Origin of the sequence: Herbaspirillum sp. C9C3 (genome assembly GCF_013359625.1) — a bacterium.
GTDB lineage: Bacteria > Pseudomonadota > Gammaproteobacteria > Burkholderiales > Burkholderiaceae_D > Herbaspirillum.
Genome location: NZ_JABFMQ010000003.1, coordinates 1 through 57,671, shown reverse-complemented (window position 1 = coordinate 57,671; position 57,671 = coordinate 1). Strand labels below are relative to the sequence as shown.

Here is a 57,671-nt window from a genome sequence, read left to right as displayed (position 1 = left end):
TGGTTCTGCCGTCTGTGTTCGGTGGACGAGAAAAGCCTGCTGGCCGAGATCGAGCAACTCGATGAAGAAGCGCGCAACAATGCCCCATTGTTCCTGCCGTATCTCTCGGGCGAGCGCACCCCCCACAATGATCCCTATGCGACCGGCGTCTTCCACGGGCTGACCCCGGAACACCAGCGTGCCGCCCTCGGTTATGCGGTACTCGAGGGCGTGGCCTTCGGCATGGTGGATGGGTTGGATGCACTGCGTGCAGCGGGCACGGATGTGGCCGAATTGTCGCTGGTAGGGGGTGGAGCGCGTAGCGTCTATTGGGCACAATTGCTCGCCGATGCGCTGGAGGTCCGCATCGTCACGCACGTGGGTAGTGAAGCCGGTGGTGCGCTGGGTGCGGCACGGCTGGCCTGGCTGGCCGATGGGGGGGACGAAGCCGAGGTCTGCCGCAAACCGGCCCGGCAGGCGCTGTACCAGCCGGATGCGGCAAGGCATGCGGCCCTGCAGGTGCGCTTGCAACGCTATCGGGCCATCTATGCGCCGTTTGCACCCTTGCACGGGGAGGGCCCTTAACTTCAATCAGAGGAGAGATATGCAGGTCATCGAATGCAGTGAAGCCCAGCTCGATATCCTGGCCAGCTTGTTCAACGACTACCGAATCTTCTATGAATATCAGGACGACTTGCCGGCATGTCGTCACTTTCTGGAAGAGAACTTGCGATTGCGTCGGTCTTCGATGTTCTTGTTGATCGATGACGCGGGAAACGCGATTGCTTTCGCGCAGTGCTATCCCGCAACTTGTTCACTGAGCATGCGCCCTTACCAGTATCTTTCCGATCTGTATGTCATCCACAGTGCGCGCCAGCAAGGCCATGGCCGCACGCTGATGAAGTATCTCCGCGATCACTTCAGCGCGCGGGGGGCGCAAAGGATCACGCTCGATACCGCTACGACCAACTTGACCGCCCAGCGACTTTACGAAGCGCTGGGCTATGAGCGGGAGCAGGTCTATATCACTTATCACCAGGTGCTGGCGGGAGCTGCACAGCCCTGAGCGAGCCCGTCGCTACAGATCCGCTATCCGGGTGTAGCGTCTCATCGCCGCTTGAACTTGAACACCGAAATCGCCTGCAGCAGACGCATGGTCTGCTCTTCCAGGCTGGTGGCGGCGGCCGCCGCTTCTTCCACCAGCGAGGCATTCTGCTGGGTGCTGGCATCCATCTGCGTGATGGCTTCGTGCACCTGGTTGATGCCCGCGCTCTGCTGCTGGGTCGCTTCGTTGATCTCGCTCATGATGCCCGAGACCCGCTGCACCGACGCCACGATGTCGCGCATGGTGCTGCTGGCCTGCTCGACCTGGCGGTTGCCTACTTCCACCTTGGCTACCGAGTCGTCGATCAACTGCTTGATCTCCTTGGCCGCTGCCGCCGAGCGCTGCGCCAGCATGCGCACTTCCGAGGCCACCACGGCAAAGCCGCGGCCCTGCTCGCCGGCACGCGCTGCTTCCACGGCGGCGTTGAGCGCCAGAATGTTGGTCTGGAAGGCGATGCTGTCGATGAGGCCAATGATGTCGACGATCTTGTTGGAGGATTCGCTGATCTCGTTCATCGTCGTGCCGGTGCTGGCCACGGCATCGCCACCGCGCATGGCAATGGCCGATGCGGTGCCGGCCAGCTCGTTGGCCTGGCCCGCGTGATCGGCATTCTGGCGCACCGTCCCGGCCAGCTGGTGCATGCTCGACGCGGTTTCTTCGAGGTTGGCCGCCTGCTGTTCGGTCCGGCGCGACAGGTCCATGTTGCCGGTAGCGATTTCGCGCGTGGCCAGGTTGATGGTCTCGACGTTGGAGCGCACGTCGCCGATGATGGCAGTCAGATTTACATTCATCTGGCGCAGCGAGGCCAGCAGGCGCCCCAGCTCATCATGGCGGGCACTCTCGATGTGCACCGAGAGATCGCCACCGGTGATGGCATGCGTAATGTCCAGCGCCTGCTGCAAAGGCTTGATGAGCGCGGCGCGCAGGGCGATCCACTGCACCACCGACAGCAGTGCCGCGGCCGCCGCCAGCGCGCTGATCCACCACTGGTGCAGCGTCATCATGCCGGCCACCACGACCGCGATCTGGATGGACAGCATCACGCCCATGGAAAGATTGAGGCGCGTATTCAACTGCATGCGGCCGAGCTTTCCCAGCCATCCCGCCAGTCCCGTGCGCACCACCTCGCCGCGATGCAGGGCGATCCCCTTGGCCTGACCGCGCCGGATGCGGGCGTAAAGTTGCTCGGCTCCCTCCACGGCTGCGCGTTCAGGCTTGGTCCGCACCGACATGTAGCCGACCACCTGGCCGTTCTCGCGGATGGGCGTGACGTTGGCACGGACCCAGTAATGGTCACCGTTCTTGCTGCGGTTCTTGACCAGCCCGGTCCAGGGCGTACCACCTTTGATCGTGGCCCACATGTCGGCGAAGGCTTCGGACGGCATGTCGGGATGACGGATCAGGTTTTGCGGCGCGCCCAGCAATTCCTCTTCCTCGAAACCGCTGATTTCGATGAAGTAGGGATTGACGTAGGTGATGTTGCCCTGGAGATCGGTCTTGGAAACGATGGCCCGGCCATCGATGAGCAGGCGCTCCTGTCCTGTGACCGGCATGTTCATGCGCATCTGGTACCCCCGTGTAAGAAGCTGTGTGGTGATGGAAAGTCCAACTGGCGGGGGGGCGGTCGAGCAGGCAGCGTTCGCCTTTCCCTTGCGAACGCTTCGAGCCGGGCGCGCCAGGCAGCGACAGCCTGGCGCAGGTCCCGTCTGACGGGAATGAGGCGTCAGTCGGTGGGATTGTCTCCGGATTGCGGGCTGTCGGACCCTCTGCGGGGCTTTCCGAAGACGCTAGTGTAGGTCGGATAGAACGAGCAGTACATGATGACCGTCAATATTATCGAGATCGGCAGCAAAATGAAGAACACCACCGTGATGCTGCCGGTCAGCAGCGTGATGACCATGCTGATGACGGTGGGGACCACGATGGCGATCACGATCCAGGCCAGGCCGTAGAGCAGGAAAGCGCCACCGGCACGGCGTACCGTGAAGAAGCTGTAGAACAGCGCTTTGCCCAGCGGCATCTGCTGCCACATGATCAGGGGCGCCGCGTACCAGAAGGCCATGGCGGCCGGTACATAGAGGGCGGCGGCCACCAGCATGGCCAAGCGCATGCTGCCGGCGGCGCTTTCCAGTTCCTTGGTCGACAGCCCGCCACCCATCATGGCTTTCCAGAAGGTGCCGCCATCGGCCAGTGCCGAGGCTGCCACCACCAGCGTGGCCACCAGCAGGTAGAGCAGGCCGAGTTTCAACAGCGTATTGCGCGCCGGGCTGCGAAAGCCCACCAGCAGCAGGTTGGGGAAGACCCGTTCACCGCGCTCGATCTGGGCGCAGGCCTGCATGAAGGACATCGAGAACAGCGGGATGAGGATCAGCGGCAGCATCTGGCCGAGCACCGGGATGATGCCCAGGGCCAGCATCAGGAACATGTAGGCGAAGAACAGCGTCGAGATCTCGGCCGGTTGTTTTCTGAACAAGGCGAAGCCCTGTTTGACCCAGGACCAGCCGGTGTGTGCGGGGATCTTTTCCATGGTTCCAGTGCTTACAGCGATGGTGGCGCATCCTGGATGCGCAGGCGCAGGATGCGTTCGAAGTGCGTGGGATCATGCGGCGTGAGCATTTCGGCTTCGCGCGGCAGGTAGAAATCGTACAGGCGCGACAGCCAGAAGCGCAGGGCGGCGGCACGCAGCATGGGCTGCCAGGCAATGCGCTCGGCCTCCGAGAACGGACGCACGGCGCGATAGGCGGCCAGCATGGCATCGCTGCGGGTGGTGTCAAGTACGCCCGTGTCCAGGTCGACGCACCAGTCGTTGACGGTCACGGCCAGGTCGAAGAGCCAGGTATCGCAGCCGGCGAAATAGAAATCGAAGATGCCCGAGAGCTGCTCGCCCACGAACATCGCATTGTTGCGGAACAGGTCGGCATGCACCGGACCGCGCGGCAGGGCGCGGTAGTCGGCGGTGGCGGCGAAGTCCTTCTGGTACTGCACTTCACTGGCGAGCAACTGGCCCAGTTCGGTCGGCAGGAAGGGCAGTACGGCCGGGGTGGTCTCCAGCCACCAGGCCAGGCCGCGCAGGTTGGGCTGCAGGATCTTGAAATCCTTGGCTGCCAGGTGCATGCGCGCCAGCATGTCGCCCAGAGCGGCGCAGTGCACCGGTTGCGGGTCCAGCTGGGACTGGCCTTCGAGCTTGCTGACGATGGCCGCCGGCTTGTCGTTGAGCAGACTGACGATGGCGCCCTTGTCGTTGGGCACCGGCGCGGGTACTGGAATGCCGCGTTGTGCCAGGTGGCGCATCAGTTCCAGGTAGAAGGGCAGCTGTTCGATGTGCAGCTTCTCGAACAGGGTGAGTACGTATTCACCGCGCTCCGTGCCGATGAAGAAATTGCTGTTTTCGATGCCCGAGGAGATGCCCTTGATCGAGGTGGCGCGGCCGAGCGGGAATTGTTCAATCCAGTCCGAGAGTTGTTCCAGACTGACCGGTGTAAAGACTGCCATGACGAAAATGAAAAGAGGGTACTGGCTGAGGCGCATTGCCGACAGGTCCGGCAGCTGCGCGAGGCAGGCGGCAGATACGCCGACCTTCCTGTTCCTGGACCGGCCGCGCAGTGCGGCCGGCTAACGTGGTAGTGCATGCGCCCTTCACCGCAGGGGCAAGGGCGCGATCACGGGATCACTTCTTGGTGGTGTCGTCGGTTTCGCCTTGCTGGGGCTTTTTCACGCCCCAGTCGAACTCGCCGACCTTCCACTGGGCCGAGCTGGGTGGCGGGCTTTGTGCATCGCCGGGGGTGGAGCCGCCCAGTTGCGGATTGGGGCGGATGTAATAGGTGCTGGGGCCGGACTTGACCTCGATTTCCTTGGTCTGGCCGTGGTCACGGCGTTCCTTGATGCTGTTGCCCTGATTGCGGCTGTCTTCGCCGGGCTTGCGGATGGTCACGGCTGGCGGTTCGCCTTCTTCCAGCTTCTCCAGTTCGGGCGGCGGCGGAGCGGGCTGGGCAGCCAGGCCAGCGGGCGGGGTTTGCGCCAGGGCCAGCGGCGCGGCCAGGCCAGCCGATGCGCACAGCAGCAGCGCTGCCAGGGACTCTTTGAACCGGAGTTGGGATGGTTTCATGATCTTGTGAAGAAAAAGGGGGTGTCGTTTTCTTCATTGTAGCAAACCATCAAGGTCTGGCCCTCGCGTTTCTTCACAGGAATGGTTAATTGGACAACGTTCTGATGCGAGCACGTGCGCTGGTTTGCACAGTACCCTGCCGCCGACGCTAGTCCAGCAGCGGGATGCGGGTACTGAGCCAGTCTGCCAGGGTGGGCGGCATGGGGACGACCTTGACGAAATCTTCATCTTCGCCTTCGCTGGCATCGAAGTAGGCGAAGTGGTCGCGTGCATAGTCCAGCAGCACGGGGTAGGGGCCGCCCCATCGCACGGTGAAGTAACGTACTGCGCGCCATTCGCCCTTTTCATCGAAGATGCGCAGGCGGATGTGGTCGCGCCGGTCGGCATCGCTGCCGCTGCCGCACAATTCAATGCGAAACTGTTCGCCCCGGTACTCGCGCAGGCCGCCATTGAGCTTCTGGGTGTACATCTCGCATTGCCGGTAGTGCGGGCGGGTAGTGGTGACCAGCGCGATGGCCACGCCATAGCTCATCAACAGCATGTAGAGCAGGGTGGTGGTCTGGTAGGCCGGACGCCAGCGCGGCTTGGCCAGCACGATGACGCGGCCCATACCGTAGTAGAAGGCCGCCAGGGTGATGCTCATGAGCCCGGCCGTCAGCCAGTAGAGCGCCTCCCGATGCTGCAGCAGGGCGGCCCGTCCGGGGTGGAGTCCCCATTCGTGCAGGATCGCCGGCGGCAGCAACAGCATGGCTACACCCGCGGCGATCGGCACCAGGCTCAGGAACAGCCCGGCGTAGAGCGTACTCAAGAGCAGCTGGGTAAGGTAGACGCGGGCGACCGGCATGATGGTACAAGGGGAAAATGAAATGAATCTTCACGTAGTTGCCTTGCATCATGAATTCTCACGCGGTCGTTTCAAATCGTACGTTGGTGAGGGAAGTGAAGATTTTTGCACTCATGGGGGGTGAGCGGCTTGTGGGAGGTGACGTTTAGGCGGGGGTGGTATTGGCGTATGAGGGGGGATGTGAAATGTCAGGCATTTTTCCGCCCGCTGCCATTGAGTTTCCGAGTAATCAGGGCGCATTGAGCGAAGTGTGGTGCAAAGACGCCGGCAATCTCAGGATGAGTGCCGACAGCGAGGCGGCGCAGCTACAGACGAGCGGTGAAGTGACATTTTTATGTTGACGATTGCACCCGCCCAGATTGGAAAGAAGTTGAAAGAAGTCGTATTGCATGCCAGCTGTAATGCTTACCGCAACAAAGGTAAACAGAGGTATTGACGTGCTGAGGCGATCACCCCAAGGTGGAGGCATGAAGAGCGTCTTCTCATAGTCAGGGTCGTCGACGTCGAAATATCGGATGCGATCATTTAAAGAGTGACGAGAACAGGCCCTGGTTGTTGCTTTCTTCCTGCAAACGCTCAAAAAACAAGCGGGCGAAACGCTCTCACGTCCCGCCCGCATGGAGGAAGACTACAACCGCAGCCGCTTACAGATACATCCCGCTCTGCCGCTCTGCTTCCTGCTGGGTTTCCGCCGCCTTGTCCTTCTCGGCGTGGAATTTCTGGATCGCTGCCAGCACTTCCGCAGGCTCGTCGATCACCTGCAGCAGGTTGACATCCTTGGGCGAGATCATGCCATCGTCCACCAGACGAGTCTTGATCCAGTCCACCAGACCGGCCCAGAATTCGCTACCCACCAGGATCACCGGCATCATGCGCGACTTGCCGGTCTGCATGAGGGTCAGCGCTTCGGTCAGTTCATCGAGCGTGCCGAAGCCGCCCGGCAAGACCACATAGGCATCGGCATACTTGACGAACGCCACCTTGCGCGCGAAGAAGTGACGGAAGGACAGTGAGATATCCTGCCACGCATTACCGTGCTGTTCGTGCGGCAGTTCGATGTTCAGGCCCACCGAGGGCGAGGCACCTTCGTAGGCGCCCTTGTTGGCCGCCTCCATGATGCCGGGGCCGCCACCGGAGATGACGGCATAGCCGGCGTCGGAGATCAGACGGGCGATCTCCACACACAGTTGATAATGGGGATTGTCGGGCTTGATCCGGGCAGAACCGAAGATGGAAACGGCAGGACGCAGCTCGGAGAGACGTTCGGTCGATTCGATGAATTCTGCCATAATCGTGAGTACATGCCACGACTCGCGCGCCTTCTTGGCCGTCGCGCGTTCGATGTCCCCCACCTCCCGCAGACGCGGGACATTTTTTCCTCTCTGTTCCATATGCAAAAAACCTTGTTGTTAGTTGATGGTTCCAGTTACCTCTATCGTGCATTCCATGCCCTGCCCGATATGCGTAACGCGGAAGGCGCGCCCACCGGTGCGCTCTACGGCATCATCAATATGCTGCGCCGACTGCGCAACGATTATCCCGCAAGTTACGTGGCCTGTGTGTTCGATGCCAAGGGCAAGACTTTCCGTGATGATCTCTATCCCGACTACAAGGCCACCCGCAAATCCATGCCGGAAGACCTGGCATTGCAGATCGAACCGATCCACGCCGCCGTGCGCGCCCTGGGCTGGCCGATCCTGATGGTCGAGGGCATCGAGGCCGATGACGTCATCGGTACGCTCTCCGTACAAGCCACCGCCGCCGGCCTCGACACCATCGTCTCCACCGGCGACAAGGACATGGCCCAACTGGTCAACGAACACGTGACCTTGGTCAACACGATGAGCAATGAAGTTCTCGACATTGCCGGCGTGACCGCCAAATTCGGCGTGCCGCCCGAGCGCATCGTCGATTATCTGAGCCTCATCGGTGACACCGTCGACAACGTGCCCGGCGTCGAGAAGTGCGGCCCCAAGACCGCCGTGAAGTGGCTCACCGCCTATGGCTCGCTCGATGGCGTCATGGCCAATGCCGACAAGATCACCGGCGTGGTCGGCGAGAACTTGCGCCGTGCCTTGGACTGGCTGCCACAAGGCCGCGTACTGGTGACGGTCAAGACCGATTGCGACCTGTCGGCGCACATGAAGTCCATCCTCGAATCGCTGACCATGCAGCCGGTCGACAAGGAAGTGCTCAAGGATCTCTTCACCCGCTACAACTTCCGCACCTGGCTGCGCGAGCTGGGCGAGGGCAGCGAGCCCACTGGTGCCAAGGCCCCGCTGGTCGGTGCCAGTGCCGCAGCGGCACTGGAAACGCCGGCCCAGGGTGGCCTCTTTGCCGCCGCGCCCAAGGTCGAGTACGAGACCGTGCTCACCGATGCGCAGCTGGATCAGTGGATCACCGCCATCAACGCCGCCGAGCTGACCGCCGTCGATACCGAGACCACCTCGCTGGACGCGATGCAAGCCGAGCTGGTCGGCATCTCGCTGTGCTGCGAGCCGGGCCGTGCTGCCTACATTCCGGTGGCGCACAGCTACCAGGATGCCCCCGCACAATTGTCGCGCGAACACGTGCTGGCCAAACTGAAGCCCTGGCTGGAAGACGCCAGCAAGCCCAAGCTCGGCCAGCATCTGAAATACGACAGTCACATCTTCGCCAACTACGGCATCCGTCTTGCAGGCATCAAGCACGATACGCTGCTGGAATCCTACGTCTTCGAATCGCATCGTCCGCACGACATGGACAGCCTGGCCGCGCGTCACCTGGAGCGCAAGACCATCACCTATGCCGAGGTATGCGGCAAGGGCGCTTCCCAGATAGGCTTCAATGAAGTGGCCATCGAGCGCGCCACCGAATATGCCGCCGAAGATGCCGAGGTCACGCTGGCGCTGCATCAGGCCATGTGGCCGCAGATCGAGCATGATGAGAAACTGCGCTTCATCTACGAGAAGATCGAAGTCCCGACCTCGGTGGTACTGCAGAAGATCGAGCGCAATGGCGTGCTGATCGACAGCGACCGTCTGGGCCAGCAATCGCACGATCTTGGCAAGCGGATGCTGGAAATCGAACAGCAGGCCTACGATCTGGCCGGTCAGCCCTTCAATCTGAATTCGCCCAAGCAACTGGGCGAGATCCTGTTCGGCAAGCTGGAACTGCCGGTGGTCAAGAAGACCGCCTCCGGCGCGCCGTCCACCGATGAAGAAGTATTGCAGAAACTGGCCGAGGATTATCCGCTGCCCAAGGTGCTGCTGGACTATCGCGGCCTGGCCAAGCTCAAGTCCACCTATACCGACAAGCTGCCCAAGATGATCAATCCGGCCACCGGTCGCGTGCATACCAATTACGCGCAGGCCGTGGCGGTGACCGGCCGTCTGTCCTCCAACGAGCCCAACCTGCAGAACATCCCGATCCGTACCGCGGAAGGTCGTCGCATCCGCGAAGCCTTCGTTGCGCCTGAAGGCAGCGTGATCGTCTCGGCCGACTATTCGCAGATCGAGCTGCGCATCATGGCGCATATCTCGGAAGACGAGAACATGTTGAAGGCCTTCGCCAACAACGAAGACATCCACAAGGCGACCGCCGCCGAAATCTTCGGCATCGCGCCCGAGCAGGTCGAGTCCGAGCAGCGCCGCTATGCCAAGGTCATCAACTTCGGCTTGATCTACGGCATGAGCGCCTTTGGCCTGGCCGGCAACCTGGGCATCGAACGTTCGGCGGCGCAGATGTACATCGACAAGTACTTCATGCGCTTCTCGGGCGTGAAGCGCTATATGGATGAAACACGCCTGCAGGCCAAGGCGCGCGGCTATGTGGAAACCGTCTTCGGGCGTCGTCTGTGGCTGCCCGAGATCAACTCCCCCAACGGTCCGCGCCGCCAGGGCGCCGAGCGCGCGGCGATCAACGCACCCATGCAGGGCACTGCCGCCGACCTCATCAAACTGGCCATGATCGCCGTGCAGGACTGGCTGGAATCGACCGGCATGCACAGCCGCATGATCATGCAGGTGCACGATGAACTGGTGCTGGAAGTGCCGCAACAGGAGCTGGACAGGGTGCGTGAAAAGCTGCCGGAATTGATGAAAAATGTTGCGGAGTTGAAAGTTCCCTTGCTTGCCGAGGTCGGAATCGGTAAGAATTGGGACGAAGCGCATTAATCTTCACATCCGTGTCATGATCAAGCGGTTTTCCCCCGCGCGACAGTGCGGGGACCTGAACGATTAGGCAAAAAAGCAAGATTGACAGAACGGCAAGCTGACGTCGCGACCGGGCCGAGACCGGTCGTACACGTCAGCAGGCGTCAGCAACGCCGGCCAAGTCGACACCTGAATCACAAGACAAGCAGGATCGCGTCACAACCGCAGACCGACGAAGACGGGATGACGCGCTGGGTGGAACCGGACCGGGTCCGGGCAACCGAGGCTGAGGCAGGCAGGCAGGGGACAAACACATTCACACCTGAGCATGACCGCATGCGGCTCGTGGCTTTCGTCATCTCCGTCTTTCCGTCCGGCCTCCGATGAACACATGGGAGGAGACGTCATGAAGTCTGCAATGAAAGTGGGTACGCGCCTGGGGCTCGGGTTTGCGTTGGTAGTCATGCTGCTGGTGCTGGTGACCGGCTTTGGCATCTTCAACATGCACCAGGTGCAGGGACGCTTCAACCACGTGGTCGAGGTCAAGAATCCCGAGAGCGCGCTGGTCAAGGACATGCTGGAGACCGTCGGTGAGCGCTCCATCTCGCTGCGCAACCTCATGCTGCCGGCCGCGCCTGAGGACGTGGACATCGAGGCGCAATACATCGAAGCCCAGACGCTCAAGTACAGGATGGCCGCGCAGAAGCTGCAACAGTTCTTTGCCGACTCGGCCGATACCAGCGAAGAAGAAAAGGCGGCCCTGCCCAAGATCCAGGCGCAGGCCACCAAGGCCGAGAAGCTGATCAACGAGGCGGTCGAGTTCGGCAAGCGCCGCGAAGCCTATGAGCTGGCGCAATTCCTGAAGGAGCAATACCTGCCGGTGCAGAAATCCTGGCAGGTTGAACTCAAGGCCCTGGCCGCGCTGGAAGACAAGCTCAACCGCGAAGCCGCCGACAGCAGTGCCGCCGCCTATGCCCGTGCGCGCTTGCTGATGCTGATCATCAGCGCCGTTGGTGTGGTGAGCGCGATCCTGGCAGCGCTGTGGATCACGCGCCAGATCCTGCGCAAGCTGGGCGGCGAACCGGACTACGCCGTGCAGATCGCCGGACAGATTGCCGAAGGCGACCTGGCCGTGGTGATCGATACCCGCGCCGGCGACAACGACAGCCTGCTGGCGGCCATGCGGGTCATGCGCGACAAGCTCGCAGCCATCGTGGCCGAGGTGCGGCGCGGTTCGGAAACCATCACCACCGCCTCCACCGAAATCGCGCGCGGCAACCTCGACTTGTCGGGTCGTACCGAGCAGCAGGCCGGGGCGCTGGAAGAGACTGCCTCTTCGATGGAGCAGCTCAATTCCACCGTCAAGCAGAATGCCGAGAACGCGCACCAGGCCAACGATCTGGCACTGGCCGCTTCCGATGTCGCGGTGCAGGGCGGCAGTATCGTCTCGCAGGTGGTGGAGACCATGCAGTCGATCAATGCGTCTTCGCAGAAGGTGGCCGACATCGTCAGCGTGATCGACGGCATCGCCTTCCAGACCAACATCCTCGCACTCAACGCCGCGGTGGAAGCGGCGCGCGCAGGCGAGCAGGGACGAGGTTTTGCGGTGGTGGCGTCCGAAGTGCGTTCGCTGGCGCAGCGCTCAGCCTCGGCGGCCAAGGAAATCAAGGTGCTCATCGGCGATTCGGTGGGCAAGGTGGAAAATGGCAGCAAGCTGGTCGAACAGGCCGGCAGCACCATGACCGAGATCGTCACCAGCATTCGCCGCGTGACCGACGTGATGACCGAGATCACCCACGCCAACCGCGAGCAGAGCAGCGGTATCGAGCAGGTCAACGAAGCCATCATCCAGATCGACGACATGACGCAGCAGAATGCCGCCCTGGTCGAGCAGGCTGCAGCGGCGGCCCGCTCGCTGCAGGAACAGGCGGCTGGATTGCAGCAGTTGGTGAGCGTGTTCCGCATCGATGCGGCGCAGGCGCAGGTGGCTTCCTCCGCGCGCGCCCGGGCTGCCGCAACCGAGCACGTCATCGACGTGACTCCCGCTGCCCCCGAGCTGCCGCCCGGCAACCCGGCGCTGGCCGTGCAAGGCTGAGGCATCATCAACGCGTAGCGCCGATTGCGGTTAGACTCGGGCTAGGGATGAGCGGGCGCGCACGGCGTGCCGGCCCGTCAGGTGTCCTGTTCCAGGGAAGCGGTCTGCAAGGGCCGCTTTTTCATGCGCGCCTTCTCGCCCCGCATCACTTCCACCACAACGAGGCCATGTGCCACCAAGATGGAGAACCCGATGAACGACTTTCGCAATGATGTCGACAGCCTGCTGGGCCAGAGTACCCTGAGCGGCAACGCTGACCGCCGCACTTTCCTCAAGACCGCCCTGGGCACCGGCTTTGCCGCCGCCGTGCTGCCGGTGTGCGCGCAGACCATGATCAAGACCGATACCCAGGGCCTCACCGCCGGCGAGGTCTCCATCGAGGTCAACGGCCAGCGCGTGCCGGCCTATCGTGCCCAGCCCGAGGGCAAGACCGGTCTGCCGGTCATCATCGTGGTCTCCGAGATATTCGGCGTGCATGAGCACATCGCCGATATCGCGCGCCGTTTCGCCAAGCTGGGTTATCTGGCCATCGCACCGGATTTCTTCGTGCGCCAGGGTAATCCCATGGCCTATACCTCCATTGCCGAACTGCAGAAGGAAATCATTTCCAAGGTGCCCGATGCCCAGGTCATGGGGGATATCGATGCCTACGTCAAATGGGCCGGCGAAAACGGCGGCGACCTCAAGCGCCTGGGCATCAACGGCTTCTGCTGGGGGGGCCGCATCGTCTGGCTTTACAGCGCCCACAATCCCAAGGTCAAGGCCGGGGCCGCCTGGTACGGCCGCCTGGTGGGCGACAGGACCGCTCTGTTCCCGCAGCAGCCCATCGATATCGCGGCCACCCTCAAGACGCCGGTCATCGGCCTGTACGGTGGCAAGGACCAGGGTATCCCGGTCTCCACCGTGGAGCAGATGAAGGAAGCCCTGCAGAAGGCCGGCAACAAGTCGGAATTCCACGTCTACATGAATTCCGGCCATGCCTTCAACGCCGATTACCGCCCCAGCTATGTGGAAGCCGATGCCAAGGATGCGTGGAGCAAGGTGGTGGCCTTCTTCAAGCAGCATGGCGTGGCCTGATGCCGATGCCATAAACCGGAGGGGCTTCTTCTTGGTGCGCCTCTGATGCAGATCAAGGCAGGGCGCACCAAGATGTGCAGCTTGCAGGTGAGGGGACGGTATTTTCCGTCCCTTTTTCATTGATGCACGGAAAAATCACATGGGTTTGCGGCATCTCCGGCCTTGGCACGCCGTTTGCTAAACAAGGCAGTGAGTAGAAGCGGCTAGCAGTCGGTAACGAATCCACTTACCTTCTTGCGGGGCATTGCTCGTGACGCCATCGGAACGCTCCGATGGTCCCTCTGTTTCGACAGGACACGAGACCATGCACATTGCCCGCGCGCCCTTTCTTTTTTCCTCGCCGCTTCGCGCGGCATTCCAGCTGCTTCGCTTTTCGATTCGCCTTTCTCGTGGTGCCCGCAGTCGAGGTGCGCGATGAATGCCGTGCGCGATCGTTTCGATGGCAGCGCCACCACCACTTTGATGTTGCGGGTGAGGGCAGTGCGTCAGGCTGCCGAGGATATCCGTCTGTTTGAACTGGTGTCGCTGGAGGGCGCGGCGCTGCCACCCTGGACGCCGGGCGCGCATGTGCGCCTGCATCTGCGGGATGGACTGGTGCGCGCCTATTCGCTCTGCAATACTGCGCAACAGCGCGACTGCTACGTGATTGCCGTCAAGCGCGAGGCTGCTTCGCGCGGGGGTTCCGCCTTCCTGCATGCGCAGGTGCAGGAGGGTACTACGATCAGTGCATCGCCTCCCGTGAATGCCTTCCCCCTCATCGCCGATACGCGCGCGCCGCTGCTGCTGGCCGCCGGCATCGGCATCACGCCACTGCATGCGATGGCCGCCGAGCTGGCCGTGCAAGGCAGGCGGCATCGTCTGCATTACTTTGCACGCAGCCTCGCACACGCCGCTTTCTTTCATGAACTGGCGGCCTGTTCGCAAGGCATGTCGCTGCACCTGGGCCTGGACGGGGTCGAGACCGAGCGCGCCTTGGCCGCATCACTGGCAGCCGTGCCGCCTTCGTCCCCGCTCTACGTGTGCGGACCTTCACCCTTCATCGAGGCTGCACGCCGCCACGCCCGACTGGCAGGCTGGCACGAGCAGGACATTCACTTCGAACTGTTCGCCGCACCCGTGAAGCCGTCCGCAAATGCAGATGCAGATGCAGAGGCAGCTCCGCTCAGCGAGGTCGCCGACCGTGCTTTCGAGCTGGTACTGCACCGCTCCGGCCTGCGCTGCGAGGTCGCGCCCGGTCAGAGCATCGTGGCAGCGGCAGCGCGACTGGGCGTGGTGATCGGTACGTCCTGTGGCGAGGGCTTCTGCGGCAGCTGCGAGAGCACCGTACTGGAAGGCCAGCCCCTGCACCGCGACAGTGTGCTCTCGGCCGCCGAGCGCGCCGGTGGCCATCGCGTCCTGCCGTGCGTGTCGCGTTGCGTCGGCCGGCGGCTGGTACTGGATCTGTGATTGGCGAGTGATCAAGGCAAGTTCAACCCACCTGGAGAGGAAGGCGATGAAGAAGCAAGCGATGCAAAAGCGAACATTCCTGCGGCACGTGGCCGCTGTGTGGCTGGGACTGGGCGCAGCAGCCCTGTCGATGCCGGGCCTGGCGCATGCCGAGGACAAGGTCACGCTACTGTCGAACTGGTACGCGCAGGCCGAGCACGGCGGCTTCTACCAGGCGGTGGCCAAGGGTATCTATAAAAAATATGGCATGGATGTGACCATCAAGATGGGTGGCCCGCAGGTCAACAACATGCAGATCCTGGTGGCCGGGCAGGCGGACTTCAGCATGGGCTACGACTTCACCGTGATGAAGGGGATCGAGCAGGGCCTGCCGCTGGTGACCGTGGGCACCTCCTTCCAGTCCGACCTGCAGGGCATGATGACGCATGAGGATGTCACCAGCCTGGGGGACCTGAAGAACAAGACCATTCTGGTCGCCGGCTCCGGCCAGTCGAGCTGGTGGCCATGGCTCAAGGCCAAGTACGGCTATACCGATGCCCAGTCCAGGGCCTATACCTTCAACCTGCAGCCGTTCTTTGCCGACCCCAACATCGCGCAGCAGGCCTATCCGTCATCCGAACTGTTCCAGGCCGACAAGGCGGGCGTGAAGAGCAAGTTCTTCCTCTTTGCCAGCGCAGGTTATCCACCGTATGGCACCACCATCGTGACCTTGCAGAAGACGGTGGCGACCAAGCCCGACCTGGTGCAGCGCTTCGTCAAGGCCACTGCCGAGGGCTGGAAGAGCTACCTGGAAGACCCGGCACCGGCCAATGCGCTCATCAAGGCGGACAACAAGAACATGAGCGACGAACAACTGGCCTATGCCGTCGGCAAACTGAAGGAACTGAAGGTGGTCACCGGTGGCGATGCGGCCAAGATGGGTATCGGCGTGATGACCGACGAGCGCTGGAAGCAGACCTATGACGTCATGGTGGCCACGGGCCTGCTCAAGGCCGGGACCGATTATCACAAGGCCTACACCACCCAGTTCGTCAAGGACATGAAGGTCATGCCCTGAGCTTGCTGATGGTCCGGATGGCTGCCATGTTGCGCAGGCCGGGGCAGCCATCCTTCTTCGCGTGAGGACGCCATGATTCCCTATACACCACCGATGACCGCGCGCCACATTCCGGTGATCGATTTTGCTGACGCGTTTTCTCCCGAGCTGGCCCGCCGCGAGGCGCTGGCCTGGGAGATCCACAAGATCTCGCGTGATGTCGGTTTCTTCTACCTCGTCAACCACGGCGTGCCGCAGGCGCTCATTGAGGGACAGTTCGACTGGGCACGGCGTTTCTTTGCGCTGCCCCTGGCCAGCAAGTCGGCCATCGACATGCGTCACTCTCCCTCCGGCTATGGCTATGAGCGCATGGGGGCGCAGGCGCTGGATGAAGGTTCTCCTGTCGATCTGAAGGAAGGCTTCCAGTTCGGCTTCGACATCGCGCCCGATCATCCTTACGTGCAACGCGGCTTGCTGCGCTACGGCCATAACCTGTGGCCGCACGACTTGCCGGGTTTCCAAGCGCATGCGCGGCGATATTACGAAGCGGTACGCGCGCTGTCCCATCGCCTGCTGGGCGTGATCGCACTGTCGCTGGAGATGCCGGAGGATTTCTTCGAGCCGGTCTTGCAGACACCCATTGCCACCCAGCGCATGCTGCACTATCCGCCGCAACCGGCCGGGGCGCAGCACAACCAGATCGGCGCCGGCGCGCATACCGACTGGGGCCTGGTCACCATCCTCGCGCAGGATGCCATCGGCGGACTGGAGATCTGCAATGCCGATGGTCAGTGGGTGAGCGCGCCACCCATCGATGGCAGCTTCGTGGTCAATATCGGTGACCTGCTGCAGCGGTGGAGCAATGACCTGTATCACAGCAATCCGCATCGCGTTCTCAATGCCGGCAGTGCGCCGCGTTATTCCCTGCCGTTCTTCCAGGATGGCGACCAGGCCGCCGTGGTGGCCTGCCTGCCGAGCTGTTGCAGCACCGAACGACCGGCGCGCCATGCGCCCTGCACCATCGGCGAGTACCTGGAAATGAAGGTGCGGCAGACCTTCGGAGCGGTGGTGGCCTGAACAGATTTTCCGGCGAAGGCGACCGTGTTGGCACGCCGGCCGGACCACTGCGGACCATGATGTCCGCAGTCCAAGCAGAAGGAGCAGCATCATGCTGGTGACCCAACAAAAAGTCTTGCGCAAGTTCTGGTACGCGCTCATGCCCGTCTCGCAATTGAAGGACGGTCCACAGCCCTTCACCCTGCTGGGCGAGAAGCTGGTGGTGTGGCTCAAGGAGGACGGTACGCCCGCCGCCCTGCAGGATCGCTGTTGCCATCGTACGGCGAAGCTGTCGAAAGGCTTCGTGGAGAACGGCAACATCGTCTGCGGTTATCACGGTTGGACCTTCAATGGGCAGGGAGCCTGCGTGCGCGTGCCGCAGAGCGTGGATGGCAGCGTGCCCTCGGGCGCGTGCGTGAAATCGTATTTCTGCAAGGAACGTTACGGCTACGTGTGGGTGGCACTGGAAGAACCGCTGCGCGACATTCCCGATTTCCCCGAAGATGGCGCTCCGGGCTACCGCCGCATCTTCCAGTTCTACGAGCGCTGGGAAACCAGCCCGTTGCGCATGATGGAAAACTCCTTCGACAATTCTCACTTCAGCTACGTGCACCGCGCCACCTTCGGCCTGTACGACCAGCCCAAGCCCGAGAAGTACGAGATCAACGAAACCGATTACGGCTTCGAAGCCGAAACCCGTGTGCCCATCAAGAACGTCCCGGCCAGCCATCGCGTGACCGGCAGCACCGCCGACACCACGGTACGCCACATGTTCAACCGCTGGTATCTGCCCTTCGTGCGCCGCTTCGGCTGCACTTATCCGGAGAGCGGCCGGCACCACATCATCTACAACTGCGCCACGCCCATCGATGACGGCGCCATCATGCTGTCGCAATGGCTGTATCGCAACGATACCGAAGAGCAGTGTTCCGAAGCCGAGCTGATCGCCTGGGATGCGCCCATCCTGGTGGAGGACCGGGAGATCCTGGAGGCCACCGATCCCGACGCCTGCATCGACGTGCGTCGCCGTCAGGAATTCCATATGGCCTCGGACCGTCCGGGTCTCATCATGCGCCGCATGTTGCTGCAATTGCTGGAAGAGCACGGCGAATCCGAAGTGTTCCGCATCCACCCCGCTGCATGAACCCGTCAGGAGATCCCATGGACAGAGATGAACACGCCATGTCGCAGGCCGCGGCATGGGAGCAGGAGAGTGCGGCCGCAGTTGCTGGTGCACCGCCGGTGCTGTCTGCGCAGCGGGTCGAGAAGACCTATCGCAATGGCACCCGTGCGCTCGATGAGGTCAGGCTCGATATCGGACGCGGTGAGTTCGTCTCGCTGCTGGGCCCGTCGGGCTGCGGCAAGAGCACCTTGCTGAAGATGTTTGCCGGGCTGGAAGAGCCCTCCCACGGCCATCTCCGCTGGTGGGGCGGCAACCTGGCCACGGTCGGTACTCCTGAGCGTACCCTGGCCATGGTGTTTCAGGAGGCCACGCTGATGCCATGGGCCACGGTGGAGCAGAATGCACGTCTGCCGCTGGACTTGCGCCAGGTGCCGCGCGCGCAGGCCGATGCGCGCGTGGCCGAGGCGCTCAAGCTGGTCGGCCTGGAAAAATTCCACAAGGTGCTGCCGCGCGAACTCTCGGGCGGCATGCAGATGCGTGCCTCGATCGCCCGTGCGCTGGCGACATCGCCCAACCTGCTGCTCATGGATGAGCCCTTCGGCGCGCTCGATGAATTCACCCGCAACAAGCTCGACGCCGACCTGCGCGATATCTGGAGCCGGCAGGATCTCACCGTGGTCTTCGTCACCCACAGCATCTATGAAGCAGTGTTCCTGTCCTCGCGCGTGATCGTGATGGCGGCCCGCCCCGGTCGGGTGATTGCCGATGTGGCCATCGATGCGCCTGGTCCGCGTGATGAAGCTTTTCGCATTTCGGCGCCCTTCATGCAGTATTGCAAAACTCTTTCGGATTACCTGACGCTGGCCAACCAGCAGGGAGGCGGCCATGAAGCCCAACACTGATCCGCTGATCAATCGTCCCGGTTTCTGGCGCGTGGCCGCGCCCCTGTCCATCGGTATTGCGCTGCTGCTGACCTGGCAGATCGTATGCACGCTGCTGGAGGTGCCGCCTTACCTGGTGCCCACGCCGGTGCTGATCGCCAAGACACTGGTGGCCGATTGGAGCATGCTGATGGATTCGCTGCTGGTGACGTTGAAGATTACCTTCCTGGCCTTCGTGCTGGCGGTGATCCTGGGCGTGGCGATTGCCTTCGTGTTCGTGCAGAGCCGCTTCATCGAAGTGAGTCTGTTCCCCTATGCGATCATCCTGCAGGTCACGCCCATCGTCGCCATTGCGCCGCTGATCATCATCTGGGTCAAGGACACCACGGCGGCGCTGACGGTGTGCGCTACCATCATGGCGCTCTTTCCCATCATCTCCAACACCACGCTGGGACTGCGCAGCGTCAATCCGGGCCTGCTCAACCTGTTCCGGCTGAACAAGGCCACGCGCTGGCAGACCTTGCGGCGTCTGCGCATTCCCAGCGCCCTGCCTTACTTCTTCGGCGGCCTGCGCATTTCCAGCGGGCTGGCGCTGATCGGGGCCGTGGTGGCAGAGTTCGTGGCCGGCACGGGCGGCACTGGTTCGGGGCTGGCCTATCAGATCCTGCAGGCGGGCTTCCAGCTCAACATTCCGCGCCTCTTCGCCGCCTTGCTGCTGATCACGTTGACCGGCATCCTGCTGTTCTGGCTCATGAGCGCGCTTTCCCGCGCCATGCTGGCTGGCTGGCATGAGAGCGAGATGGCATGATGATCCCAACTCAAGGAGCCGAATCCTCATGAACACTTTCCTGATCAGGAACCTGCAGGCCATCATGACCGGCCTGCCCGGTGAGGCTGCACGCCACGCCGGTCCGGACATCCGCGTGAGCGACGGCGTCATTGCCGCCATCGGCCGGCTCGATGCGCTGCCGGGTGACAGCGTGATCGATGCCAGCGATTGCGTGGCCTATCCGGCCTGGGTCAATACCCACCATCATTTGTTCCAGTCGCTGTTGAAGGGGGATCCGCTGGGCATCAATGCCACGCTCACGCCCTGGCTGGCGGCCACGCCCTATCGCTATCGGGCCAGGTTCGATGCCGAGCTGTTCCGGCTGGCCGCGCGCATCGGCATGGTGGAATTGATGCGCTCGGGTTGCGGCACGATTGCTGATCACAATTACCTGTACTACCCCGGCATGCCCTTCGATACCTCGGAGATCCTCTTCGAGGAGGCCGAGCGACTGGGCCTGCGTTTCGTGCTGTGTCGGGGGACGGCGACCCGCACGCGGCAGCTGGAAGCGGAGTTGCCCAGTGCCCTGCGACCGGAGAGCCTCGATGCTTTCCTCACCGATATGCAGCGCCTGGCGCGGCGCTTCCATGATCCCGCGCCCGCATCAATGCGGCGCGTGGTGATGGCGCCGACCACGCCGCTCTATTCGGCGGCGCCCGAGGAAATGGGCGAGATCGCCAAGGCGGCCCGCGCAATGGGTTTGCGCCTGCACAGCCATCTCTCGGAGACGGTCGGCTACCAGGACAGCGCACAAGCCATGCACGGCTGCCGTCCCGTGGAATTCTGCGAACGCATTGGCTGGCTGGGGCCGGACGTATGGTTTGCGCACCTGGTCAAGCTCGATCCCGAGGAAATTGCCTTGCTGGGAAGTACCGGAACGGGCATCGCCCATTGCCCGCAAAGCAACGGTCGGCTGGGCAGTGGCATTGCCCCGATTCGCGCGCTGGAGGCGGCGGGCGTGCCGGTATCGATCGGGGTGGATGGTGCTGCCTCCAACGAGGCTGCGGACATGATCTCGGAAACCCATGCCGCCTGGCTGATGCAGCGCGCGCGGCGTGGACAGGAGGCGATACCGGCCGTGCGCGGCGGCCATTTCGAAGGAGGTGCCGACGAGGCGACGGTGGAAGACGTGGTGCGCTGGGGGAGCACCGGCGGTGCGCGCGTGTTGGGGCTGGACGGACTGCAGGGGCTGCAGGTCGGTCAGCAGGCTGACATCGCCCTGTACCGGCTGGATGATCCGCGCTATTTCGGCCTGCATGATCCGGCCATCGGGCCGGTGGTCTCGGGTGGGCGGCCTTTCCTGAAGGCAATGTGGGTCGGTGGCCGCGCCGTGGTGAGCGATGACCTCATTGCCGGCGTGGATCTGACCGAGTTGGCAGCGCAAGCGCGGCAGGCCGTCAGAAAAATGCTTTGTAGCAACTAAGGGCCGTGTAAAAGCGGCTGCTTGCGGCCGCCTTTACGGGCGCTTGCCCATGAGCCGCATGGGATCCCGGCCAAAACTGCTAAAATGCCGGGATGATCAAGAGACGCAATTCTCCCTTCAGTTTCTCAGCCGAGGATTTCGACGAATCCGTGGATTCCTTTGGCGCCTTCGACCCGTTCCATTCCGACTCCAGCTCCCGCGATGCCGCCTCCGCCGATGACGGCAAGCAGGCGGAGGGGGAGGACGCTGCCTCCGAGGAGGCTCGTCCGCCGCTGGAGCTGGACCTGACCGACCATTTCCTGATCGCCATGCCGTCCATGCTGGACCCGATCTTCGGCGGCACCGTGGTCTATCTGTGCGAACACAACCATAACGGCGCGCTGGGCGTGGTCATCAACAAGCCCACCGACATGACCATGGACGTGCTGTTCGACCGCATCAACCTCAAGCTGGAAATCCGGCCCGACACCCCCGATGCCATGCCCGAGCTGTATCGCCGCCCGGTCATGTTCGGCGGTCCGGTGCAGGTGGAGCGCGGTTTCGTGCTGCATTCGACCTCGGAGAAATATTCCTCGACCCTGCAGGTCACCGATGAAGTGGCGCTGACCACCTCCAAGGACGTGCTCGAAGCAGTCGCCCATGGGGACGGCCCGCAGCGCGTGCTGGTGACGCTGGGTTGCTCGGGATGGAGCCCCGGCCAGCTGGAAGGCGAGATCGGTCGCAATGGCTGGCTCACTGTCAAGGCCGACCCGTCCATCATCTTCGAGTTGCCTGTGGAGGAACGCTTCACGGCGGCACTGGCGCTGCTGGGCATCGACCCGGTGATGCTGTCTGGCGATGCCGGACGGGCCTGAGGAGCAGGAACGCTTGGACACCATCCTGGCCTTCGACTTCGGCTTGAAGCGTATCGGCGTGGCCGTGGGCAATACGGGCCTGAAGCAGGCGCAGCCGCTGGCGGTGATCAGCGAAGCGACCAACGACGGCAAGTTCGCGGCCATTGCGCGCCTGATCGCGGAGTGGCAACCGGCGCGCTGCGTGGTTGGCCTGCCCCTGCATCCGGACGGCGCCGAGCATGAGATGAGCGTGCGCTGCCGCCGCTTTGCCAACCAGTTGCACGGCCGCTACGGACTTGAAGTCACGCTGGTGGATGAACGCTACAGTTCGGCAGTGATCCAGCACCAGCGCGGCGAGCAGATCGATGACCAGGCTGCCGCCATCATTTTGCAGCAATACTTTGACGACGCACATTCATGAGCACAACACCTTCCCAGCTTGATGCAGAAGCGCTGTACCAGACCCTGGTGCAGCAGATCCAAGCCGGCCTGCAGGGCGCAACCGAGGTTGCGCTGGTGGGCATCCACTCGGGCGGCGCCTGGCTGGCTGAACGCCTGGCGGCTGAACTGGGCCTGGGCGAACGCCTGGGCTTCGTCGATGTGTCCTTCTATCGCGACGACTTTTCCGAGAAGGGCTTGCGCGCCGATGTGAAGCCCAGCCAGATTCCCTTCGATGTCGAGGGGGCTACCATCCTGCTGGTCGACGATGTGCTCTATACCGGTCGCACCACGCGTGCGGCCATCAACGAACTGTTCGACTATGGTCGCCCGGCGCGCGTGCTGCTGGCGGCGCTGGTAGACCGCGGTGGTCGCGAGCTGCCCATTGCCGCCGATTTCGTGGCGACCTCGGTTGAACTCACCAAACAAGAAAACCTGCAACTGCAACGCGCCGACGACGGCCGCTTCTCACTCACGGTGGTCCATGCTTAATCCCCAACTCAACAAAAACGGCGAACTGCAACACCTGCTGACCATCGAGGGTTTGCCGCGCTCGATCCTGACGCACATCCTCGATACCGCATCGTCCTTCGTCAGCATCGGTGACCGCGAAGTCAAGAAGGTGCCGTTGATGCGCGGCAAGAGCGTCTTCAACCTGTTCTTCGAGAACTCCACGCGCACCCGCACCACCTTCGAGATCGCCTCCAAGCGTCTGTCGGCGGACGTGATCAATCTCAACATCCAGGCTTCCAGTACCAGCAAGGGCGAGTCGCTCCTGGACACCATCGACAACCTGGCGGCCATGCACGCCGACATGTTCGTGGTGCGTCATGCGCAATCGGGCGCGCCCTTCCTGATCGCCAAGCACCTGATCGATACGAAGCAGTCGCATGTCCACGTGGTCAACGCCGGTGATGGCCGCCACGCGCACCCGACTCAGGGTCTGCTGGACATGTACACCATCCGTCACTACAAGAAGGACTTCACCAACCTGCGTGTGGCCATCGTGGGCGATATCCTGCACAGCCGTGTGGCCCGTTCGGATATCCACGCGCTGACCACCCTGGGTGTGCCGGAAGTGCGCGCCATCGGCCCGCGCACCTTGCTGCCCAGCGGCCTGGAGCAGATGGGCGTGCGCGTCTTCCACAACATGGAAGAGGGCCTGAAGGATGTGGACGTGATCATCATGCTGCGCCTGCAGAACGAGCGCATGAGCGGGGCCTTGCTGCCCTCGGCGCAGGAGTTCTTCAAGAGCTATGGCCTGACCCCGGAACGTCTGGCCCTGGCCAAGCCGGATGCCATCGTCATGCACCCTGGCCCGATGAACCGTGGCGTGGAAATCGATTCAGCCGTGGCCGATGGTGCCCAGGCCGTGATCCTGCCGCAGGTGACCTTCGGCATCGCCGTGCGCATGGCGGTCATGAGCATCGTGGCCGGCAATTGAATCCCAGGCTGACGACGACTATCCCCGCGACGTTTTGAACGATCCGTTAAGAAGACAAGAACTGATGAAACTGCATATCAAGAACGGCCGCCTGATCGACCCGGCCAACGGCATCGATGCCCAGCAGGATGTGTATGTAGCCGCCGGCAAGATCGTCGGTGTGGGCCAGGCCCCGGCCGACTTTGTGGCCAACAAGACCATCGACGCCACCGGCCTGATCGTGGCCCCCGGCCTGGTGGACCTGTCGGCGCGCCTGCGCGAGCCCGGCTACGAGTACAAGGCCACGCTGGAGTCCGAGATGCAGGCCGCCATCCAGGGCGGCGTGACCAGCCTGGTCTGTCCGCCCGATACCGATCCGGTGCTGGACGAACCCGGCCTGGTGGAAATGCTCAAGCACCGCGCCCGTTCGCTGAACCAGGCCCACGTCTATCCGCTGGGCGCGCTCACCGCCGGCCTGAAGGGAAAGGCGCTGACCGAAATGGCCGAGCTGACCGACGCCGGCTGCATCGGTTTCTCGCAAGCCGAAGAGCCCATCACCGATACCACGGTGCTGCTCTCGGCGCTGCAGTATGCCAAGACCTTCAACTACACTGTCTGGCTGCGTCCACAGGACCCGCACCTGGGGCGCTCGGGTATCGCCCACAGCGGTCCGGCCGCCTCGCGCCTGGGCTTGTCGGGCGTGCCGGTGATGTCGGAAACGATTGCGCTCTACACCCTCTTTGAACTGATGCGCGCTACCGGCGCCCGTGTCCACCTCTGCCGCATGTCCTCGGCGGCGGGGCTGGAGCTGGTGCGCCAGGCCAAGAGCGAAGGACTGCCGGTGACCTGTGACGTGGGCGTACACCATATCCATCTGTGCGACCTGGACATCGGCTTCTTCGATTCCAACGCCCGCATGACGCCGCCACTGCGCTCGCAGCGCGACCGTGAAGCGATTCGTACCGCCTTGCTGGATGGCACCATCGATGCCGTCTGCTCCGACCACACCCCGGTCGATGACGACGAGAAGCTGCTGCCCTTCGGCGAAGCCTCGCCGGGAGCCACTGGCCTGGAGCTGCTGCTGTCGCTGTCGCTGAAGTGGGCGCTGGAGACAGAAGGCGAGGGCAAGGAAGTGCTGTCCAAGGCCATCTCCAAGGTCACCCACCGCGCCGCCAAGGTGGCGGGCCTGAAGGCCGGCAATCTGGCCGTGGGCAGCGTGGCTGACCTCTGCCTGTTCGATCCGAACATCCTGTGGAAGGTGCAGGGTTCGGCCCTGGCCAGCCAGGGCAAGCACACTCCGTTCCTGGGCTACGAGTTGCCTGGCGTGGTCAAGGCGACCATCGTGTCGGGGCACATTGCCTTCGAGCGTTGATATTGTGACGTTTGATTTTCACTTGATCGATGCTTGTCTTCGGGCAAGTGCGTTCTTGATTTTCGATTAAGCAGTTTTTTCGTCGACCTCGACCTGATCACGATCCGACTACGCCATGTTCGTTTTTCGTCTGCTGCGCCTGATCGCACATCTCTTCAAGGGCATGGCGGTGTGCGCCTTCCTGTTCCCGTTCACTTCCGAGAAGGGCCGGGAGGCGCATATCCGGCGCTGGTCACGCAAGCTGTTGCGCATCTGCGGTATCGAGGTGCGTATCGACAGCCCGTTGCCTATCCCCCGTTCGCTGCTGGTATCCAATCACGTGAGCTGGCTCGATATCTTCGTGGTCAATTCGCTGCAGCCTTGTCGCTTCGTGGCCAAGTCGGAAATTCGCGGCTGGCCGCTCATCGGCTGGCTGTGCGCCAAGACCGGGACCATCTTCATCTCGCGCGGCAAGGCCAGCGATGTGCGGCGCATTTTCAAAGGTCTGGTCGAGAGTATCGAAAAGGATGAACACGTGGCCTTCTTTCCTGAAGGCACGACGGCGGCACAAGGGACGCTCTTGCCCTTCCACGCGAACCTGTTCGAGGCCGCCATCGATGCGAGAGCACCGGTGCAGCCGTACGCGCTGCGTTATGTGGATGCCGGTGGCAAGCTGCATGGTGCGGCTGACTTCATCGGCGAGATGTCCATTGCCGAGAGCATCGTCACCATCCTCAAGGCGCGCGGCATGAGGGCCGAACTGAAGCAATTGCCGCTCATCAGCACCGAGGGTGCGCATCGGCGCGACCTTGCGCGCACGGCACGTGAAGTCATTGCCACGGGTTTGGGCTATTCTCTGGAGTCGCTCAGCCCGGTCGGCGTGCCTGCGGGCACGGCACCTGGAACAGCGCCCGATCCTCAAGTCGCACCGCACTGAGTTGTCCGCCCCAGACGCAGCCTGTATCGAGAGCGATCAGGTTGGGGCGCATCAGTAGTCCCAACGTGGACCAGTGCCCGAAGACCACGGTCACGTCCTCGGTACGTCGTCCCGGCACCTCGAACCAGGGCATCAAGCCGTCCGGCGCTGCTGCCGCACCTTCCTTCACCGAAAAATCCATGGTCCCGTCCGCCTGGCAGAAGCGCAGCCGGGTGAAGGCATTGATGATGCAGCGCAGGCGGTCGTGGCCGACGAGCTCATCGGACCAGCGTTCGGGCTGGTTGCCGTACATGTGATGCAGGAAGACCATCCACTGGTCGCTGCGCAGTATGGTTTCCACTTCGTTGGCCAGGGCCAGGGCCTGGTGCAGATCCCATTGCGGCAGCACGCCGGCGTGGACGATCAGGTGGCCCTGTTGGTGGATGGCCAGGGGCCGGTGGCGCAGCCAGTCGATGAGCTCTTCGCGGTCGGGGGCATTGAGGATGTCATCCAGGGTATCGTCGCGATGCGCGGGGCGGATGCCGCAGGCCACGGCCAGCAGGTGCAGGTCGTGATTGCCGAGAACAGCCCGGGCGCGCTCGCCCATCTGCATCACGGTGCGCAGGGTTTGCAGGGATTGGGGGCCGCGGTTGATGAGGTCGCCGGCGAAGATGAGCTGCTGCTGGTTTTCTTCCGGAATGTTGGCCAGCAAGCGCTGCAGCGGCGTATTGCATCCCTGCAGGTCACCGATGACGTAGACACGCGAATCCGAACGAGCGTGGCTGTTCATCATTTTATTGAACGAGGCGCATCAGGTATCGACCGTAATCAGTCTTGACCAGAGGGGCCGCCAGTTTCAGGATATGTTCGCGATCAATCCAGCGATTGAGGAAGGCAATTTCCTCCGGGCAGCACACCATCAGTCCCTGGCGTTGCTGTACCGAGGCCACGAAATTAGCGGCATCAAGCATGCTGCTGTGGGTGCCGGTATCCAGCCAGGCATAGCCGCGTCCCAGTATCTCGACGTCGAGCAGTTGATGTTCGAGGTAGAACTTGTTGATATCAGTGATTTCGAGTTCACCACGAGCAGAGGGACGTATGGAGGCTGCCACATCGCACACCTGCTTGTCATAGAAGTAAAGCCCCGTGACGGCATAGTTGCTCTTGGGGACCGTCGGCTTCTCCTCAATGCTGAGGGCGCGCTGCTGTTTATCGAATTCGACGACGCCGTAACGTTGAGGATCCTGCACGTGGTAGGCGAACACACTGGCGCGATCGACGCTATCGCGGGCACGCTTGAGCATCTGAGTAAGTTCGTTTCCGAAGAAGATGTTGTCACCCAGGATCAGAGTACTAGGATCCCCGTCGATGAAGTCCTTGCCAATCAGGAAGGCTTGCGCCAGTCCATCCGGCGAATCTTGCACAGCGTAACGCAGATTCAGGCCCCATTGACTACCATCACCCAGCAGATCCTCGAAACGCGGTGTGTCCTGAGGTGTGGAGATGATGAGCACATCCCGGATACCGCCCAGCATGAGGGTGCTCAGCGGATAGTAGATCATCGGCTTGTCGTAGACCGGCATGAGCTGCTTCGAGACCGATTTGGTCATCGGGTACAGGCGTGTGCCACTACCACCTGCGAGGATGATGCCTTTGCGTACTTGGGTCATGGTTATTTTCCGTATTGCTGATCAATCCACGTGCGGTAGGTGCCACTGGTTACATTTTCTACCCAGTCCGCATGGTCAAGATACCAGCGTACCGTCTTTCTGATTCCGGTTTCGAAGGTCTCTGCCGGTCGCCATCCGAGTTCGCGCTCAAGTTTGCCGGCGTCGATGGCGTAGCGACGATCATGCCCCGGGCGGTCGCTCACAAAGGTAATCTGTCTCGAATAGGCTTGCCCATCGGCACGTGGTTGCAGTTCATCTAGCGTCGCACACAGCGTCCGTACCACATCCAGGTTCGCCTTCTCATTCCAGCCGCCTACGTTGTAGGTTTGCCCGGTGGTGCCGGCTTCCAGTACCCGGCGAATCGCACTGCAATGGTCGCTCACGTAGAGCCAATCGCGGATCTGCTGGCCGTCACCGTAGATGGGAAGGGGCTTCCCTTTGAGTGCATTGTGTATGCACAGCGGGATCAGTTTCTCCGGGAAGTGGTAGGGACCGTAGTTGTTGGAGCAATTGGTGGTCAGTGTAGGCAGACCGTAGGTATGGTGGTAAGCGCGGACCAGGTGGTCGCTCGCGGCTTTGCTTGCTGAATACGGACTATTGGGCTCGTACGGATGGGTTTCAGTAAAGGCTGGAGCATTCTTGTCCAGGGATCCGTAGACTTCGTCGGTGGAAACGTGCAGGAATCGGAACGCTGAGGCCGCCACCCCGTCCAGTGCCTGCCAGTATTGCTTCACGGCCTCCAGAAGGCGCTGGGTGCCGACCACGTTTGTCTGCACGAAGGCTTCGGGACCATGAATGCTACGGTCCACATGCGATTCGGCTGCAAAGTGAATCACTGCGCGGGGCCGGTTCTGCTCCAGCAGGCGCTTCAGCAACTTTGCATCGGCGATATCGCCATGCACGAATAGATGTCGTGCATCCCCCTTGAGCGAGGCCAGGTTGGCGAGATTGCCTGCATAGGTAAGCAGGTCGAGATTGACGACCGGTTCATCGCAAGTAGCGAGCCAGTCGAGTACGAAGTTGCTACCGATGAAGCCGGCGCCGCCAGTGACTAGGATCATGAAGTTCTTATGTCGAGAAGAGGTGAAGGATTCGGGCCAATGTCCGCTGCCTTGTCAACGGATGACAAGTTCGAGCAGCTTGAGAGGATATTTGGAAAGGATCTTGAGCATGTTGGTGCGCAGCCCGTTTTCGCGGCAAGCTCGTAGCACTTCCCGGTTGAGGCGGATCTTCGACTGAATACCGCCGGTGCTGGCGCCTCCAGTCTGCATGCGCACGAATATTGTGGAAAAGTGGCGATAGCGCAGGTCGGTGTCATGAAAGGCGCGCAAGATGAATTCGAAATCCCCTGCGATCCGATAGCTGGTCTTGAACCGTCCAACGCGCTCTATGACGGAGCGGCGCAAGAATAGAGCGGGATGCGCGGGCTGCCAGCCCCAGGCCAGGCGTGCTGGATGAAAACGGTCCGAGCGATAGCGGCGCACGATGCGTTCCGGATTGTCAGCATGAAAGAATGCCACATCGCCGAGCAGGGCTTCTAGGTGGTGCTCCTGCATCTGTTGCGCGACCTCTGCAAGTGCGCCTGGCCATGCGTAATGATCATCGGCATTCAGGAAACAGATGATATCGCCGCTCGCATGTGCCAGCCCTTTGTTCATCGCGTCATAGATACCCTGGTCTGGCTCGCTGATGATCTTGGCCAGATGCGGGCCGAATTTCTCGATGATTTGCAGGGTGCCATCAGTGGATCCTCCATCAATGACGATGTGTTCGATCAATGGCCAGCTTTGATCTGCCACCGATCGCAAGGCCTTTTCGAGGGTGGATGCGCTGTTGTAGCAAACGGTGATGACCGAAATCCTGAGTGACTTAGGGGTGTTCATGTGCTGGGTCTTGAGGGCATCAATAACGGATGACTTTGCGCGCAAGATCCTTGAGCCAGCGCGGTGCGAAACGTTGCACCCAACGGCGTCCCCGTACTTTGCCGATTCTTTTGAATCCGCCTTTGAATCCGGGCGCCACTGCACGAACCTCGGCAATCCGCAGTTTCAGATCGGCCTCATATCTCTCGTAGACTTGACCTGGTTCAGGACGCTCTGCAGTGTAGAACGTCGAGAGACGATCAAAACTCCCGTCGTCAAGCAGCTGGAACTGATGGAAGTGATAAAACAGCAGAGGCGTGCCGTCCACCATGATGTTACCTTCGCTATCGCATGCGAATTGATATTGCGAATAATTCCAGGGAGCGATACCAGCACCCGGGTGCATGATGATGTGGCAGCCGCTGTAGAGTTCAGGCCAAGGGTCCAGATACTTTTGGTCACCCATGCGACCTTCTTCAAGGCGGTAGTAACACCATTCTATGCACTGTTCTCGCCATCGTGACAGGCAGGACATACCCTGGTCGTCTCGCCGGAAACTGACCCATTCGACGCAGAATCGTCCGTTAACGATGCGGTCCTGAAGGCGTGGGCTGAATCGATGCTCTATGATGGCGATAGAGGCGTCGGCTATTTCTTCGAATAGCGGTTGTAGCGAAGAATAAAACAACAGGTCAGCATCGAGATAAGTAATGAAGTCGATCTGTGGATAGGTTTGCAGCAAATACCAAGGCAGACATGGGGATAGAGTCCAGCAATACTCAGCCACTCCGCGATCAGGCTTGACCTTCAGCAACTCATCCGTCTCGACGTCCGCTAGCGGTATGCAGGTGACATAAGGGAGCTGCAGCTTTTCCAGGATACGTTGCGCCTCGCCATCCATGCAGAGTACGAAGATCCTGACATTGTCACAATGCCTGTGCACACTGCGCAGCATGGACAGTCCCTTGATCAAGTAGCCGCTGTCGAAGAGGGTGCAGAAGTAGCGGGTATTAGATGATGGCATGGGCGATTTTACGGCAGACATAGGTACGGGTGTAATGAATCACCGAGGGGTCATCGGGGTCGGACTCCTGCGACAATGTATAGGTGTGGAGACATTCCAGTCCATACTGCAGGAATAGATGCAGCAGATCCTCTTCGTTGAAATGGATTTCTACGGTCTCGACCCCATAAGCCTGTTTCTGAAAATACCGATGTGGGCGGTTTGTGTGGACAGGGGTGCGATGGAATATGGCGTATTCCCGGCAAGTTCGTGCTGTTTCCGCGACGGCCTGTTCAAATCCCGGAATATGCAGCAAGCAGCAGCCGGAGACGACAACATCAAAACTCGCATCCTTGAAACTCATCTGCGTGGCGTCCTCAACATAGAGAGGCATCTCAGGATAATAACGCTTGCCGAGCTCGATGAAGGCAGGTGAATAGTCGCAGCCGCTGTAAATCACCGGCATCTGCTTGATCTTCAATACCTCGCCGTAAAAACCGCTGGCGCAGCCGACTTCCAGCAGAGTCATAGGACGGCCTGCAGGATTGATGGTACGCAAGGCGCCAACAAGAACATCGAAGACATCGATTGCAACCCCCCGTGTATAGTCAGCTAGTTGCTGGTTGACCAGCTTTCGCTGGCGGGCGGGCAGATCTTGTGATTGCCACGAAGAACGCAGGCGGGCGCTTTCCTGGTGAATATTCGATTTGGGGATGGGTCGATACCCATGCGACACAGATCCGCTATTTGCGTAACGTCTGCGTAGCCGACTCAGCGCACGCTTCAGCTTGGGAAAGCGTGACAACAGCGCTAGTAAGGCCTGCTTCATCTCTTTCTCCTGTAATGGCGCTGTAGGATGGGAGCGAGTTCCTTCATGCGCTGTTCATAGGTGTGCTCCGAGAGGGTCCGTCGTTGCCCTGCGGCAGCAATGGCAGCGGCTTCCTCCGGATGCGCGAGGAAGTAAGTGATCAGTTCCGCCGCTTCCTCCTGAGTAGAGTAGGCGACCACTTCACGGCCGACATCGAACAACTCGCCCAGATTGTCTTTGCGATCCGTCAAGAGGAGCGCGCCGACACCTGTCGCCTCATATAAACGCATGTTGTTCGCATTATTTTCCGCAACATTGATATGGCGATTGAGCGTAATTTTGCTGCGAGCAAGTGAACGATACATATCTAGACCCCAGACCTCACCATGGTGCTTGCGACGGATGGGCGAATTTGGAGGCAGGCTGTCGGAGCCATATCCAAAGAACTCGATAGGTGTCTTCTCTGCCAAGTACTCAAGTACCGGTACCGCTTTCCCGTGATGGCGGCTGATGCCACCTACGAAACTTGCATCCACGTTCTTGTCGACCTTGCCCAACTTTTCCAAGATGCGTGTATCGAATCCTATTCGGAAGTATTCCGATGCAATGCCCATGTCCCGCAGGCGGGGTACGAAGTGGGGGAAAGATGTCAGGATCAGGTCGTAACTCTGCAGAAACGCTGATGGAGGCAAGGGGCAGGCGATCTGTCCTACGATCATGCCGACATGCGGTCGCAGCTTCGCCATGGCGGACGGGGGCAAGAAGCTAAGATCTTGGCAATAGAGAACGTCCGGTTTGTTGCGTATGATCTGCGCGGTGGCTATTTCTACAAGACCAGGCAGGGAGGCTAGCCAGCGTCCCAGCAGGGGGAGACGGAAGAAACGCGGCCGGACACGCAGAGCCACCGAACTGAAGCGGATGCCATTTTCCCTGGCCCATGTTTCCTGAAGCGGCAGGCAATTGACAATGAGGTCTTGTGCTTCCCAGCCAAGTGCGTTGAGATGACGCGAATAAAAATCTGATGTGCCGAAGCATTGATCCAGCAATTGGATCATTTGCTGGGAATAGCTCTGCTTACCCGTCTCAGGAACGTTTAGGTAATGGTTTGTGAGGAATGCGGGGTAGTATGTGTCTAGAATCGTGATTTTCATTTTATTTCTTTATGGCCAGTCCCATAAAATAGGCCAGCACTCGCGCCGGCAGAGTCATTTTTTGAACAAGATTGCTAGCGCTCCACCAGAAACTTAGATTGGCCGGCACATAGCTTGGCGACCGTACCGAAAACAGTACTTCGCGAAGACTCTTGCCTTTGAAGCTATTTCCAAATTCGTTGGAGGAGTAAACCGGAGCCTGCATACTCACCAGCAGTTTCCATCCGGCTCTGTGAATACGCAGGGACAGCTCATAGTCAGCCAGATAGTGGGGTAGTCGTCGCGGACGCATTCCTCTGACCTCTGTAACGGCTCGCAAGGGGAACAATACGCCTCTGCCACTCAAGGCATCGACTTCCACGCTGTCACCTCGCTCCAGCTCCGCTATGGGCCGTATTGCCATGGCGTCCTGGACCTTGAAACGCCAGGGATTGATTACCGCGCCCACCGATAGCAGTTCGTGGGGACGTTCGACGTTACGCACCGTACTGCCCACTGCCGACTGAGGGTTGTTCCTTGCCGTATCAAGCAAGGTCTGGACAAAGTCTGGCTCGATATGCGTGTCGTTGTTGACGAATAATACCCAGTCCTCAGGCGCACTCCGATTCTGGATAGCCTTGATTCCAAGATCAATGGCCCCGCCCCACCAGAGGGAACCGTCGCCTTCCAGGCGTTCGACGTGAGGCTGGTTACGCAGAAATTCGGCGGTGCCGTCGGTGGAACCGTCGTCGATCACGACAATATGCAGGGGTTCATCTGTTCTCTGTGCCAGCAGACAACTCAACATGGCTTTCGTCATATCGAGGCGGTTGAATACTGGCATTAATACATGAATGGTCATACTTGATAGACACTTCCAATGATGCGCGCTGGATTTCCACCCAAAATTGCGCCATCGGGATAGGTCCCGGCGGTCACCACTGCACCAGCAGCTACCACGCTGTCCTTCCCAATGACAACTCCCTTGAGCACGATGGCTCGAGTACCGACAAAGACGTTATCACCGATGACTACTGGCGCTGTACCGATCTTATCGAGTTCATCACTATGACGCCGGTTCTCCGGAGCCAGAGGATGAAAATCGGTGTCGACAATGAGTACGTTTGCACCGAGTAGGACTTGATTTCCGATTTCAATGCGTTTCGCGCAGACGATACATGCCCCGCTCATACCACCATCTGCCCCAATACTAAGATGCGCATCGGCTCGCGTTGTAGAGAGTTTGACAGGGTGATCCAGCGCTAACGCGGTAAAGCGTGAGTCAGAACAGATGACGGCATCAGCCCCAATGCTGATGACGCTACCAGGATGCCGGATGATCTGGGCTGCACCATAAAACGTTACTCGTGGCTGCAGGGTGGCTCCATTTCTGTGTGCCAGCCAGCGCCTGAGGGAAAAATAAAACCGGTTAAGTATGTTCATTCGGGTGAATAAAGTCAGAATGATCCTGGTTGTCTATCTGCGGTGCCAGATACGGTCGATTCCAGGATGGAAGAAATGGTTTGCGCTGCCGTTCCCGGAGAAAAGAACTTGCCTTTCACTGCTGGGATACGCTGCTTCATTTCTTCCAGCAGATTTGGTGTACTGATCAATTTCGACAGGGCCTCTCTGGCTTCATCAATGCTGGATACTTCGAGTGCAGCGCCCTCCGCCGCAATTTCGGGTTGATAGCGCTTCATTGCACCGATACTGCAAATCAGGGATGGCACATCGAGTGCAAGAGCTTCCAGCAACACGGTAGAAAATACGCTGATCACGAGGGCCGATCTACTGATCAGATCCGACAGCGATTCATGTGCCGGATCCGAGAAGCGCACATTGTTCAGTTGGTTGAAGGTGCGTTTTCGTTCTGCCTGCAAGGGATAACCTGGGTGTTCACGGACCACAAATTGTGCGCTGGGGAAAAGAGCCGCGATGTCTTCCGCGAGGGTCACAAATGCCTCAAATTCCGTATGCCCGAGTAAAGCACATGGCGCCTGCAGGAAGAAGCTGAAGAGATTTCCAGCATCCGAAGAGGCAGCGCTACGGGCCAGGATGTGGCTTCCGGTAATCCTGAATTGTTGACCCGGATTGAAGGGACGCAACATGTCCGCAAATAACTGCCCCCACACCAACATTTCGGTAAAACGCATATTCCGAAATCCCGTATGGATGTAGGGCGACCAGCCCTGCTGAATGCAGTAGCAAGGCACCCCAAGCTTTCTGCAAACCTCTGCCATCAGCGCGTCTGCGGGAGCATTTCCCTCTACAACGACAACACACGCGGGCTGGAGGCGGTGAATTGCCTCGATCAGTCGATCCGCTTCATGCACCAATGGCTCGAACGGAGCGAGTTTCCGAGCTGCTGTCACAGATTGAAAAGTCGCACCCCGGTCCGGCCAATGAATGCTAGGTCTGCCCTGCTGCTGCAGTTGTTCTGCCAGGCATGCGTTACCGGTGGTCAAGAACGCATAGGAATGGTCAGTCAGTTCATTCGTTATGGCGTTCAGATACCGTACAAATTTTTGATTGCCGATATGAAACAAGATTTGATTACGAGTGACCTCCTTGGCGCGTTCAACACGTCTCTGCAGGCGCTCGCGCACGAGGCCGTAAATCCTGCGGGCCACGACATGAAACATATGGGAGGGGCGGGTGCAACGCGGAATGGCTGGCGCGTCGACTAAGAACGGTGCAACCAGGTCGTCCAGCGTGTTCAGTTGCAATTGCGACCGAGAGCTTGGCCGGTTGCGATAGCGCTCAAACAGGGCTACGGAGTTGATGCAGTGAATATAGAGAAGACGCTGTATGGCCGGTAAAAGGTCCAGTCCCCGATAATGAAATCCTTTCGGTGACTGGCTGAGAACGGCGTTCGTATAGCGTTCAATGGCATCACACAGATCGCGCGTATAGTCAAATCCGTCATGCCCGAAGTCGATACTCATCTTGGCTGCCTGGGGGTCACAGCTCGTGAGAGTGACCGTATTTCTCAAGGCAACAGAGCGCATGGTGAGTTCCGGCACCGTGGTTGACATGACCACTCCAGATCTCGGGTACCCAGCTGAATTGTAATTTTTCAAGATGCCGGAAGAGTGCGTCGAAGTCCAATTCTCCTTCGCCGATCTGTACACCTTCCCCATCAATGCCGTGTGCATCCGATATGTGGACATGACGAATATAGGGCATCACGATCTTGGCATAGTCCACCAGGCTGATACCCGCGTACTTGCAGTAAAGCTGTGCATGGCAAATGTCAAAGGTCATGCCTAGCGATAGCGATTTGCAGTACGCAGCCATATCCTCGGGGCGCATGTAGCCGTATTGATGCCATTGGCCGCCAAGATACCAGGGACGAGGCGGGAGATTTTCCGGGAGCAATTCGACTCCGGAAAGATCGAGATCGCGCAGGATCTTTTCCGACTTGGCTGTGAGCGCACCGCAATCGTAATTGCCGTCCAGCAGGCTCATACCACCCACATGCAAGACCACCTTAGGTTTGGCTGTCTGGCGGAAACCGGGGGCGAGTTCTCGTGTACGGACAAGCGTTCGCTCCAGAATATCGACGGATTTGCGAATGACGTCAGGGTTGTCCGAGCACAAGTCGAAGAGGTCCCGGCCGATAATTTCGGGGGCGTGAATGATAAGTTCGGAATGCTCACTATGGGCTTTTACTTCGTCGATGACATCACGATCGGAGCAGTGGAACTCAATGACCGGTGTCTTGAGCTGCTTATAAATTTCAAAGTCATGGAAGCGACACTTGACACCCCAGTCTTTGGAGAAGGTGAAGCTCGGCCAGTCACTCACCATTATTGATTCACGAAAATCGTGTTCGGTAATATAGTCGCTGGCTTTCTTCTCCCTCGTCAGAGTCTTGCCCAGATATTCAGAAAGACGATCAGGTGTGATGCCTTTGCCCGGGCTCATGAATTTGAGATCTTCAAGCTTGAGGGTTTCGCCAACGGCAAGGTCTCGTTTGGCAACCAGCGACTTGGCGAATACTTCGCGATTCAGGTGTTCCGCTTGCGTGATGACCTTTTGGTTATTTCCCAGCATTGTGCGGGTCAGATGCAGCTGTCGCACGAGTTCTGAGAACTGAGCTGGCGTCAACGAGGCCTTATGGTCCGGTCCCAACTGATGGATGTCGCGGGTGATGTGCTTCTCAATGATGGTGGCGCCCAGCGCGTGGGCTAGCAGAGATGCCTGTACGCCAAGCTCGTGACCGGAATATCCGACCATTGGCGCCATCTTTGAGAGCGAATTGATATAGCGAAGATTGAGGGACTCTGGCGGTGCAGGATAAGTGGACTGACACAGCAACATCGCATATCGATTGTTGAAATTCTCCCTGATGAAGTCGGCAGATTTGCGAATCGTCGCATCGTCCCACATCCCTGTGCTGAATATGGCGGGGCAATGCAGCTTGCCAAGCGTGTGGGAAATTAGTGGCCAGTTCGTCAAATCGGCGGATGCGAATTTGACTGCATCCAATTCAAGCGTCGCCACGAAGTCTGCGGACACCTGGTCAAAGGGGGTGACGATGAATTCGACGTCCAATCGTCTGGCTTCCTCTCTGAGCGCAGCGAAGTCCTCCTCGCTCAGTTCAAGTACTTGCAATTGTGGGATCAGATACTGGAACGACCACTCGGCACTGTTCGGATCATCCAGCAAGGATTGGACATAAATTTCGGATAGGGCGCGTTTCTGGAATTTGACGGCATCGGCGCCTGCTTCGGCTGCCTGTCGCATTAGATAGATTGCTTCATCCAATGAACCATTGTGATTAATACCTATTTCGGCAATAACGTACAGGCCGTCGCTACCAAGTGATGCGATGCGGGACATGAATAAACCTCGTTGATCTTTTAGAAGGCCAGGCTCAAGCCTGGGAATTGTAGTGTGCGATCATGCTTGCAAGCAGATCTCGCATGCTGGTCTTGGGTGACCAGCCCAACGCCTGAAGGCGTGCCGGGTTGCCGCAAATGATGGATTGTACTTTGTCGTTTTCGCGCAGCAAGTGCTCACTGACCTTTACCTCTACACGTGCGCCGACCAGCTTGCCGCCTAGGTCGATAAGTTCACTGATGCGATGGGCCTGGCCCGAGCATACGTTATAGACTTGGCCAGCTTGTCCATGCAATAGCAATGTCTGGTAGGCTCTACAGAGATCATCTATGGCCAAGAAGTCGCGACTGACAGTGGTATTGCCTGCCACGATTGAGAATTCTTTGCGTCCTTGTCGAGCTCCTTCGACGATCTGCCTGCAGATGGAAGGCAGCACGAATCTGCTATCTTGCTGTGTACCGGTTACGTTGAACTGACGAACGTGTACAACGGGAACGCCATGGTGGCGATGATAGTACAGACCTAGCTCATGCAAGGTCAATTTCAGGTGTCCGTAATGATCCTGAGGATTGGTTGGGAACGACTCATCTACCGGATGTTCAGGGAACTGACCGTATTCTGAGGCCGAACCGATTATCAGGACATGACCAGCTAACCTTACTGGCAAGCGTGAAATCGCATCCATGACCATCAGTGGACCATCCAGATGCTGTCGCATTGCTTCGCCGAGATCGCGATTGATTTCGGGAACAAATGAAGACCCGAGGGCAATGATGATGTCAGTCGGCGCAACCGCGGTGACCAGACTGGAGAGGGTGGTAACGTCCGAGGGCAGCTGATGTAGCCTAATTCCTTCTGGAACTGCTGGACGGTGGTTTCGGTAAATCATTTGCACCTGCCAGCCCCACTTCGCATGGGCGGCATTTGCAAGGTGTGTGGCAATGAAGCCGCTGCCGACTATTAACAGTCTGCGCTCCTTGAGACTGCACAGGCTCTCCGGTGATCTGGTCTCAACAGTCATTTCAAGCCTCGGCGCCCCGCCAAAAGTGCCTCGGCGATCTGCATGTCGACGAGTGAATCGATGTCCAGGGCAGCATCCTCGTCCATCTTGTACAGTGCAATTTTGCCGGACAAACGATTGCCGCTCGCGAGCAACTGCTCAGGACGAAATACGTAGATCGATCCGTTTTCGGCAAACTGTGGCGCCATATCCTGGCGACGCGGTCGTTGGCGGTAGTCGTAGTTCAACGAACGCGCCTCGCCATTGTGCTCCTCCCACAGAAAGCGATGGCTCGGTGAGACCGACAGTAACGAATCTGCCCCCTTCTCTCGCAATGTCCGGATCGCACGATCTATATCGTGGGGGTGCCGAAGTGGTGACGTGCACTGTAGAAAAACCACAAGTTCCGGCGAAATATCGTGATCATTAGCCAATTGCTTGATAGCGTGCACCAGCGCAGACTCAGAGGAAGCCGTGTCGTTGCTCAGATCGACCGGTCGATGGATTACCTGTGCACCAGCCATGCGGCTGATTTCTGCAATACGTTCGTCATCCGTTGATACCACCACTAAAGACACCAGCTCAGAATGTAATGCCTGCTCAATCGTATGGGTGATCAATGGCTTGCCGGCAAGCATATGAATATTCTTTTTGGGGATGCCCTTTGATCCGCCACGCGCAGGAATGATGGCAACGATTCGATGATCCTGGATATCAGTCATGAGAAGTTCAGTTATTTAACAATGATCCACGCAGGCGGGCGAATACACTACCTACCAGCCCTGCCGATCGGACGGGTGTGGTGACCGGGCAGTCGTATATACGGGCAATATGATTCTGAAGTGCCGAGATATCTCTTGCAGAGACGATCCGAGAAATGTCTTCGTCCAAGCCTCCGGCTCGGCCCGCCAGGGTCTCCACAAACTTTGCGTCTGACATTTTGTTTTGCTGACAAGCCAGCATGACACGTGCGCGTGTCGCGGCAAAATCTTGCAGGCCTTGCTCCAGACTGCCTTCGAGGAGTTTACAGGCCAGTTCGAAGCAACCTTGCGCGAACCAGTAGTTGCCGCCCAGGAAGAGTGTCAGTGCGCATGGGCTTTCTTGCAGTAGCCTCGCCAGGGTGGTCTGTCTCACTTTTTCATCCGGAGCGTAGAAAAAATCACGGATCCTGGTCAATAGAATCAACGCGGCTTGCTCGCGTTCGACCAATGCCCTTCTGGACAGCGGAGCAAGATCACCATCCAGACCAAGCTGCACCATCTCACCCAGAGCGTCAACTGCGCTAGAGATGAGCTGATGGGCGTCCGTGTCCGTATTGGTGCGGCGAAATACCGACTCATAAGGAATGGTGTTGAAATATCCGGCCGGTACCTTGCGGAAGGGCATGAGATGGCAGATTTCAAGGTCCTTCCTTAGGTAATCGGACGGACGCAGTATGCCTGCCTTGTCGTGTGCATTGAATGAGATGAGCAGTCCATCGGGTGCCAAGGTTCGTCCAGCCCAGGCAAAATAGGTGTCCACGGTTTCGCGGTCCATCTCCTGGAAGCTCATCGTGTTGATGATGACATCAAACGGGCCGTCCAGATGATCAATTGCAGGAGGAAGCGCGAAGTTCAGCTTTCCTTGTGCTCCAGATGCAGAGTCGCATTCTATGAAAGTCGACTGTCGCCCAGGCATCGTTGTAGTCAGATAAGTGCTGGAAAGACAGAGGTTTTCTGGCAGGTCGACTATGGTATAGCTGTCGACTTCGCATACCTGATGCAACTGACTTGCACAGGCGCCCCAGCCTGCCCCGATTTCACAGATGCGAAGAGGGCGATCGCTTAAACCGTGCTGACGCAGCAGTTCGGTAACGCGCCATGAGGTACCTGCGTTGAGAAGGTAGCTGGTGCTAAGCTGATTTTCGCCAAGGGTATAGACAAGCGGTGACCCAACGATAGGTTCTCGCAGTGCTTGCAGGTGTGCACCGGGCGTGAACAGGCCAATGCTGCGCAAGGTCATGGCGAACTCCTGTTGCTTGCGCTCTGGTGAGCCAGGCACGGTATCGCCGATGCCATAGACGTAATCGCCACGACGGAACACCAAGAAGTCACGCACATCCGGGAAATTTGTGCGGTCTGCAAAGTGTTCAGACCAGAAGGCAGATACCTTGGCAGCGGGGTGATCCTTGCAGGCAGCTATATTGCGGGCAATATAGCTGTGGAATTTGTCGAGCGCGTCGCTGATTTCGTTGCTGTAGATCATGCTTTGGGTAGTACGTCGAATTTTTCGTACATACTGTGATCGACCGCGTCGATCGGGAAGTAGTAGTTGGTTAAAGCATAGCGGGTGCCAGTTTGAATGGGCATGCCGCGGTGCAGAGTACTTGTGTCCACCAGGATCAATGTGCCAGCCTTTGCCGTGAAGGTGCGCAATCTTTGGGGATCTTGCCTTACCAGTCGGGCGATCTGCTGCTCTTCGACGCGGTATTGCATGTATCCAAGATTTGCGCGCTTCATGTCCTTGATAATCTGACCTGGCTGTTGAGAATGCTCTAGCAATTGGAACGGACCATTCTCAAGGCCTACGTCGGAGAGGTACATGATTGCCTTAAATTGCCGGAAGAACGCATCTCTATGCCATCCCTCCCCAGAACCGAGATTGCCTGACGATGCAGGCATGCGGGCCGCCAAAGTAAAGGCATTGATGGTGTCCGAGCGATTGAATTCTGTTGCGATGGATCCCAGTCGAGGATCGCTGCCAAAGCTGTCGATGAGCGCTGAGGCGTTATTGGCGCCATAAATACGCTGGTCGGCTTTAGCATTCTTGTTGACATACGCCGGATACTCGACAATAAGGCGATCTATTTCTAGCCGGGCTTGATCGCATTTTTCCGATGTCCAGAAGTCAGGGATTATTACAATTCCCACTTTCTCCAATTTTTCAACTATCGAGATATCGTCGTTTTTGATACTTCTCTCATGTAGCTTCTTGTTTAGCTCAGCCCTGTTGGCTCGATAGTCGAGACGAGTCGCGCAACGAGCGATAAGCCCGGTTTTTCTAACGTTTGCGAGTTTTCTGAAAGATGATGTCAGGCGGTCGAGCATGATCTATATTTGGTAAAAAAGTTTTAGAGGTCAGGCCGCCGCAATCAATAGGATATCAATGCAATTGCGGCCATAGCGCTGTGGGTGTCCGCAAGAGTCTTTTCAGCGTGACGGATACCTTCCGTCGCCACGACAGTTCCCATCGGGAATTGGAGGCAAGTATTTCAATCGCCTCGTGAATGTCCGGATGAGAGCTGAACGAACTGCGTTCCAAGGTAAGCAGAGCATAGTCGCGGAACCCGAATAGCTCGCAAAGGGCCACAAACTTAAGCAAGGTTAAATGGTCTTGGAATCGTAGTTGATCGGATCTCTTGATGAACAAGAGATCAAAACCCACCGTGCGCGACTTAGAGTTGATTTCACTCAAATAAGCCGAACGATGCGACCACGCTGCTGCTACATTCAGGTCAAAAACTTCATAGCCGTGCTCGTTGAGCAATCGCATGATTTCATGAGAGAGCGGGGCTCCCTTATATACTTCTGTGCACCATGTCTCTGCCAATATGAGCGGATAATGATCTCGCAGAACATTTTGAGCTCCGCTGAGAATTGCAGCTTCCGAACCTTGCGTATCAAGTTTGATGAAGTCAGGTGTATCTTTGGACTCCAGAACATCGTCCAGCGCCACGCACTGAACATTAAATTCTTTTTTGGGTTTTCGTCCGGTCCAATGGCGCTCCGCATATTGCTCGTTGGCAGTGAGATTGGGCGGGTACATCGACGAAGTTGATTCCCAGTCGTAAAGGTAGAAAGTGCGTTCTTCTCTGCTTGCCCACAAGGCATGCGGATAGTAGGTCCTCGCCGGATAGATACGCTGCAGGCGTTGGCATTCAATTGGATCAGGCTCGAATCCAATCACATTCAAAGTGCCTTCTGCAAAGAGCGACCAGGGAGCAGCAACGTCTCCACGTGCTCCGACATCCAAGTAATTGATCTTGATGTTCAGTTTGTGGAAAAGGGGAGAAAAAGCAAGTTTATGTTCGCGCACTTATGCTCTCGTACAAGAATTGAGATGGGTTGTATTGCACACTGTCAACGCTTAGCAAATATTCCGAAGACATTTTTCTTCGCCGTATTTTTTGCACGAGGGAGCGCTCGCTCCGGATCTGGGAGGTGGATGTATTGTTCGATTTCATCGACCGCTCTATCCGTGATGAATTGAATAAACTCCGTGAGTGTCGAGCCCAGACTGTTTGGGCCGTCTTCACCCAGATGATGTCTCCCCAATCGGATACTCAGATTCTTGCGCGAAATCCTGCTCATGTCATATGGCAGATTCTTCGACTCAGCGATGCGCGCAATCGACTTATGAAAAGTATCTACAGATTGTTCTTCGGCGAAGAGCTGATTCATCAGGGTCTGATCCCAATGCTTTTTAGCGGAGATGTCAGATATCGCGGTGATAATCCGCTCCGGAAACTCCTGATAACTTTTTACGGAGTAGAAATATGGGGCTGTTCTCGCTGCTTCCGGCAATAGCCCTGCTACGCAATCCATCCCGACCACGGGATTGCCGCTTGCCCACGCGTAAGCCGCTACACGACACCTACGTTCGTCGTCAGCGGTATGAACGAATAATCGGGAGGACCGGTAAAAATGGCTTAAGGTCGGCAAATCAAAGGGAAAGGGGTAGCGGTAGTCAATCGTGAGCAGAGTGAACAAGCTCTGCTCTGAGTCGGAAAACATGTTGTCGTAGACGTTTCTGATGTCGTAGAAAACGGTCTTTCTTTCTTTCCGTGCATAGGGTGGGATTGGGCAGATAAATAACACCCGGTATTTGTGGCCTTGATCATACAAGGCGCGAATGCACTGGAAAAATTCAGGAATACGTTTGAATTGAACTGCGCGGGCGACGTACAAAATATCCCAGAATTTTTCTGACTGGCCTGGTGCGAAGCAATTGGGCACAAAGTTGCATGCGTCCATCGCTACCAATGGAACGTGCTGGCCGTTGATTTCCCGCAGATCCTCCTCGCCAGCCATACTGAAATCAAACAATGGATCGTATTTGAATTGATAATCGTGCCAGTTGTGATGCAGACCAATGAGCCAGCGTCCCTTCAGCGACATGATGGAGTTGCGTAGCGCTTCATCAGCAAGGATAAGGCGATCCCGTTCTTGGGTAGTGAACGAGAGAACACCTACAGATTGCTCGGACGGGAGTTTAACAATGCACGCCATAGGGGCTTTAATAAGGTATTCTTAAACTGATAAAAATGAACTAAACCATCAAAACGTCAGGACGTGTACTTGATCCTTGGTAGTGTCCCGGTAGATATCAACATTCTTGCAGCCTATCCTGGCGAGAATGAGGCGATAGTAGTCACGCGACATCTTTCTTCGGATGAATGGTACTTGTTCCTTCTGTCCGACATCCATCCAGCGAAGCTCGACAGAGTCAATGTCAAACTCAGGAGGTTCATAGAACCTGATCACGATCTTATCGGCAAGCCGCTTCGCCGCAGCGAGGGATTCCTCTGGTGAGGTGAGTAGCTCCAGCACATGAGAGTAGAGAGCGATATCGTACCTGCCGGAAACCTTTGTCAAAGTGTTTACGTCGTCCTGAATAAATGTGCCGCCTGGCACTGCTTGCCTGGCGGCGCCGAGAAGGACTTCAGAGAAATCGATTCCGGTGTAAGAGCATTCGAACTCCCGCTCAACAAAATACTCGGCAATCTGAGCATTTCCACATCCCAATTCGATAAGCGAAGGTGGCCGGGTACCTCGTGTTAACTCTTCCAGTACGTCCACCAACAATTCCTTGGAGGAAGTTGAAGGATGTCCAAACGTTTTCAGATATTTCTTAGCGATCTCATCCGAGAACGAGTTCCACGACTTGGTCAGATCATTCACTTCAACTTTCTCCAGATATAGCGAAGGGGGGCCAATAAGCATCGTAATTTGGAAAGGATCTTTGCTCGCCGTTGACGTCGCGTAGTTCGCTTTTTAAACCCGCTCAGCAAGCGGGGACGGGCGGGCGTCATTCGTTCATCCGGAGATTTCATTGTCTATGCGGCCTCGACGGAGGACGTGATCCATTTTCCGGGGGAAATAACAAGACCAGGGCGTTCACGACGATAGCTCTTGGAAGTCGTATTGATCGACCATTCTTCGATGTCGAATGAAAGTACATGCTCCATATTCTGGATCAACTTTTCGGGCGTACCGAGCGATGTCGACGCTGAGTAGGAGCCAGCCTTCAGCGTCATTCCGGGTATTCGATACGTCGCCAGATAGAGGCCTTCCTCGCGTAAGGGCAGAACGTCGTCGTCGTCCGTGTCAAAGGAATGCAGGACATCGACCATGTTTCGCGACAGCGTTACGGTGAGTTGCAGTCCGGCAGCTGCCTGCTTGACACGATAGGTGACCTCAATGACGATCTCGTCGGCGATGTCGAAGGAGTTGCTGTTTTCGCCGCGTGCATTACGTATATTCACCGACAGGATAGAACTGGGTTTTCGCTCGTCATCTGCGAATTGCACCCCGGTTTCCTGATCGTTAAGAGTCAGACGGGAGTATTGCTCGATCACCTGCGGCACTGCGCCCTGCATAAGCAATTGGCCCTTATGCAGCAGAGCTGCGCTTGTGCACAGTTCGCTGATGGCCCCCATGTTGTGACTAACGAACAGGATCGTGCGTCCGTCATTGGCGACCGATTCCATCTTGCCCATACATTTTTTTTGGAAGCCAGCATCACCGACTGCCAATACTTCATCAACGATCAATATGTCCGACTCCAGATGAGCCGCGACCGAAAAAGCCAGACGCACATACATGCCGGAAGAGTAGCGTTTCACCGGCGTGTCCAGGAAGCGCTCGACTTCAGCGAAATCGACGATGGCGTCAAACTTGCTGCGGATCTCTGCCTTGCTCATCCCAAGAATTGCTCCATTGAGGAAGATATTCTCGCGACCGGTTAATTCAGGGTGGAAGCCAGTTCCGACTTCGAGCAAGCTCGCTACTCTCCCGTTCAGAGTCACTCTGCCGCGGGTCGGCTCGGTGATACGCGAAAGGATCTTCAGGAGAGTCGACTTTCCCGCGCCATTTCGACCGATGATCCCAATTCGTTCACCCTGGGGTATTTCCAGTGACACGTCGCTCAGTGCCCAGAATTCCTCGCTCCCCGCATCTGCTCCATGTCCTCCACCAAGTGGATGGCGAAGTCCTCGAATCAGCTTTCGAGCGCCGCCAGCGATGACGTCACGCAGGGCTACATATTTTTCCGCAGTTTCGTGTTGCAACACGTATCTTTTGCTGAGGTTTTCGATCTTGATCGCTGGCATGTCAGATGACGTCCGCAAAGGTTTTTTCAGTTTTGCGGAAATACATGATCCCGCTGAAGAGCAGTACGCTAATGAAGAGTACTGAAGTGAGGAAGCCGGGCCAGTAGATTTGGGCCGAACCGCCGATGACTGCCCAGCGGAAGCCATCGATTACCGCGACCATGGGGTTGAGCGAATAGAGCAGTCGCCATTTCTCGGGCACTATTTCGCTGCTGAATCCTACGGGAGAAACATATAACCCGAACTGCACCACGAAGGGCACTATGTAGCGGAAATCCCTAAATTTGGTGTTGAGCGCAGCGAACCACAAACCTGCTCCCAAGGAAGTAGCCAATGCCAGCAGGATGAACACCGGTAGTGTGAGCATGCGCCAGTCAGGATAGATGCCATACCAGAGCATCACCGCTAGCAGTAAAACGAAGGTAATGGCAAAGTCCACCAAGCTGACTACGATAGCGCTGGCCGGAACTATCAGGCGTGGGAAGTAAACTTTTGAAATCATCCCTGCATTGCTAAGCAAGGAATTGCTACTATCAGAGAGCGCATTGGCAAAGAATTGCCAAGGGAGGAGTGCCGAAAAAACCAACACGGGGTAAGGGACTCCGTGGGATGGAAGGTTGGCCAGCGTGCCGAAAATGACCGTGAATACCAGCATGGTCAGTAATGGACGGATCAGACCCCAAGCAACTCCGATGACGGTTTGCTTGTAGCGTACAAGGATGTCGCGCCATGCCAGGAAGGTAAGAAGTTCCCGGAAGCGCCAAAGGTCGCGCCAATAGTGCGCATCGGCGCGTCCTGCTTCGATGGTCAGGCTTTCTGCCTCGCTAATTTGGGGAGTGCGTGGTGCTGTCATCGTCAGGCTTTGAAGCGTTGAACTACATCGCATACGTATTTGATCTCATCATGGGTATGACCCACGGAAATAGGTAGGCTTAACTCGGTTGCGTGCTGTTCATCAGCAATGGGGTATTCCCCGAAGAGAAGACCTTGCATTGCTTGCTGATGGTGCGGTGGGATTGGATAGTGCACTTCGGTTTTGACTCCGTTTTCCAGCAGGTGCTGGCGTAGTGCGTCGCGTTGAGCATGACGTACCCCATAGATGTGGTAGACATCATATTCCGCATCCCGTTGTAGCGGCTTGGAAAGCCACTGTGGTAGTTCATGATGATAAATCTCCGCAAGCCCCCTCTTATGCTGCGTCATCTGGTCGAGATGGCGCAGTTTGACGCGCAGGAGGGCTGCCTGAAGCTCATCCAGGCGGGAGTTGACGCCGACATAGCGATTGACGTACTTCTGCTTCGAGCCATAGTTGCGCAGATGTCGCAGGCGCTCAGCCAGATCGTCGTCGTCCGTGATGACGGCACCAGCATCGCCGATCGCTCCCAGATTTTTGGTCGGATAGTAGCTGAAGCAACCGCTGTCTCCAAAGGTCCCGGTCATTCGACCGTTGTACCGCGCGCCATGCGATTGCGCGCAGTCCTCGACCAGTTTTAGTCCATGTGAATTGGCGAAGGCTGAAATCTCATCCATCCTGCAGCTCTTGCCAAACATGTGGGTCACGCAAATGGCACGGGTGCGTGAGCTCATGGCAGCAGCGAGATGGTCCGGGTCCATATTGAAAGTCTCCAATTCCGGTTCGACCAGAACCGGACGGTGACCAGCGCGCAAGATGGCGAGGATAGTCGCGATGTAGGTGTTGGAGGCGACCAGGATTTCACTTTGAGCGGGGAGGTCCAGGGCTTCAATGGAGAGAATCAGCGCATCCAGACCGTTGGCTACGCCGATGCAGTGACGCGCGCCGGTATAGCTGGCAAATTCCGCTTCGAAGGCTGCAACTTCCTGGCCCAGCACGTACCAGCCCGAACGGATGACACGTGTTGCGGCTGCTTCCAGTTCAGCCATGAAGGTCGTATTCGACTTGGCGAGGCTTTCGTATTCGATCAATGGCGACTTATTCATAGGGGGTGTCGATATATTCGCTTCGGTCGTAACTATGGGAGGACATCACAAGCAATATCGATCCCGGGCCGAAGGTCATGGTGTGCCAAGCTTCTGGTTCGACCACCAGGCACTGGCTGGGTTGGTTCAGTACGATGGTTTCGCTTTCCTTTCCATCATTCATGTAGATGGAAACGGTTCCGCTGATAGCGACCAGTCCTTGTCGCGTGTAGCGATGACGGTGGCCGCCACGGGTTTGGCCGTCCGCACCATAGATCCAGTATGTTCGTACCACCGGGAATGGGAGGGCATTTTCCATTACCGTGAGCGAACCCCTGGGCTCGCTGTAGGTAGGAAGGTCAATGACGGTGAATCGCGACATAACTCACTCTTTATAGTCCATAGCCCGGTAGCCATGTTTTTTGATCAGTTCGTCACGTTGCGCTGAATTGAGATCCTCGCGCACCATTTCACTGACCAGGTCGGCGAAAGAGGTTGAGGGTGTCCAGCCGAGCTTTTCCTTGGCCTTGGTTGGATCCCCCAGTAGCGTCTCGACTTCGGTCGGGCGGAAGTAGCGTGGGTCCACCGCGACGCGACAGACACCCTTTTCGTCATAGCCCTTCTCGTTGACATCGCTGCCTTCCCAACGCAGCTTCATGCCAAGCTCTGCGGCGGCGGCGTTGACGAAATCACGAACACTGTATTGCTCGCCGGTAGCGATGACGAAGTCCTCTGGTTTCTCCTGCTGAAGCATCAGCCATTGCATTTGGACGTAATCGCGTGCGTGACCCCAGTCGCGTTTGGCGTCCATATTGCCGAGGAATAGGCATTCCTGGAGTCCCAGCTTGATGCGGGCGAGGGCGCGCGTAATCTTGCGTGTGACAAATGTCTCGCCGCGACGCGGAGATTCGTGGTTGAACAGGATGCCGTTGCAGGCATAGATGCCGTAGGCCTCCCGGTAGTTGATCACGATCCAGTAACCGTAAAGCTTGGCCACCGCATACGGGCTGCGCGGGTAGAAGGGAGTGGTTTCCTTTTGAGGGATCTCCTGGACCAGACCGTACAACTCAGAGGTGCTGGCCTGGTAGAACCGCGTCTTCCTTTCCAGTCCCAGGATGCGGATGGCCTCGAGCAATCGCAGCACGCCCAGGCCGTCGGAGTTGGCCGTGTACTCGGGTTCCTCGAAACTGACGGCCACATGGCTTTGCGCCGCCAGGTTGTAGATTTCGTCCGGCTGCGTCTGTTGAATGATGCGGATCAGCGAAGACGAGTCGGTCATGTCGCCGTGATGCAGGAAGAAGCGGACGCCTGATTCATGGCGATCGCGATATAGATGGTCGATGCGATCCGTATTGAATAGGCTGGTACGACGCTTGATGCCGTGCACAATATAGCCTTTTTCCAACAGCAGTTCGGCTAGGTATGCGCCGTCCTGGCCGGTAATGCCTGTGATGAGGGCAACTTTAGGTTGTTGTGTGGTCATGGTGGATGGTTTCCTGTTACTTACGCACGGAGCTGGATTGCAAAAAATCTTGATAGGCCATTTTCAACCCGTCCTCCAAACTGACACGGGCCTTCCAGCCCAGAGATTGCAGACGCGAGCTGTCCATAAGCTTGCGCATTGTTCCATCGGGTTTGGTTGGGTCGAAGCTCATGTTGCCTTCATACCCGACCACATGCCGGATCAATCTGGCAAGTTCTCCAATGGTGACGTCGTCACCGAAGCCCACGTTGATGTGACTGAGCATCGGCCGGGTTTGCTCGTTATAGGTTGCCTGCGGCAGTTTCATGACGTGCAGGCAGGCTCGAGCCATGTCGTCCACATAGAGGAACTCGCGCCTTGGCGTGCCACTGCCCCAGATCGTGACATTTGGAACGCCTTGTTCCTTGGCCTCGTGGAAGCGCCGTATCAAGGCCGGAATGACATGTGAATTCTCACCGTGGTAGTTGTCTCCAGGCCCGTACAGATTGGTAGGCATCACACTGCGGTAGTCGATTCCATGGGATGCGCCAAACTGACGGTTATAGCTCTCGCAGAGCTTGATGCCGGCGATCTTTGCCAGTGCGTAAGGCTCATTGGTTGGCTCCAGCACGCCCGTGAGCAGGGCATCTTCCTTCATCGGCTGCTCGGCCATCTTCGGATAGATACAGCTCGATCCCAGGAAGAGCAGTTTCTTCACTCCGTTTCTGAACGCCGCGTCGATAATGTTGGCTTCTATCATCAAGTTGTCATAGATGAAGTCTGCGGGATAGGTATTGTTGGCGTGTATTCCGCCCACCTTCGCAGCCGCGAGGTATACCTGGTCCGGCTTTTCTTCTTCGAAGAAGGCGCGCACAGCAGCCTGTTCAGTTAGATTCAGTTCACTGTGCTGACGAGTGATGATCTGTTGTTGTCCTTCTTGCTGCAACATCCGAACGATGGCTGAACCAACCATGCCACGGTGGCCGGCGACATATATTTTGCTGGGCAAACTCATTTCTCTTCTTCTAGATTAAGCAGGAGGGGGCGGTGGTCGTGTCGCCGGGGTCAGCGCTGATCGTCAGAGAGCTCTGCTTTGAGCTGATCAATCTCCGCTTTCAACGCCTCGTACTCACCGACCTTGCGCTTGAGGAATGCGGCCGTCAGCTGCGACTTCTCAGTTATTCCAGACGGCGTGAGGAGGTAGACGTAGCCTAACTTGTGCTTGCTGTTGCTAAAATTCTGGACTTTCACCAAGCCCTTTTCGATCAGCGCGCGAAAACAGAAATTGATACTTCCCAAGCTAATATTTAACTCGCGCGCCAACGACCGCTGGCTCACTCCTGGCTTTTCCTGAAGTCTACGTAACACTTGGAACTGGAGGTCTTCCTGAAATTCCGGACGATGTGTCATGGAGAGGTATTTGATAGTGTAGGGCGCCGGACACGCTACCGCCCTACTGTTCAACGTTCAGCAAGCGCGGGTCGGTGCAGGGGTGTTCATGCGGCGAACGGATTGTGCCATACGTCGTTGATTTCAGGCAGCATTTTTTGCTCTTTCGTGGTATTGCAGCCTATTGGCATTTGCGCAGGTCTGCCGGCGATATGCTCAGTTGGACTTCCCTGTGCAGAATTTCGATAAGGATCATTGCTCTTCGGACGCCATCGGCCATTTTGTAAACGGCTTCGAGACCACTGAATGGGCCAGTGGTCACTATAACTTTCTCCCCGGGAACGAACAGTGGCACAGGTTCAGGGGCCCTGTTCTCAAATGAGCGCAACCATTCAATGAGGCGTGGAGTCACCTCTACTGGTGCTGGCCCGAACGATACGAGTCGGCTCACTCCTCGTGTAGAGCGAATTGGTGCAAGGCCGCGTCCTGCGGTCTTGTCGTTAATTTGCAGGAAGAGATAGCGTGGAAAGAGTGGCTCAGCGGTTGCGTCAATGGCGCGCTTGCGAAGCTTCTCTCTTTTGAGCATCGGCAGCAGGCAAACGTAGCCTTGACGCTCTAGATTTTCTAAAGCCACCTTCTCTTGCCGCGGTTTTGTATGGATAAGGTACCAGGGCATCGGCGCAACCCAATAAATGGGCATTCATTTTAAACCAAACATTTCTTTTCATTTCATCCTGTTGGGTGAGAAAATTTGTTGTTTGCGTACTCTTATTGCTTCGTGGTAAATGCGTTTAACCTCTCGCCGTCATGCGACAATGCGGTTCTTGGCCTTCCATAACATGCTCAAGAGTATGTGAATTTCGTTGCTCGTTAGAATGCTCATTCAAACAGCGAACTATCCCTAGGTAGCTCCCACAGGTAGCTCGATACATGTCTTCTTTTTTGATCAGTTTTGTTATTTCCGCCATTTTTACCCTGTTGGTAATTCGTCATGCTCACCTTCATGAGGCGGGGTTGGATGTTGACTTAGACGGCATCCAGAAAGTGCATGTTCATGCAGTACCTCGTATCGGTGGGTTGTGCATTTTCGCTGCCGTGGCTGTCAATTGCTGTATTTCTGCCTTTCGGACCAAGGAGTTGGCGCTTCAGATTGGCATGTTACTGCTTTGTTCTTCAGTGGCGTTCGCAGGGGGGCTTGTCGAGGACTTCACCCGCAAAGTTAGTCCAATCCGTCGTTTGGGGCTGACCTTCATCGCTGCATGGATGGGCTTCGTGCTCATGGACGCTCGCATCAGTCACCTCCATCTCGGGTTCATGACTTGGCATATCACATCCCTGTGGATTGCGCTGCCTCTGACGATTCTTGCCGTGGCAGGAGTTGCGCATGCCATCAATATCATTGACGGTTTCAATGGCCTCGCTGGAGTTGTGACCATTTGCATGCTCATGTCGCTTGGCTATGTGGCTTTTCAGGTCAATGATACATTTGTGCTGATTGCAGCTTTGGTGGTGGCTGGTGCAGTTGGAGGGTTCTTTATATGGAACTTCCCTGCCGGGATGATTTTCCTTGGTGATGGAGGGGCCTATTTCCTGGGCTTCGTTCTCGGTGAGCTTTCGATCCTGTTGGTCATGCGCAACCCAGACGTCTCTTCTTGGTACGCGTTGCTGCTGCTGATCTATCCAGTATTTGAAACGTTATTTTCGGTCTATCGTCGTGTGTTCGTGCGAGGCACGCCCGCTGGGATGCCTGACGGCATCCACTTGCACAGCCTTATCTTCCGTCGCTTGGTACGTTGGGCGGTGGGGCGCGAAGATGCTCGTGCATTAATCAGAGGCAATTCGATGACTTCACCGTACCTGTGGCTACTTTCGTCCTTGGCGGTGGTGCCTGCGACGTTGTTCTGGCGCAATACCTGGCTACTGATGGCTTGCACATTGGTCTTCATCATTGCGTATCTTTGGCTGTATTCCCGCATTGTTCGATTCAGGTCTCCACGCTGGATGATGATGAAAAGAAGAAAAACGGTTCTCCGAGATTGATCACTACTCCCACATTGCCACTATGAACGCTCCCGCACATTCCATCTTCAAAGCCTACGACATCCGCGGCATCATCGACAAAACCCTGGATGACCAGGTCGCCTTCCAGATCGGCCAGGCCTTCGGTGCAGCCGCCCTGGCCCGGGGCCAGAAGAAAGTCGTGATCGGTCGTGACGGTCGTCTCTCCGGCCCCTCGCTCTCGGCCGCGCTGGCCAAGGGTCTGCAGGCAGTCGGCGTGGACGTGATCGATCTGGGCATGGTCGCGACCCCCATGGTCTATTTCGGTACCCACGTGCTGGATACGCAGTCGGGCATCATGGTTACCGGCAGCCACAATCCGCCGGACTACAACGGTTTCAAGATGGTGCTGGCTGGTGAGGCCATCCACGGCGAGACCATCCAGGCCCTGTACCACGCCATCGTCAAGGGCGAATTCCCGCAGGGCGCCGGCAGCTACAGCACGCACGACATCAAGGCGACCTACATTGCCCGCATGATTTCGGATGTGAAGCTGGCCCGTCCGCTGAAGATCGCCGTCGACTGCGGCAACGGCGTGGCCGGTGCCTTCGCCGGCGAAATCTACCGCGCCCTGGGGTGTGATGTCACCGAACTGTTCTGCGAAGTCGATGGCAACTTCCCCAACCACCACCCCGATCCGGCCCATCCGGAAAACCTGCAGGATCTGATCCGCTGCCTGCAGGAAACCGACAACGAACTCGGCCTGGCCTTCGATGGCGACGGCGATCGCCTGGGCCTGGTGACCAAGGACGGCCAGATCATCTATCCGGACCGCCAGCTGATGCTCTTCGCTGAAGACGTGCTGACCCGTAACCCGGGCAAGGAAATCCTCTACGACGTCAAGTGCACCCGCCACCTGGCCCCCTGGATCACCGCGCGCGGCGGCCAGCCGCTGATGTGGAAGACCGGCCACTCCCTGGTCAAGGCCAAGCTGCGTGAAACCGGGGCCCCGCTGGGCGGCGAGATGAGCGGCCATATCTTCTTCAAGGATCGCTGGTTCGGCTTCGACGACGGCCTCTATGCGGGCGTGCGCATGCTGGAACTGATGGCCCGCCAGAGCGACCCCTCGGCCGTGCTCAATGCCCTGCCGCAATCGGTCAGCACCCCGGAACTGCAACTGAAGCTGCAGGAAGGCGAGAACTTTGCCCTCATCGGCAAGCTGCAAAGCGATGCCAGGTTCGATGGCGCCCAGGACATCATCACCATCGATGGTCTGCGCGTGGAATACCCGGACGGCTTTGGTCTGGCCCGTTCATCCAACACCACGCCGGTGGTGGTGCTGCGCTTCGAGGCCGAGACGCCGGAGGCTCTGGAGCGCATCCAGGGAGAATTCCGCAAGGTCATCCTGGCCGCCCGTCCCGATGTGACACTGCCGTTCTGACCAGCCGATGAGGTAAGATGCTGGCCCACCATTAAAGTCACGCCAACGTGGGTCAGCCTTGAAAATTCTTATCGTCCGTGTCTCCTCGCTGGGAGATGTCGTCCACAACATGCCGATGGTGGCGGACATCCATCGTCATTTCCCCGGTGCCCAGATCGATTGGGTCGTCGAAGAAGGCTACACCAGCCTGGTCGGCCTCAACCGCCATGTGCACCAGATCATCCCCATCGCCCTGCGTCGCTGGCGCAAGACCCTCTTCTCGACAGCGACTCGCGCCGAGATCGGGGCCTTCCGGCGGCAACTGCAGGCCGAGCGCTATGACGTCGTCTTCGATACCCAAGGCCTGCTCAAAACCAGTGTGGTGATGCGTATGGCCCGCCTGGCCCCCAAGGGCCGTCGGATCGGCCTGGCCAATGCGACCGAAGGTTCTGGATATGAAGCTCTCTCCCGAATCTTCCACGACCAGAGCATCCCGGTCGGCCTGCGTACCCATGCCGTCACGCGTGCCAGGCTGGTGGCGGCGGGCGCGCTGGGCTATCGGCTGGAGGGGCCGCCCGACTTTGCCCTGCAGCCGCCGGACCCGGCGCGATGGGCCTGGATGCCGGAGCAGCCATATGTCGTGTTCCTGCATGGTACCGCCCGTGCCGCCAAGCAATGGCCGCAGGACCGTTGGATCGCGCTGGGGCAGGCGCTGGCCGGGCGCGGCTTGTCGGTTCTGCTGCCCTGGGGCAATGCCCGGGAGCAGGAGGCCGCTCGCCAGCTGGCCGCAGGTATCCCCAGCGCGATCGTGCTGCCTGCACTGCCAATGATGCAAGCCGTGGCCCTGGTGCAGCAGGCGCGCCTGGTGATCGGCCTCGATACCGGACTGACTCATATCGCTGCCGCCTACGGCAAGCCCACAGTCGAGCTCTACTGTGACTCGCCGCGCTGGAAGACCGAGGGCAACTGGTCCCCGGCTATCGTCAACCTGGGTGATCTGGGGGCGTCTCCACGTGAAGAAGACGTGTTGCGCACCGCGCTGGAGCTGTTGTCCTGAGTTTTATCGCCCCTTGGGAGTCACTTGGGCATGTGTTGAAACAGATCAAACGCTCCGCGCAAAGCATCAATTTTGCGTGACAAGCCGCATCTGGCCTGCCTTCCAGGCGTGCCAGGGCCAAGCTGTCGGCCACACGGGCAGGGCGCTTGCGGGCATAATACGCGCCATGGAATCGCAAATTATCGAGATTGGCCTGACCGAATGGCAGGTCGAGCATCCCAATGAGGACTGGATCACAGCACTGGAAGCCGGGAAGGTGCTGTATTTCCCGCAGTTGGCTTTCCAGCTCATGGAGTCCGAGCGCAAGCTGCTGGATCCGGCCGTGCGCGCCCCCAAGTCGCGCAACATCAGCCTTGACGCGCGGGGGCACATCAAGGGGGCTGCCGGTGGAGCCGAGCAGCAGCTGGCGCTGGCGGCGATGATCGGGCGCTTCCGCGAGCAGGCACTGTCGCTGGTGCACACGCTGCTGCCCAAGTACCGTGATGCCTTGCGCATCGCACCGACCAGCTATCGTCCGATGCAGGTGGAGACACGCGCCCAGTCCTGGCGTGCCGATGACCGCCGCATGCACGTGGACGCCTTTCCCTCGCGTCCCAATTACGGTGAACGTATCTTGCGCGTCTTCACCAATGTGAACCCCGATGGCGTGCCGCGCGTCTGGCGCGTGGGCGAGCCCTTCGAGACGGTGGCCCGGCGCTTTCTGCCACGCGCCAAGCCTTACGTGCGCTGGCAGGCCAGTGTGCTCAAGGCGCTGCACGTGACCAAGTCCTTGCGTAGCCAATACGATCACCTCATGCTGCAACTGCATGATGGCATGAAGAGCGACATGCAGTACCAGCAGGACGCCCAGCAGGTCACCATGCCCTTTGCCGCGGGCTCAGTCTGGATCTGTTTCTCGGACCAGGCCTCGCACGCGGTCATGTCGGGCCAGTACATGATGGAGCAGACCCTGCACCTGGCACCGGGACAGCAATACGACCCGCAATCCAGTCCGCTGGCCATCCTGACGCGCCTGGTCGGCCATCCTCTGGTCTGAGATGCGGCTGCTGTATTCCCTCGTCTGGTGGCTGGTGCTGCCTCTGGTGCTGCTGCGCCTGTGGCGGCGCGGCCGCAAGGAGCCCGGTTACCGGGCGCATGTGGCGCAACGCCTGGGTTTTTATTCGCACGATGCGCGCCTGTCTGATCCGCAGGCTCGGTTCATCTGGGTACACGCGGTCTCGGTCGGGGAGACCCGTGCCGCCGAACCGCTCATCGATGCCCTGCTGCACCGCTATCCGCAGCACTCCATTCTGCTGACCTGCATGACGGCCACCGGCCGCGCCACGGGGGCTCAGCTCTATGGCAAGCACGGGGCGCGCGTGGTGCAGAGTTTCCTGCCCTACGACACGGGGTGGATGTGCGCGCGTTTCCTGCGCCACTTCCGTCCGGTCGTGTGCGTGCTGATGGAAACCGAGGTCTGGCCCAATCTGATCGAACAGTGTCGCCGCCATCACGTGCCGGTGATGCTGGCCAATGCCCGCCTGTCGGAACGTTCGCTGCGGCGAGGATTGCGCTTTGCCGCGTTGCTGCGTCCGGCGGCCGAGGCCATCGACAGGGTCGCCGCCCAGTCAGCCGCCGATGCCGAACGTTTGCGTGCCTTTGGTGCAGGCCATGTGGAAGTGACCGGCAGTCTCAAGTTTGATGTCCAGCCTCCGGTCGAGATGGTCGAGCGCGGATTGGCATGGAAGCGGGCGCTCGGCGGGCGCAAGGTATTGCTGTGCGCCAGTACCCGTGAGGGCGAGGAAGCCTTGATTCTGGATGCGCTCGCCAAGCTGGGGCAGACCGACTGGCTGACGGTGATCGTTCCGCGCCATCCTCAGCGCTTTGATGAGGTGGCCGGAATGATTCTGGCGCATGGCTTGCGGCTGCGTCGGCGCGCCGAGCTGGAGCAGCACAACGATTGGAGTCAGGTTGATGTCGTGTTGGGAGACTCGATGGGTGAAATGTTCGCCTATTACGCCTTGTGTGATGTGGCCTTCATCGGCGGCAGTCTCCTCCCGCTGGGTGGACAGAACCTGATCGAGGCGCTGTCACTGGGCAGGCCGGTCCTCATTGGTGTGCATACCTTCAATTTCCAGCGTATCACCGAGGACGCCATCGACGCCGGCGCGGCCTTGCGCATTGAGAATGCGGCCACCTTGTTGCGTCAGTGGACGGCCCTGGTGACCGATGAGGAGCGCATGACCCGAGTGGCGGACGCCGCTGTCGCCTTTGCTCAACGTCACCAGGGGGCGACCGCGCGTAGCCTGGCATTGTTGGCCCCCCTCGTGAATGAGGCTCAAGTTCGTCGATAGGCCTCGACGGTTGCCTTGAGCGCGTCGTCGACCGATACCGGCGGCGTCGTAAGGTGGAACGGCACGCAGGCGTGGGAAGGCGGCGTTAATGTTGCCGCGCCACGCATCTAATACAGGCGGACCGTAGGCCGGGCAATCACCACCAAGACTGTGAGCAGGGGTAGCCCCGTGTTCCAGGACCTGCCTGCTAAATTATTTTCAATTATTTTTCAAAAAGTGCTTGCGTGGTGTGGAGGGCATTGCTATAGTTCGCCCCCTGCTGACGCGACACACGAAGCGAAGTTGAAAAACAGA

The 57,671-nt window shown here is 58.6% G+C and carries 55 protein-coding genes (1 of these 55 running past the window's edge); 23 read left to right on the top strand and 32 right to left on the bottom strand.

The window, feature by feature from the left end:
- Together xylB and HNO82_RS04245 are read left to right on the top strand one after the other, a co-directional pair.
- Positions 1–564: the 3' end of a xylulokinase gene (gene xylB / locus HNO82_RS04250; RefSeq protein WP_008334811.1), read on the top strand. The gene continues 909 nt to the left of window position 1, outside the view; only the last 564 of its 1,473 coding nucleotides appear in the window; its start codon lies beyond the left edge, outside the window; the stop codon is at positions 562–564.
- A 19-nt stretch (positions 565–583) separates the two neighbouring features.
- Positions 584–1,045: a GNAT family N-acetyltransferase gene (locus tag HNO82_RS04245; RefSeq protein WP_008334812.1), complete on the top strand. Its 462-nt coding sequence runs from the start codon at positions 584–586 to the stop codon at positions 1,043–1,045.
- A 41-nt stretch (positions 1,046–1,086) separates the two neighbouring features.
- Here HNO82_RS04245 and HNO82_RS04240 read toward each other — a convergent pair whose 3' ends face one another.
- From HNO82_RS04240 to HNO82_RS04215, 6 genes are all read right to left on the bottom strand, one after another.
- A complete protein-coding gene (locus tag HNO82_RS04240) occupies positions 1,087–2,649 on the bottom strand; it encodes a methyl-accepting chemotaxis protein (RefSeq protein ID WP_175342859.1) in 1,563 nt (520 codons plus the stop codon).
- Between the two features lie 158 nt (positions 2,650–2,807).
- Positions 2,808–3,611 carry a BPSS1780 family membrane protein gene (locus tag HNO82_RS04235; RefSeq protein ID WP_175342858.1) on the bottom strand — a complete coding sequence of 268 codons (804 nt, stop codon included), beginning with the start codon at positions 3,609–3,611 and terminating at the stop codon, positions 2,808–2,810.
- Between the two features lie 11 nt (positions 3,612–3,622).
- Positions 3,623–4,576 (bottom strand): homoserine kinase, encoded by a 954-nt coding sequence (locus HNO82_RS04230; RefSeq protein ID WP_034351627.1) that lies wholly within the window; start codon positions 4,574–4,576, stop codon positions 3,623–3,625.
- A 175-nt stretch (positions 4,577–4,751) separates the two neighbouring features.
- Positions 4,752–5,189, bottom strand: coding sequence for a hypothetical protein (locus HNO82_RS04225; protein ID WP_008334824.1), 438 nt, complete (start codon positions 5,187–5,189; stop codon positions 4,752–4,754).
- 148 nt (positions 5,190–5,337) lie between these two features.
- Positions 5,338–6,033 carry a hypothetical protein gene (locus tag HNO82_RS04220; RefSeq protein ID WP_175342857.1) on the bottom strand — a complete coding sequence of 232 codons (696 nt, stop codon included), beginning with the start codon at positions 6,031–6,033 and terminating at the stop codon, positions 5,338–5,340.
- 644 nt (positions 6,034–6,677) lie between these two features.
- A complete protein-coding gene (locus HNO82_RS04215; RefSeq protein WP_175342856.1) occupies positions 6,678–7,424 on the bottom strand; it encodes an LOG family protein in 747 nt (248 codons plus the stop codon).
- Here HNO82_RS04215 and polA point away from each other — a divergent pair, their 5' ends adjacent.
- From polA to HNO82_RS04135, 16 genes are all read left to right on the top strand, one after another.
- Entirely contained in the window at positions 7,425–10,187 is a 2,763-nt protein-coding gene (polA, locus tag HNO82_RS04210; RefSeq protein WP_175342855.1) for a DNA polymerase I, read from the top strand.
- 385 nt (positions 10,188–10,572) lie between these two features.
- A complete protein-coding gene (locus HNO82_RS04205; protein WP_175342854.1) occupies positions 10,573–12,261 on the top strand; it encodes a methyl-accepting chemotaxis protein in 1,689 nt (562 codons plus the stop codon).
- Positions 12,262–12,453: 192 nt separating this feature from the next.
- Positions 12,454–13,338, top strand: coding sequence for a dienelactone hydrolase family protein (locus HNO82_RS04200; RefSeq protein WP_008334835.1), 885 nt, complete (start codon positions 12,454–12,456; stop codon positions 13,336–13,338).
- A 414-nt stretch (positions 13,339–13,752) separates the two neighbouring features.
- A complete protein-coding gene (locus tag HNO82_RS04195) occupies positions 13,753–14,784 on the top strand; it encodes a PDR/VanB family oxidoreductase (protein ID WP_175342853.1) in 1,032 nt (343 codons plus the stop codon).
- Between the two features lie 61 nt (positions 14,785–14,845).
- Positions 14,846–15,841: an ABC transporter substrate-binding protein gene (locus tag HNO82_RS04190; RefSeq protein WP_034351783.1), complete on the top strand. Its 996-nt coding sequence runs from the start codon at positions 14,846–14,848 to the stop codon at positions 15,839–15,841.
- A 72-nt stretch (positions 15,842–15,913) separates the two neighbouring features.
- The gene (locus tag HNO82_RS04185; protein ID WP_175342851.1) at positions 15,914–16,897 is read left to right on the top strand and encodes an isopenicillin N synthase family dioxygenase; all 984 of its coding nucleotides are present in this window, start codon (positions 15,914–15,916) and stop codon (positions 16,895–16,897) included.
- A 91-nt stretch (positions 16,898–16,988) separates the two neighbouring features.
- A complete protein-coding gene (locus HNO82_RS04180; RefSeq protein ID WP_175342850.1) occupies positions 16,989–18,020 on the top strand; it encodes an aromatic ring-hydroxylating dioxygenase subunit alpha in 1,032 nt (343 codons plus the stop codon).
- Positions 18,021–18,037: 17 nt separating this feature from the next.
- Positions 18,038–18,901 carry an ABC transporter ATP-binding protein gene (locus tag HNO82_RS04175; RefSeq protein ID WP_008334846.1) on the top strand — a complete coding sequence of 288 codons (864 nt, stop codon included), beginning with the start codon at positions 18,038–18,040 and terminating at the stop codon, positions 18,899–18,901.
- Positions 18,885–19,688, top strand: a complete 804-nt coding sequence (locus HNO82_RS04170) for an ABC transporter permease (RefSeq protein ID WP_008334848.1) — start codon at positions 18,885–18,887, stop codon at positions 19,686–19,688. The genes HNO82_RS04175 and HNO82_RS04170 overlap by 17 nt, the downstream gene beginning before the upstream one ends.
- A 28-nt stretch (positions 19,689–19,716) precedes the next feature.
- Complete coding sequence (locus HNO82_RS04165; RefSeq protein ID WP_175342849.1) at positions 19,717–21,132, top strand: amidohydrolase family protein; 1,416 nt, start codon at positions 19,717–19,719, stop codon at positions 21,130–21,132.
- Between the two features lie 92 nt (positions 21,133–21,224).
- Entirely contained in the window at positions 21,225–21,986 is a 762-nt protein-coding gene (locus HNO82_RS04160) for a YqgE/AlgH family protein (protein WP_008334855.1), read from the top strand.
- Between the two features lie 13 nt (positions 21,987–21,999).
- On the top strand, positions 22,000–22,386 hold the full coding sequence (gene ruvX, locus HNO82_RS04155) for a Holliday junction resolvase RuvX (RefSeq protein WP_008334858.1): 387 nt from the start codon (positions 22,000–22,002) through the stop codon (positions 22,384–22,386).
- Complete coding sequence (pyrR, locus tag HNO82_RS04150; protein WP_008334859.1) at positions 22,383–22,895, top strand: bifunctional pyr operon transcriptional regulator/uracil phosphoribosyltransferase PyrR; 513 nt, start codon at positions 22,383–22,385, stop codon at positions 22,893–22,895. Before ruvX ends, pyrR begins: the two co-directional genes overlap by 4 nt.
- Complete coding sequence (locus HNO82_RS04145) at positions 22,888–23,847, top strand: aspartate carbamoyltransferase catalytic subunit (RefSeq protein WP_008334861.1); 960 nt, start codon at positions 22,888–22,890, stop codon at positions 23,845–23,847. Before pyrR ends, HNO82_RS04145 begins: the two co-directional genes overlap by 8 nt.
- Positions 23,848–23,911: 64 nt before the next feature.
- Positions 23,912–25,198 (top strand): dihydroorotase, encoded by a 1,287-nt coding sequence (locus tag HNO82_RS04140; protein ID WP_008334863.1) that lies wholly within the window; start codon positions 23,912–23,914, stop codon positions 25,196–25,198.
- A gap of 115 nt (positions 25,199–25,313) precedes the next feature.
- Positions 25,314–26,114, top strand: coding sequence for a lysophospholipid acyltransferase family protein (locus HNO82_RS04135; RefSeq protein WP_175342848.1), 801 nt, complete (start codon positions 25,314–25,316; stop codon positions 26,112–26,114).
- On the opposite strand, the gene HNO82_RS04130 is transcribed toward HNO82_RS04135, so the two are convergent.
- The 26 genes from HNO82_RS04130 to rfaH form a co-directional block, all read right to left on the bottom strand.
- A complete protein-coding gene (locus tag HNO82_RS04130) occupies positions 26,044–26,883 on the bottom strand; it encodes a symmetrical bis(5'-nucleosyl)-tetraphosphatase (protein WP_175342847.1) in 840 nt (279 codons plus the stop codon). The genes HNO82_RS04135 and HNO82_RS04130 overlap by 71 nt on opposite strands.
- A 4-nt stretch (positions 26,884–26,887) precedes the next feature.
- Positions 26,888–27,763: a glucose-1-phosphate thymidylyltransferase RfbA gene (gene rfbA, locus HNO82_RS04125; RefSeq protein ID WP_008334867.1), complete on the bottom strand. Its 876-nt coding sequence runs from the start codon at positions 27,761–27,763 to the stop codon at positions 26,888–26,890.
- Positions 27,764–27,765: 2 nt separating this feature from the next.
- Positions 27,766–28,824 (bottom strand): dTDP-glucose 4,6-dehydratase, encoded by a 1,059-nt coding sequence (rfbB, locus tag HNO82_RS04120; RefSeq protein WP_175342846.1) that lies wholly within the window; start codon positions 28,822–28,824, stop codon positions 27,766–27,768.
- A gap of 54 nt (positions 28,825–28,878) precedes the next feature.
- Positions 28,879–29,646, bottom strand: coding sequence for a glycosyltransferase family 2 protein (locus HNO82_RS04115; protein ID WP_175342845.1), 768 nt, complete (start codon positions 29,644–29,646; stop codon positions 28,879–28,881).
- Between the two features lie 19 nt (positions 29,647–29,665).
- Positions 29,666–30,649: a glycosyltransferase gene (locus HNO82_RS04110; protein ID WP_175342844.1), complete on the bottom strand. Its 984-nt coding sequence runs from the start codon at positions 30,647–30,649 to the stop codon at positions 29,666–29,668.
- Entirely contained in the window at positions 30,636–31,457 is an 822-nt protein-coding gene (locus HNO82_RS04105; RefSeq protein ID WP_175342843.1) for a class I SAM-dependent methyltransferase, read from the bottom strand. Before HNO82_RS04105 ends, HNO82_RS04110 begins: the two co-directional genes overlap by 14 nt.
- Entirely contained in the window at positions 31,454–32,587 is a 1,134-nt protein-coding gene (locus HNO82_RS04100; protein ID WP_034351632.1) for a CgeB family protein, read from the bottom strand. The genes HNO82_RS04105 and HNO82_RS04100 overlap by 4 nt, the downstream gene beginning before the upstream one ends.
- 1 nt (position 32,588) lies before the next feature.
- A complete protein-coding gene (locus HNO82_RS04095) occupies positions 32,589–33,428 on the bottom strand; it encodes a glycosyltransferase family 2 protein (protein ID WP_034351633.1) in 840 nt (279 codons plus the stop codon).
- A complete protein-coding gene (locus HNO82_RS04090; RefSeq protein ID WP_081486115.1) occupies positions 33,425–34,009 on the bottom strand; it encodes a DapH/DapD/GlmU-related protein in 585 nt (194 codons plus the stop codon). The genes HNO82_RS04095 and HNO82_RS04090 overlap by 4 nt, the downstream gene beginning before the upstream one ends.
- Before the next feature lie 14 nt (positions 34,010–34,023).
- On the bottom strand, positions 34,024–35,511 hold the full coding sequence (locus HNO82_RS04085) for a glycosyltransferase family protein (RefSeq protein ID WP_175342842.1): 1,488 nt from the start codon (positions 35,509–35,511) through the stop codon (positions 34,024–34,026).
- A gap of 16 nt (positions 35,512–35,527) precedes the next feature.
- Complete coding sequence (locus tag HNO82_RS04080) at positions 35,528–37,411, bottom strand: N-acetylneuraminate synthase family protein (RefSeq protein ID WP_175342841.1); 1,884 nt, start codon at positions 37,409–37,411, stop codon at positions 35,528–35,530.
- A gap of 34 nt (positions 37,412–37,445) precedes the next feature.
- Positions 37,446–38,432 carry an NAD-dependent epimerase/dehydratase family protein gene (locus tag HNO82_RS04075; RefSeq protein WP_175342840.1) on the bottom strand — a complete coding sequence of 329 codons (987 nt, stop codon included), beginning with the start codon at positions 38,430–38,432 and terminating at the stop codon, positions 37,446–37,448.
- Positions 38,429–39,133, bottom strand: coding sequence for an acylneuraminate cytidylyltransferase family protein (locus tag HNO82_RS04070; protein WP_034351640.1), 705 nt, complete (start codon positions 39,131–39,133; stop codon positions 38,429–38,431). The genes HNO82_RS04075 and HNO82_RS04070 overlap by 4 nt, the downstream gene beginning before the upstream one ends.
- A 7-nt stretch (positions 39,134–39,140) precedes the next feature.
- The gene (locus tag HNO82_RS04065) at positions 39,141–40,655 is read right to left on the bottom strand and encodes a putative sugar O-methyltransferase (protein ID WP_175342839.1); all 1,515 of its coding nucleotides are present in this window, start codon (positions 40,653–40,655) and stop codon (positions 39,141–39,143) included.
- Positions 40,652–41,497 (bottom strand): phytanoyl-CoA dioxygenase family protein, encoded by an 846-nt coding sequence (locus tag HNO82_RS04060; RefSeq protein ID WP_175342838.1) that lies wholly within the window; start codon positions 41,495–41,497, stop codon positions 40,652–40,654. The genes HNO82_RS04065 and HNO82_RS04060 overlap by 4 nt, the downstream gene beginning before the upstream one ends.
- 55 nt (positions 41,498–41,552) lie before the next feature.
- Positions 41,553–42,485: an FkbM family methyltransferase gene (locus tag HNO82_RS04055; RefSeq protein ID WP_175342837.1), complete on the bottom strand. Its 933-nt coding sequence runs from the start codon at positions 42,483–42,485 to the stop codon at positions 41,553–41,555.
- Positions 42,486–42,529: 44 nt separating this feature from the next.
- Positions 42,530–43,567, bottom strand: coding sequence for a glycosyltransferase family protein (locus HNO82_RS04050; protein WP_157174311.1), 1,038 nt, complete (start codon positions 43,565–43,567; stop codon positions 42,530–42,532).
- 159 nt (positions 43,568–43,726) lie between these two features.
- Positions 43,727–44,350 carry a class I SAM-dependent methyltransferase gene (locus HNO82_RS04045; protein WP_157174312.1) on the bottom strand — a complete coding sequence of 208 codons (624 nt, stop codon included), beginning with the start codon at positions 44,348–44,350 and terminating at the stop codon, positions 43,727–43,729.
- Between the two features lie 155 nt (positions 44,351–44,505).
- Complete coding sequence (locus HNO82_RS04040; RefSeq protein WP_175342836.1) at positions 44,506–45,780, bottom strand: ABC transporter ATP-binding protein; 1,275 nt, start codon at positions 45,778–45,780, stop codon at positions 44,506–44,508.
- 1 nt (position 45,781) lies between these two features.
- A complete protein-coding gene (locus HNO82_RS04035) occupies positions 45,782–46,633 on the bottom strand; it encodes an ABC transporter permease (RefSeq protein ID WP_034351648.1) in 852 nt (283 codons plus the stop codon).
- Between the two features lie 2 nt (positions 46,634–46,635).
- A complete protein-coding gene (locus tag HNO82_RS04030; protein WP_249776930.1) occupies positions 46,636–47,739 on the bottom strand; it encodes a DegT/DnrJ/EryC1/StrS family aminotransferase in 1,104 nt (367 codons plus the stop codon).
- Positions 47,732–48,100: a sugar 3,4-ketoisomerase gene (locus HNO82_RS22185; RefSeq protein ID WP_175342835.1), complete on the bottom strand. Its 369-nt coding sequence runs from the start codon at positions 48,098–48,100 to the stop codon at positions 47,732–47,734. Before HNO82_RS22185 ends, HNO82_RS04030 begins: the two co-directional genes overlap by 8 nt.
- A 3-nt stretch (positions 48,101–48,103) precedes the next feature.
- The gene (gene gmd, locus HNO82_RS04020) at positions 48,104–49,201 is read right to left on the bottom strand and encodes a GDP-mannose 4,6-dehydratase (protein WP_175342834.1); all 1,098 of its coding nucleotides are present in this window, start codon (positions 49,199–49,201) and stop codon (positions 48,104–48,106) included.
- Positions 49,202–49,217: 16 nt separating this feature from the next.
- Positions 49,218–50,195, bottom strand: coding sequence for a GDP-L-fucose synthase (fcl, locus tag HNO82_RS04015; protein ID WP_175342833.1), 978 nt, complete (start codon positions 50,193–50,195; stop codon positions 49,218–49,220).
- 50 nt (positions 50,196–50,245) lie between these two features.
- Positions 50,246–50,590, bottom strand: coding sequence for a MarR family EPS-associated transcriptional regulator (locus tag HNO82_RS04010; protein ID WP_175342832.1), 345 nt, complete (start codon positions 50,588–50,590; stop codon positions 50,246–50,248).
- A 160-nt stretch (positions 50,591–50,750) separates the two neighbouring features.
- Complete coding sequence (gene rfaH, locus HNO82_RS22445; protein WP_175342994.1) at positions 50,751–51,245, bottom strand: transcription/translation regulatory transformer protein RfaH; 495 nt, start codon at positions 51,243–51,245, stop codon at positions 50,751–50,753.
- Between the two features lie 254 nt (positions 51,246–51,499).
- Between rfaH and HNO82_RS04000 the strand changes: the two genes are divergently transcribed.
- From HNO82_RS04000 to waaA, 5 genes are all read left to right on the top strand, one after another.
- Complete coding sequence (locus HNO82_RS04000) at positions 51,500–52,609, top strand: glycosyltransferase family 4 protein (protein ID WP_034351653.1); 1,110 nt, start codon at positions 51,500–51,502, stop codon at positions 52,607–52,609.
- A gap of 22 nt (positions 52,610–52,631) precedes the next feature.
- On the top strand, positions 52,632–54,008 hold the full coding sequence (locus tag HNO82_RS03995) for a phosphomannomutase/phosphoglucomutase (RefSeq protein ID WP_175342831.1): 1,377 nt from the start codon (positions 52,632–52,634) through the stop codon (positions 54,006–54,008).
- Positions 54,009–54,066: 58 nt separating this feature from the next.
- Positions 54,067–55,044, top strand: a complete 978-nt coding sequence (waaC, locus tag HNO82_RS03990; RefSeq protein WP_175342830.1) for a lipopolysaccharide heptosyltransferase I — start codon at positions 54,067–54,069, stop codon at positions 55,042–55,044.
- A 166-nt stretch (positions 55,045–55,210) separates the two neighbouring features.
- Positions 55,211–56,080: a Kdo hydroxylase KdoO gene (gene kdoO / locus HNO82_RS03985; protein WP_175342829.1), complete on the top strand. Its 870-nt coding sequence runs from the start codon at positions 55,211–55,213 to the stop codon at positions 56,078–56,080.
- Position 56,081: 1 nt separating this feature from the next.
- Complete coding sequence (gene waaA, locus HNO82_RS03980; protein WP_175342828.1) at positions 56,082–57,377, top strand: lipid IV(A) 3-deoxy-D-manno-octulosonic acid transferase; 1,296 nt, start codon at positions 56,082–56,084, stop codon at positions 57,375–57,377.
- Positions 57,378–57,671: the final 294 nt, after the last annotated feature.

Bases quoted from the DNA above. Each gene is read 5' to 3' on its own strand.
- HNO82_RS04245 (WP_008334812.1), top strand. From the start codon at position 584: ATGCAGGTCATCGAATGCAGTGAAGCCCAGCTCGATATCCTGGCCAGC.
- HNO82_RS04240 (WP_175342859.1), bottom strand. From the start codon at position 2,649: ATGCGCATGAACATGCCGGTCACAGGACAGGAGCGCCTGCTCATCGAT.
- HNO82_RS04235 (WP_175342858.1), bottom strand. From the start codon at position 3,611: ATGGAAAAGATCCCCGCACACACCGGCTGGTCCTGGGTCAAACAGGGC.
- HNO82_RS04230 (WP_034351627.1), bottom strand. From the start codon at position 4,576: ATGGCAGTCTTTACACCGGTCAGTCTGGAACAACTCTCGGACTGGATT.
- HNO82_RS04225 (WP_008334824.1), bottom strand. From the start codon at position 5,189: ATGAAACCATCCCAACTCCGGTTCAAAGAGTCCCTGGCAGCGCTGCTG.
- HNO82_RS04220 (WP_175342857.1), bottom strand. From the start codon at position 6,033: ATGCCGGTCGCCCGCGTCTACCTTACCCAGCTGCTCTTGAGTACGCTC.
- HNO82_RS04215 (WP_175342856.1), bottom strand. From the start codon at position 7,424: ATGGAACAGAGAGGAAAAAATGTCCCGCGTCTGCGGGAGGTGGGGGAC.
- polA (WP_175342855.1), top strand. From the start codon at position 7,425: ATGCAAAAAACCTTGTTGTTAGTTGATGGTTCCAGTTACCTCTATCGT.
- HNO82_RS04205 (WP_175342854.1), top strand. From the start codon at position 10,573: ATGAAGTCTGCAATGAAAGTGGGTACGCGCCTGGGGCTCGGGTTTGCG.
- HNO82_RS04200 (WP_008334835.1), top strand. From the start codon at position 12,454: ATGAACGACTTTCGCAATGATGTCGACAGCCTGCTGGGCCAGAGTACC.
- HNO82_RS04195 (WP_175342853.1), top strand. From the start codon at position 13,753: ATGAATGCCGTGCGCGATCGTTTCGATGGCAGCGCCACCACCACTTTG.
- HNO82_RS04190 (WP_034351783.1), top strand. From the start codon at position 14,846: ATGCAAAAGCGAACATTCCTGCGGCACGTGGCCGCTGTGTGGCTGGGA.
- HNO82_RS04185 (WP_175342851.1), top strand. From the start codon at position 15,914: ATGATTCCCTATACACCACCGATGACCGCGCGCCACATTCCGGTGATC.
- HNO82_RS04180 (WP_175342850.1), top strand. From the start codon at position 16,989: ATGCTGGTGACCCAACAAAAAGTCTTGCGCAAGTTCTGGTACGCGCTC.
- HNO82_RS04175 (WP_008334846.1), top strand. From the start codon at position 18,038: ATGGACAGAGATGAACACGCCATGTCGCAGGCCGCGGCATGGGAGCAG.
- HNO82_RS04170 (WP_008334848.1), top strand. From the start codon at position 18,885: ATGAAGCCCAACACTGATCCGCTGATCAATCGTCCCGGTTTCTGGCGC.
- HNO82_RS04165 (WP_175342849.1), top strand. From the start codon at position 19,717: ATGAACACTTTCCTGATCAGGAACCTGCAGGCCATCATGACCGGCCTG.
- HNO82_RS04160 (WP_008334855.1), top strand. From the start codon at position 21,225: ATGATCAAGAGACGCAATTCTCCCTTCAGTTTCTCAGCCGAGGATTTC.
- pyrR (WP_008334859.1), top strand. From the start codon at position 22,383: ATGAGCACAACACCTTCCCAGCTTGATGCAGAAGCGCTGTACCAGACC.
- HNO82_RS04145 (WP_008334861.1), top strand. From the start codon at position 22,888: ATGCTTAATCCCCAACTCAACAAAAACGGCGAACTGCAACACCTGCTG.
- HNO82_RS04140 (WP_008334863.1), top strand. From the start codon at position 23,912: ATGAAACTGCATATCAAGAACGGCCGCCTGATCGACCCGGCCAACGGC.
- HNO82_RS04135 (WP_175342848.1), top strand. From the start codon at position 25,314: ATGTTCGTTTTTCGTCTGCTGCGCCTGATCGCACATCTCTTCAAGGGC.
- HNO82_RS04130 (WP_175342847.1), bottom strand. From the start codon at position 26,883: ATGAACAGCCACGCTCGTTCGGATTCGCGTGTCTACGTCATCGGTGAC.
- rfbA (WP_008334867.1), bottom strand. From the start codon at position 27,763: ATGACCCAAGTACGCAAAGGCATCATCCTCGCAGGTGGTAGTGGCACA.
- rfbB (WP_175342846.1), bottom strand. From the start codon at position 28,824: ATGATCCTAGTCACTGGCGGCGCCGGCTTCATCGGTAGCAACTTCGTA.
- HNO82_RS04115 (WP_175342845.1), bottom strand. From the start codon at position 29,646: ATGAACACCCCTAAGTCACTCAGGATTTCGGTCATCACCGTTTGCTAC.
- HNO82_RS04110 (WP_175342844.1), bottom strand. From the start codon at position 30,649: ATGCCATCATCTAATACCCGCTACTTCTGCACCCTCTTCGACAGCGGC.
- HNO82_RS04105 (WP_175342843.1), bottom strand. From the start codon at position 31,457: ATGAAGCAGGCCTTACTAGCGCTGTTGTCACGCTTTCCCAAGCTGAAG.
- HNO82_RS04100 (WP_034351632.1), bottom strand. From the start codon at position 32,587: ATGAAAATCACGATTCTAGACACATACTACCCCGCATTCCTCACAAAC.
- HNO82_RS04095 (WP_034351633.1), bottom strand. From the start codon at position 33,428: ATGACCATTCATGTATTAATGCCAGTATTCAACCGCCTCGATATGACG.
- HNO82_RS04090 (WP_081486115.1), bottom strand. From the start codon at position 34,009: ATGAACATACTTAACCGGTTTTATTTTTCCCTCAGGCGCTGGCTGGCA.
- HNO82_RS04085 (WP_175342842.1), bottom strand. From the start codon at position 35,511: ATGAGTATCGACTTCGGGCATGACGGATTTGACTATACGCGCGATCTG.
- HNO82_RS04080 (WP_175342841.1), bottom strand. From the start codon at position 37,411: ATGTCCCGCATCGCATCACTTGGTAGCGACGGCCTGTACGTTATTGCC.
- HNO82_RS04075 (WP_175342840.1), bottom strand. From the start codon at position 38,432: ATGACTGTTGAGACCAGATCACCGGAGAGCCTGTGCAGTCTCAAGGAG.
- HNO82_RS04070 (WP_034351640.1), bottom strand. From the start codon at position 39,133: ATGACTGATATCCAGGATCATCGAATCGTTGCCATCATTCCTGCGCGT.
- HNO82_RS04065 (WP_175342839.1), bottom strand. From the start codon at position 40,655: ATGATCTACAGCAACGAAATCAGCGACGCGCTCGACAAATTCCACAGC.
- HNO82_RS04060 (WP_175342838.1), bottom strand. From the start codon at position 41,497: ATGCTCGACCGCCTGACATCATCTTTCAGAAAACTCGCAAACGTTAGA.
- HNO82_RS04050 (WP_157174311.1), bottom strand. From the start codon at position 43,567: ATGTCGCTGAAGGGACGCTGGCTCATTGGTCTGCATCACAACTGGCAC.
- HNO82_RS04040 (WP_175342836.1), bottom strand. From the start codon at position 45,780: ATGCCAGCGATCAAGATCGAAAACCTCAGCAAAAGATACGTGTTGCAA.
- HNO82_RS04035 (WP_034351648.1), bottom strand. From the start codon at position 46,633: ATGACAGCACCACGCACTCCCCAAATTAGCGAGGCAGAAAGCCTGACC.
- HNO82_RS04030 (WP_249776930.1), bottom strand. From the start codon at position 47,739: ATGAATAAGTCGCCATTGATCGAATACGAAAGCCTCGCCAAGTCGAAT.
- HNO82_RS22185 (WP_175342835.1), bottom strand. From the start codon at position 48,100: ATGTCGCGATTCACCGTCATTGACCTTCCTACCTACAGCGAGCCCAGG.
- gmd (WP_175342834.1), bottom strand. From the start codon at position 49,201: ATGACCACACAACAACCTAAAGTTGCCCTCATCACAGGCATTACCGGC.
- fcl (WP_175342833.1), bottom strand. From the start codon at position 50,195: ATGAGTTTGCCCAGCAAAATATATGTCGCCGGCCACCGTGGCATGGTT.
- HNO82_RS04010 (WP_175342832.1), bottom strand. From the start codon at position 50,590: ATGACACATCGTCCGGAATTTCAGGAAGACCTCCAGTTCCAAGTGTTA.
- rfaH (WP_175342994.1), bottom strand. From the start codon at position 51,245: ATGCCCTGGTACCTTATCCATACAAAACCGCGGCAAGAGAAGGTGGCT.
- HNO82_RS04000 (WP_034351653.1), top strand. From the start codon at position 51,500: ATGTCTTCTTTTTTGATCAGTTTTGTTATTTCCGCCATTTTTACCCTG.
- HNO82_RS03995 (WP_175342831.1), top strand. From the start codon at position 52,632: ATGAACGCTCCCGCACATTCCATCTTCAAAGCCTACGACATCCGCGGC.
- kdoO (WP_175342829.1), top strand. From the start codon at position 55,211: ATGGAATCGCAAATTATCGAGATTGGCCTGACCGAATGGCAGGTCGAG.
- waaA (WP_175342828.1), top strand. From the start codon at position 56,082: ATGCGGCTGCTGTATTCCCTCGTCTGGTGGCTGGTGCTGCCTCTGGTG.